Here is a 57671-nt window from a genome sequence, read left to right as displayed (position 1 = left end):
CAGTATAGCTTATGCGGATACTGACACCTACAAATGGACGATTAGCCCAGCGGAACTAGGAGCTGTATCTACAGGACAAGGCACAGCTAATCCGACTATATTATTTAATGAAGTGACCAACGGAATTTACAATGGGACAATCAGTGTTGAAGCCAATGTTTGTGGAAAAATGGAAGTTATTGATACTTTTGATTTTAATTTAACAGGATCTCCAATCATAACAGCTCAAATGCCTAATGATATTTGTGCAGAAGAAGCTTTTAATATCAATATCACCAGTAATATCCCTATGATTGTTAATGACCCTAACACTGATATGATATTAAGCTTCAATAATGGCCAAGGGCAAGAACAGATCATTACAGGAGGTGTTCAAAACTCTCCAACTTCATATACTTTTTATAATGTTGAAATTGATAATGTTGACAATAATATTTCTGTAGGATACGAAGTCCAAATTATTAATGAGAGTTGCAATACTGCTATAGTAACTGGAAATATTACAGTTTTCCCCGCACCAATTGTTGAGATTTCATCACAAAATGGGGATACTTTTTGTGAAGTTAATGAGATCAATACCATATTTACAGCTAATACCCAAAATGGATCAACTTTTCAATGGTATTATAACAATAATCCTATTACAGGTGCAAATAGCCCTGTTTTAAACTTGGGAAGCATGAGTAATGCAGGTTTTGGTTCATATTATGTTGAAGTGACAGGTCAAAATGATTGTGTCATTAAGTCAAAATCTAAATACATTTATCAAGAATGTGCACAACCTCCATTATGTAATGGTAATGAGATTGTTTATGTGACAGCTCAATGGGACAGTTGTGGTGTAATTCAACTTAATGGAAGTTATACAGGAACTCCTGACGAAGTTACTTTTAAAAAGTTTAGCCAATTTACTCATAATAATGCCTCTTTAATTGACGGTACAAGCGATGTTCTGCATACATACGCAGCAAGTAAACCTGGAATTTATAGCTTTGCATATGAAGTAAAGTATAATGACTGTTCTTATATAAGACATGTAGAAGTTGAGGTCGGTTACCAAGCAGAACTAAACTTTGAGATTGAGTGTACAGGCAGTGCTTTTGACATTAGCATGTATAATGATTCTCCATTCTTAGGGAACTTTACTAACATTAACCCCACCTATGAAATTGTCAATACAGCGACCAATGCCATCATCACACCTGTCACCAACAGTGGTAACGCTAATGAAGCTTTAGCTACTGCTGTACCGCCTGGAAATTATGACTTGACTTTAAGCATACAACAGCCTGGTTATCCTTCTTGTGAAATAACGAAGAATGTTAACTTACAACTGCCAGATGCAAGTTTTAGCATTAATCCAATGGCTTATTGTTCTGATGAGTCTGTGATTTTATCACCTGATTATATAGATGAAGATAACTTTAGCTATACTTGGATGTATCAAGGCAAAACGAATCTTTTGACACAGATAACACCTAACTTTAATTTGGATGATAATGGAATTGTCACCCTAATTGTTGAATCTAAATATGGCTGTAGTGATAGCAAGACTATTACAGGAATAGAGGTGTTTGAGCCTACATTTAGTGGGAAAATTATATCCTCATCAGCTTCAAACACATTATGCCAAGGCAGTTATTTAGAATTATCATACGAGGCCAACATACAAAGTGATACACCTATCAGCTATGCCTGGTTTCTCGAAGGAACTCAGATACAAGGCGTAAGTTCTTCTAGCATCACTGTTGATCAGCCTGGTCTTTATACTGTCTGGTTATATGATGCCAATGGCTGCGCATATCAAGCAACTGATGGTATTTATATCAATGAAGCTTTACCACCATCCCTCAATGCTGAGATTACGCAGTATACCTGTGTAGGTGAGAGTTTAAATTTGACAGGCCATTTGTCGCCAGACAATGCCGAATACCGTGTCTATTTGATTGAGAATAATGGCAATACGCTGATTCAACCATGGACAACTGGTCCTGATGTTATGTTTACTGATACGCCATCTCAACCCGGAAACCATAGTTACTTAGTCGAATATAGGGATCTTAATACAGGATGTATTGACAGTGAAATATTTACGACCAAAGTCTTTTCTCCAACAAGCATAGGTGTTGACTATGAATTGTTAAGTTGTGAACCTTATCGTATTCGTGTTTTTGCGACAGGTATTACTTCAAACTCAGGTTTATTAACTTGGAGTAATGGCGAACAAGGTGATGAGATTATTGTTGACCATGGAGGGCCATTCCGTGTTAACTTCCAACCTAATGCATATGCATGTGAAGCAAGTGCTACAGTAAATATCCCTAAATCCCCTGAAGAATATATGTGGATTTTTCCTGACGGTTGTTTTGAATATTGCCCTAGTAAAAACAAAATCAACCCTTATATTATAGGGCCAATCCCAGAGTTTTACAAATATGGATGGAACTTAAATGGTCAGATTGCAACTGGAGGTGGACAAGTTTCTGATTATATCATTGAAAACATAAATGGTAGTCTTAATTTATACTTATACAATGAGCTTTGCGAATTTACTGCTGACCCACTTATCATTAATTACGGACGTGAATGTGATAGATATTGCAGATTAGAACCTAGCATCAATAGTGTTGAGACTGTTACAGACGATCCATATATGAATTATCAAGTGACTGGAAGTGTACCTAACCCTAACAATTACCCAGTTAGCCTTAGTTTAAATTCGGATAACGGAACTTATATCCCAAGTTATATTAGCATACCAGCTAACAGCACTTATGATTTTAATAATTCCAATCCATTGATTTTTATTCCAGATACTGGCTTTATGGGAGGTGTAGATATTATTGAGATTGATATGAGAACGCATGGCCGTATTATTTGTCAAGATGAATTACATATTGATTACCCAAGTATTACAGGACCACCGGTGACTGTGAATATAGTTGCCTCCCCAAACCCTGTGACGAGTTTTACAGAGATTACCTACAGCTTTGAAGGGCTAGATGCAACTGAATTTAAGGGTGCAAGGCTACAGCTTTATAACATCAGTGGCCATTTGCAAACAGAACGTAACTTGAAGACGGCAACAGGTGTGGAGCGTTTTGATTTCACACACTTATCGATGGGACAATATGTGCTAGTTTTTAGCTATCAAGGCAAAAATATTGCACAAAAGATTTTAATCAAAAAATAATTTTTAAATAAGCACATTGTATCACAATGTGCTTATTTTCATTCATTTATTCTAAAATTATATGAACATGAAATTACAATTACAACTTTATTGCATCGCCTTGGTTTTGCTTTCTAGTTTAAACATACACGCTCAAGAAGACACACCAGATTGGCAATGGGCCAAACGCGGGGGTGGTATCACAGCATTATCAACTGGAATTGATATTTATGGCAATGGCATGGAACGGATCTTGGAAGTGGTGGTGGATAATGATAATAATTATTACTTTTTAGCCGAAGTAGGCTCTAGTCAAACAGATTATGACGGGATGCCTCTGACTGCTTACAGTGCTAATGGTAATCAAAAAGATATTTATGTGTTTTCAACAGATTGTGAAGGCAACTTACGTTGGGATAAAATGATTGGAGGGGGCATTGACGATTCTGCCAGTTCTATAGGTATTGATAACAATAACAATATATATCKCAGCGGACATGTTAGAAATAGTATAAATACTCCCCCCCCTCCTCATTTTGATACAGATAGCATTAARGGTCCTGCCAACTCTCAAGCTGGCGAAATGCTTAAAAACATGTTTATTATTAAATATGATCAAGACGGCAATTATCAATGGTTAAGAGAACCTGAAGGGGCTTTGAGTGGTTTATTTGGTGGGTTAATAGATCGATCAACTGTAGAAGCTGATGGTACAACACATCATTTAATTCGGTTTACTGAAGGCACACATTTAAACGGCCAATTAATAGTTGCCGATGGTGAAATTCAGTCAACGATGGTGGTTTATGATGCTGATGGCAACCTTGATCGTTTTTTCACCATTGACATGCAAACTTATAATTTTTATGATCATCAAATGGTCTATGATGCCAACTTAAATCGCTATTATATTGCGGATACGAAACGTAATCCATCAGATGAAATCAGTATTGATGGCTATGGTGTGGCTTCTGGGACAGAAAAAGCTTTTTATTTAGCTGCCCTAAATGAGCAAGGCAATGTGATTTGGTATCACGAAAATCAGTTTCCTTATTCATATTCAATTGGAGATATAGAACTTGACTCCAATGGTGATATTTATTTTACAGGTCAATATACGGGCGACGGTCTGCTTGATTCTAATCTTGAGTTTACGCCTGATAGCTTTGCTGGTTTTGAGTTTATGACTGCATCCATGGAAGAACCTAAAGGTCCTTTTCTTGTTAAGCTTGATAGTGATGGGAACTTAATTTGGGGTACCAATGCCATTGAGTATTCTCGTTTCCCTGGTCGAAGCATTGCTATTGACGGTGATGATGTGTACTTAGGCTTAGGCATCTTAGGTAATACTTGGGGTGGGGTTRATGTYCCTGGTCCTGAACTTCAGGGACTTGTCCCTGACCCCAGCATCATMCATTTTGATGCCGCAACTGGTGATGTTGAAAATGTGATTAGCATGCCTCAAACCTCWAGCTACCACGATGCTTTTATGTCTATTGCTCTCGATAGCTACGGCAATATTATTGGCGGTGGCTATTTTGGTGGTAGCCTTTTTAGTAATCACTCTGTTGAAACACTTAATAAACTAGGTGGGGATAGTGATTTCTTTATCGCGCAATACGGCACTGGAAATTGCTCTGAAACGGCCTCATCAGAAGATTTCAACAAAACAAAACTAAAAATACACCCTAACCCGACCTCTGGCATTGTCAATATCATCTATGAAGATGAACTAACTGCCTATAAAGTTTATGACTTGCAAGGGAAAGTATTACAATCTGGTAACTTAAAACATAAGCACGTAAATTTATCTAAACTACAACCTGGATTGTACATTTTATCCCTAACAGATACGAATGGAAAACAATCTTATATGAAAGTTGTGAGGGAATAGACTTTAAATAATTTTGAATGACCTAATATTCTAGACTTTAAGAGACAAGACTGTTAGATACATGACTTTTTTTACTCAGGACTAAATCGGTTATTCGTGAGCGGTGAGTGGTGAGTGGTTTATGAAAACGAATTATTGTCATGAAGTAGAATTTTAAGCGGACTTAACTTCGAAGCTGGAGATTGTAATGGAGTTTGGTTGCCTCCCGATTTTTCTCGGGAATGAACGGTCAAGTGGAATGGAAATCGGAAGCTTTGAAGTTGTGTCCAAGACCTGTGTAGTGAAGCTCTTTACTCGGAATGTGGCTTTTCGCGAAATGTAGGGAAATGTGCTGAGTGGGTTATGAAAATCTTATATTATAAAAGTCTAAATTTCTATTGTGAGTAGCTAACTTACTCTTCAAAAAGTACTTTCTGATTATAAGACAATATCTTCATCTCTGATTTTTCTGCACTTTTCAACCTATCTTATAAAGCCTTTCTTTTTTTATCATAAATCCATCTTCTTAAATTATTCAAAAGTCCCATTTCATATTCTGAAAGTTTGCTTGATGCGATTTCAGTCATTTCGTTCAGTTGGTCATTATTCTTGAACCGAATGGCATATTGAAGACCTAACCAGGTATAGATATTTACCCATTCGGTAGGCATTGGTGCTTCATAAGTTCTGGGCATTATATATACCAAAGCCTCGGTAAGCGATGCCATTTCTTCTTGTTGCACAGCATATAATAGTCGTGACGGTTTTATGTTTTTAAGCATATCTTCTGGAATTATATCTTGCCAAGCAGACTTAAAAACAATAATAGGACTTGTAAGACAATCCTTAAAGTTGAAAACGAAATCATTTCTTTGCTTCTTATTCGATTTCGGTGTTTTCTTTTGTACATATATAGGTTCATACTCAAACCTAAAATCAAGTTGTACTAAATTAAAATTTTCCATAATTACTAGATTTGGTTTGAATAATATTCTAATAGTGTTCGATAGTTATCTGGATGCTTATCTCTGTAGTAGGCTAAGTGACTTTCTGCACTTTCAGTAGTATAATTTTCACTGCCTATTCGATAATGCTCTTCTGATTCTTAAAGGGCAATGTTGAGATGATACTTGTTTCATAATGCTAAAATTTTAGTTAAACAATGTCTGAGCAGTAACCAAACGGAAGCTAAAATCTCAGCTCAAAAGAAAACGGAATAAATAAGCGATTGAAGGTGAGATAGCTTTATGCCGTAGTCTTTTGATAGAAGCATTTTACGAATTTAAATTGCGGTTATATTGCATGATAATAAACTCCCCTTTTAGATAACTCTATTATCAATTCCCAAATAGTCTTCAGTATTTAGAAATAAATTAGGGATTCTGTTGCAGACAATATCCCTTAATTTTTTGAAAAAATATTAGATTGAATGATTTTAAAAACTTAAAATCTACGCTTCCCAAATAACACTTATAAGTGTTTTGTATTTTTTCGTAGGTAAGCAATATTCATTGAACTCAATATCTTTTTCCCAGTCATTTAATTTAAACCAAGTCGACTTTTCAATGGATTGAGTTTTCTCAGCGCCTTCATAGATAAACTCATAATTTGAATCTATATACTCTTTTGCAACTGAAAACTCTGGTGGCGGAATTTTAGTAATATCGTTTGTATAACATTTAAAATCTTCCGTTTTTCGCCAATAGCGTACAACACCGTCGGCCATAAAGACAACGAAAAAAGGTGCAATTTCCAAACTTAACATTCTAAATATCACAGAAGTTAAGCTGGTATTGAAACGCTCACTTAACTCTTTAATTAAATCTGGACCAAATGGCTTTCTTGAAACGAAGTCTCTAAAAACTTGTTCGGGCATTAAAAGCTCGCCTGCAAAATCGTTTGCTTCAATTTCTTGAATACCTCTTTTGTGAACTTCTTCTAATCTATTCCAGCTTAGAGTTTTCTCATCGTCCAAATGAAATTCCAATTTATCGTGAAGAAAGAAGTGTCCTAATTCGTGCGCAGCAACAAACCGTTTGCGCTGAAGAGTAAAAATATTAGTATCTACCTTAATGATTGTTTTTGACTTACCTCTAATGATGACACCATCTGAGCCATTTAATTCTTCCTCTATATAGATAACATCAAAACCAGCCAATAAATCTTTCATAGAAAGCTCTGTGACTTCATCAAATCCGATTTGTTGTAATATTTCTTTGGCCTTGTTACTGCCCTTTTGATTCTTTCTCAAGCATTTCTATTATTTCAATCAGGTTTTGGTCTTTAATAATGTCTTTAATTTGTTCTTCAGACATTTTTTCCAATCTACTGAATTGTGTTTGTAATTGATTTGTTTGTATTAAATTGTTCATATACGCAATAGGCTTATCTAGTCCTTTGGTTAAAGCATCTTTAAAATAATTTGATGCTTTATCAAGCATACTGTCATTCTTTAATACAGTACTCTTTGACTTTAATCTAAATGTCAATTGCTTGATAAATTTATCTTGTGATAAAGATTGTTCGTTCAAATCGACACCTTCCATCTCAAGCTGCTTCCTAACCAAATCCTCAGGAATTGCTTTGTTAAAATTCTCAAGACTTTCTTTTACTGTTTTTTTAAGCTTGTCCACTTCTCGTTGAATTTGATTTTTTTTCTTCTTAATCTTCTAGATATTGTATAAATCACATCGATTGGTTTATCGAGTAAATCCGCTATATCTTTTGGTTTGTCAATTCCATTCGCCAAACACTCGAACATTTCTATTTCCTCTATGTCCGCCCCTTGGTCTTCCAACTGTTTTATCCATTGCTGTAATTTCACTACATCATCAATCTTTTCGTAATTGTAGTCTTCAGTAGGTTCTTCATCGGAATAATTTGGAATATTGATTATGTATTCTGATTGAGGTTTTTCATCAGAATCATCGCCTTTTCTTTTTAATTGTTTAAAAAAACTATCTAAATCGCTCTGTAAAGCCCAAAATATAAATTTTTCAAAAGAGCAATTATCTGGTTTCCATTTGCGTGTACCGTCACAGGCTTTAGTTAATGTTTGTTGACAAAAGTCTTGGAACTGAAAGCCTTTTTTGTTTCTATCAGTCTTGTCATAAAAGCGATCACGAGTATAAAGTTCCATCCTGTTTAAGAGGCTCTTTATATCGATTGCGTTAAGCTTTTCTATTATTTCTGAAGTTGTAGCTACCCTCATTCATTAAGTATATGCTTCAATATCGTAAAAATTTACCAAACGATGGTAAAAAAAATAAAATTAAAAGCATATAAAAGTGAAGCAACTATAAAACAATACAAATGGCAACAAATGGTATAACTGGTGATAACCACAGACACGGTGCAGTAAAAAGCAGAACACAGGTCAAAAACCCTAAAATTGGGCTTTACGTAAAAAGAGATTCCGATTCTGGAAGATTTATGGATGTAAAGACCAGCGGTGGAAAATTTAAAGGTGTTACCGATAAAAGTAAGTAGCACTTCAGCGAAACCCAACTGCTGAGAATTTGGGCTAATTTAATTTTTTGAATATGAATTATTTATTTCAGAATGACAAGTTGAGTCTTTGCGAAAAAGATACTTGTCTGCATTTAAATGGGGATAACGCTAAAGTTATTTCCACAATTCTTACTGTGGTAACATTTGTGGCAGCTATATCGGCTATTGCAAAGGCTATCAAGTAATCAAATAGGCTGGCTCTTTGGAATCAGCCTAGTTAATAAATTGAACACTATGGAAAAAGAAAGATTAGAATATACGGTCAGTCGCCTAGACCATTATTACGATAGCATAAATAATAAAACAGCGGTATATATCGCCATCAATACATTTATTACCGGTGGTACAATAACACTCTTAACTCAGATACAAAAACTTATCGACAAAGAAAGTTGGTTACTGGTTTTTTTAGCAGCTATTATAGCTCTTGGTGTTGTTAGCCTTGTTTTACTGGCATTAGCAAGTATGCCCTACTTTTCGCCAAAGTCTGATATTGAATCATTGTATTATTTCGCTAGCATTGGACAAAAAGAGCCTAAGGAATTTTTTGAGCAATCAAAAAACCAAACCAAAAAAGGCAATATAAAAGATTTAAGAAATCAGGTTTATGTCCTTTCAAAAGGCCTAAAATCAAAATTCAGCAAACTTAAATGGGCTTGTCGCCTACTAATTATACAATTTGTGCTATTAGCACCCTTAACCTTCATATTAATTAAAATAACCTCATAAAATGAACTTATTTGAAAACTACAAAAATGTAATTAAAAAGGCAGTCGAAAACGACCCTACAAAATTAAACAGAATCCTTGGACTTAGTGAGTCTGCGCTAGAAAGTAACCGTGAGTTTCTTAAATCCTTAAGAAACGAGCTTCCTGGTAGAGAGCTGTCTTCTAAAATGAAATTATTTACAAAAGGAATGGGTGTACCTGATACTTTGGATTATCGACCGTTAGGAAATCATCCTGATTTTGCACACCTAAAGGGTACGGACTTAGTTGAAGAACATTGGATAATATCAGGATTCATAGATGTAAAGAAAAGCACAAAGCTTTTTAATAATTTCACAAAAGGCACGGTAAGATTGATTACTGAAAGTATCATTCGAGCTTCAATCTTTGCAGTTAACCTCTGTGGTGGTTACGTGCACCGTATTCAAGGCGATGGATTAATGGTCTATTTTGGTGGGAAAAATATTGAAAAACTAAAAGCAGTTGAAGATGCTTTAAAATCCTTTTCAATGATATCCTATTTCGTTAAAAACGATCTTAAAGACTTTTTTGAAGAAAATGGTATTCAAAATATTCACACAAGAGCTGGACTAGATTTGGGTCATTCAAAACAAGTAGATTGGTTTTATTCTGGTATTGGTTCATCTGGTGAAGTTACAACCTGTAGTCTTCATACAAGCCTTGCCCCTAAAATGCAAAGCAATGCTACAAACAGCGGAATAGTTGTAGGTCATAACATAACCACCCAAGTTAGAAAAGATAAATATTTTGAACAACGTAGCAAAGAAATTCACGACTACGAAGATGGAAGAAAATACCATCAATATAATTTTGATTGGGAACGCTACCTAGTAGATAATAACTTAGCTGTTCAAAACGATAAGGGTGTTTTGGTATTAACCATAAGCGCATTACCAGACCCAAATAGAAATAGTCGTGATTTATACCCTATCGCGTCAAAAAGCAAACCGTTCTTCAGCTATGAATAAAAAAAACTTAAATCACGACATTGATAACTTTCTAAACAAATACTTTTCTTACGAAAATGTTGATAGCCCAAAATCTGGCTTTCTAGCTCTTGAAGGTATATTAAGTATTGTTGATAATAGGAATAAATTTTGGGGTCAGTTTGAAATACTCATTTTAATAAATGAATCTGAATATCCATACACCATACCCATAGTTGTCGAAAAAACCAATATTATCAATCGAGACTGGGATTTTCATATATCAAAAGATGGTGTGTGCTGCTTGGATATACCTCATAAACTTTTAAGAAGAAAAAAACGAGGAATAAATTTTCAAGAATTTTACAGAGAAGTCATCTATCCATTTTTCGCTAATTACCATTTTAAGGAATCCACAGGCGATTATGCAAATGGTGAATATGAACATCATTTTTCTGGTATAGTACAGTATTATCGTGAAGAGTATGGCTTAGATAATGTCGACAATATAATTGCCTTGCTCGAAACAGCTACGTACGGTGTAAAGTATCAACCAAATAAAGAATGCCCTCTATGCGGTGGACATAAATATAAAAATTGTTGTCGCAAAATAGTCTATAAATTAAAGGGCTATGGAAATCATCAATTAAAGAGAGATTTGAATTTTTTCAAGCAAGACCAATTGAAAAAACAAGAGATTTTACGTTAATATAACTTTTAAAATAATTTATGACCGAAAATGATATCATTCCTAATCAAATCGAATCCATCGTAGAAAAAAAGCAAAATGTTGTACCTATGTTGTACCTGCGCCATAAAAAAAGGCTCCACATTTCTGTGAAGCCTTATCAAATCTAGTAGCGGGAACTGGACTCGAACCAGTGACCTTCGGGTTATGAGCCCGACGAGCTACCTGCTGCTCTATCCCGCGATTTCGTGGTGCAAATATATGATCTATTTTTAGATTAAACAAATTAAATTTTATTTTTTTATAAAAAAATTAGGTCTCAACAATATCTGATTATTCAATTTAGTAGATATTGTTTAATCTTTGTTAATTAAAGCTTTAAAAAATAAATAATTAACTTAATTTGGTATTAGATTACAACTAAATTAAATTTAACCCCTAAAAACATTAATTATGATACGTTGGATTGTAACTTTTTTAATTATCGCTTTGATTGCAGCCGTTTTAGGCTTTGGAGGCGTTGCAGCTGGTGCAGCTGAGATTGCAAAAATTATCTTTTATATCTTTATAGTGCTATTTGTATTATCACTAATATCTAGTTTATTTAAAAGATAATTACTGCTCTATAGAATCAGAACTGAAATTAATAAGTTGACCGTTATCAAATTCAACTTTGATACGAATAGGTTGACAACAGACCTCGCAATCTTCAATATAGCTTTGAGTAATGCCAGGTTCTAATAGCATGGAAATATTCTGCCAACAATATGGACATTGAAAAAAATGCTCTATCATGGTTTAAATATTTTCAAGCTCAATTTGTAAAGACTCCCATTCTTCCATCAGCTTATTTATTTTCGTTTTCTTTGATTCATAATTTTTAAAAAAATCAGGAATCGCTGCTGTTTTATCATAATCAGCAGCTAGTTTCTGGTCATCCTCTTCAATTTCTCGTTCCAACCTATTTATTTCAGCTTCTTTATTACTTAGTTTATTAGACAAAGTTTTTTTCTTTTTTTGAAGCTTGTAGTCATCTTTAGAATTTGTTTCAGTTTCTTCTGATCCTTTTGCACTTTCTTGAATTACTGTTTTCTTTTCGACATCTCTCATCGATTCGAGTTCACGATGTTCTAAATAGGCATTAATGTCACCGAGAAATTCCTTAACTCTATTGTCTTTAAACTCATAAACTGTTGAAGCCAAACCTTGTAGAAAATCACGATCGTGAGAAACCAGAATGAGTGTTCCTTCAAAGTTTTCTAAAGCACTTTTTAAGACATTCTTAGATTGTATATCCAAATGGTTTGTTGGCTCATCCATGATCAAAACATTAAAAGGCGTCAAAATCATTTTAGCCAACGCAAGTCTATTTCTTTCTCCTCCAGATAGAACTTTCACATACTTATCTACATCATCTCCTCTAAAAAGAAAAGCACCAAGAATATCACGAACTTTACTACGATTATTATTATTCGCAGCATCAATCATTGTATCATAAACTGTGATATTAGGATCTAAATATTCCGCTTGATTTTGGGCAAAATATCCAACCTCAACGTTGTGCCCAACTTTAAGCTGACCTTCATGAGAATGTTCATTCACTAATATTTTGGCAAGTGTAGATTTTCCTTGACCATTTTGTCCAACAAAAGCAATCTTAGAATTCCTTTCTAGTATGAAGGATAAATCTTTAAATACTAAATCATCACCAAAAGATTTCTTGAGATTTTCAGCTTCAAAAATTATTTTACCAGGATTTTTTGAAATGCTAAAATTAACGTTCATAACAGAGTTGTCTTCATCATCAACCTCGATAACATCTGTTTTCTCAAGTTTTTTAATCAGTGATTGAGCCATTGAAGCTTTATTAGCCTTTGCTCTAAATTTGTCTATTAATTTCTCTGTTTGTTTTATTTCTCTTTGCTGATTCTTTTGAGCAGCTAATTGTTGTTCTCGAATTTCATGTCGTAAACCTTTAAACTCAGAATAAGGCTTATTATAATCATAAATGCGGCCAAGAGAGATTTCAATTGTTCTATTAGTTACATTATCCAAAAATTTGGTGTCGTGAGAAACAATAACAACGCAACCTGAAAAACTCTTTAAAAAACCTTCAAGCCAAATGATACTTTCAATATCAAGATGGTTTGTTGGCTCATCCAGCAAAAGAATATCATTGCTTTGTAATAAAAGTTTAGCTAGCTCAATACGCATTCGCCAACCACCAGAAAAGGTATCAGTCAACTGATTAAAATCAGACTCCTTAAAACCTAATCCTTTTAAAATTCGTTCCGTTTCACCCTGATAGTTATAACCTCCTAAGATTTCAAATTGATGTTGATAATCATTTAAATCAACCATTAATTGATGATAAGAATCACTCTCATAGTCAGTACGTTCAGCAAGCTGCGTATTGATATAATCAAGTTTTTTCTCAATTGATTTTAATTCTTCAAAAGCCTGATAAGCTTCTTCTAAAACCGTTCTTCCCTCTACAAAATCAATGTCTTGCTTTAAAAAACCTAATCGAATGCTTTTTTCTTTGGCAATTTCGCCTTCTGCAATATCTGTTTCACCTGACAATATTTTGAGTAATGTAGATTTACCAGCTCCATTTTTACCAATCAAACCGAGGCGATCCCCAGCACTTAGCTTAAAACTAATTTCTTTAAACAAATAGGTTCCTCCGAAAGAAACAGAAAGCTTATTTATATGTAACATCAGTGACGAAATTTTGTGCAAATATTGGTATATTTGCATTGTTAAACTAATTAAGCCAAAAGAATGTTCAAAGGTTCAAAGCTCAATAGTATGCTTTTCGGGACGTGCCCAGTCTGCCACGGTGAAAGTATGTATGTTGAAAAAAATCCATATAAAATAACACAGATTTTTAAAATGCATGATAAATGCTCAAAATGTGGTTTAAAATATAAAATAGAACCCTCGTTCTTTTTTGGTGCCATGTATGTGAGTTATGCATTAGGCGTTGCTTTTTCGGTTGCCTCTTTTATCATTACACATTTTTTTATCGGCATGAGTGCGATTAACTCTTTTTACGTTATTATCGCTGTCCTCATCATTTTAATGCCAATCATTATTAGGTTATCTAGAAATATCTGGATTAACCTCTTTATTAACTACAAGGGAGAATAAAATCGACTTAGGTTTATTTCATTCTCAATCTCTTTATTATTGAAAATAAAATCATAGAGAACTTGACTTAAACTAGGTGCTGCAAGAACCCCTCGGCTTCCAAACCCATTGAATAAATATAGATTCTGGTGCTGGTGATGGCATCCCAACACAGGTTTTCTATCTTTAACGGTTGGACGAACACCTGCAACTTGATCTACAATTTCATAATCGCAGGTTATCATTTTTTTAAATTCTGATATTAAATGATCGCGTGTTTCATCAGTTGGTTCATTATTAAGAGATTTCCTATCATAATTAGCTCCGAATTTATATAAACTTTCACCCAATGGAATCAAGAAATATCTCGATTTCAAAATAACATCTTGATAATTCAAATCAGATGAGGATATAATTAAGTACTCGCCTTTATTCCCATAAATAGGTAAATCATTAAAAAATGGATTCGCATTAACACCATATCCTTCACAGAAGATGATGTTAGTGAAAGTTTCGTTTCTATATAAAAAATGACCGTTTTCTAAAAACTCTAATTCTTCAAAACGAAATGAATCTGAAATATAAATATCTCTAAAAAATTCAGCTGAACTATCTAACAAGCTATTCAAATCAATTGTAAAAGTTAATTTGACTTTACCTATAGCATGAGTTGTATTGAATATTTCGTTATCATTAAAAATATTAGGAGATAAGAATTGATTTAGAAAATGTCGATCAGATGCAATCATAAAGTCGTTCTGGTCTTCGGCTGAATTTAATGCCTTATAAATTGGTTTAGAATTTAGCAAATCACTATTTAATTTATTTTCCAAAAAATGATAAAACTTAATTGCTTCTTCATAAAACACATCTGCATTCCATGCCTTTTTATATCTCTTTAGAGCAATAGGATTGATTACACCTCCGGCAGTACGGGAGGCACATTGTGATTGATCAGAAATGATTTTAAATTGTTGATCCGCATGATGTAAACGATGAGCTATAGTCACACCTGCAATTCCAAAACCTACAATAAGCGTATGATTAGACATAAAAAAAGCCTTTACAAATTTGTAAAGGCTAATATATTTTAATTAATGTAAACTGAGATTAATAGTTCCACATATCTAGTTCAAAATTACGAATTTCTTCTTTTAAACGCTCTGCCTCTAAAAGTTGCATTTGAGAGTTATCAGGAATATATTCCTTAATTTGACGGTCTTCATACATGTTTTCAGTCTTATAGATGAAAGAACTGAAACGTCTTGAATTCAACAAGTGATCAAAACTAATAGGCTTAGAACCATTTTCAGGGTTTAAAACTTTAGCATCGTGTAAAACTTGTCTTGCATCAGGAAACCATACCCAAAAGTAAGGAATAACTTGTGGATCACCTGAAAACGTAGGGTTTTGAGAATTGATATCATAACCTGCCGGTGCAATACCTAACATTCTATATTTCAACTCACCTTGGCGTTTATCAAAATACCACATTCCTTTAATATGATACTCCTTAATATTCGCAGCTGTTATTTCAGTTGGTATCATATAAGGCTTCATCTGATCGATTAAATCTTGCGGATAAAGCTCAGGATATTCTCCCAGTTCATCTGCCATTGCTCTTTGTTTAAAAAGCTCAACATTTTCAGTCCCTGTGATTTCGTACTGTCCCAATATACTCAGGGCAGCATTAGGTAAGAAAATTGCTTTTGTCGCTGATTTAATCTCTTCCATTGACTTTTTACCATCTTCATTGAAGTAACTCGTCGCATAAACTTGAGAAAGACCTATTGTGTCTGAACCACTTTCAGCCGCTTCTTCCATTGCATCGACTAAAACTTGAAATAAAGATCTTCTACTGTCATCAACACTATTATCGTTTAATGGATAAAGAAGTGGGTAGTTAATTTTTTGATCAAGATCGATTTTTTCCCAAACAATCTTGTACCACATGATATCTCTATCTCCTACATAGCCATAAGGCAATGGCTTGTCATCATCAAATTTTGTTTGATCATCATTCAACCGACTTACATCAGAAGGCTTTTCTGCGTTAAGCATGGTTGATTGTGCATTGGCTGTTGTAAACAATCCAAAGCATAATACTAATCCAAAAAAATTAACTGCTAATCTCATTTTACTCTTTATTAATTAGTTAATTGTACTAATAGGGCTGGCATGTTTTTAACGTTAACGCCAGGCACGTCAGCTTTAATATCAAATATTTGTATAATATCGCCTGTCTTAGCTCTGCTTAAAAGTTTTGCTGCTTCAGAATTAAATCTGCTTCCATTAACAACTACAGATGGTTGTCCTGGTACACTGACAGTAAATCTTCTGACAACAGGTGATAAATCAAAATCAAAGTTTTCGAAAGTTGCTCCAATTGGAGAAATCTCAAGTGCTTTACGTGGCATTTTTACTGCACCACCTTCTTGTAACTGACCTCTCACTGTTGGTGTTGGTCTTGGTAAGTCTTTTATTCTGAAAACAGAAGTTGAACTTACTTTTTCACCTTCAACAGAACCAGTCACATTAATTTTAAGCTCTGTTCCTCTTGTTGGTTTAACAACATAGTTTGAACCTTTTACTTTTCTCATCCCAGATGCAGATGCATTAACTTTGTTTCCAGGAACTCCAGGCATTGAAATTGTCAATGGGTTTTCAATTCCTCGGTAAACAACATTCATTTTATCTGCTGAGACGATAGCCTGATTTGGCTTAGGTATTACTGAATATGCCTGATTAACTGGCACTTCAATATCTTTCCCATCTTGTTTAAAGATAAGGTTACCTTCAATTGTATGATCTCCTGTATTACCAGCATTAACTGTCAATTTAACTTGACCTCCGTCAATAACGAAATCTTTATCTTTAACAAGTTTGCGTCCATCTAAAGTTAAATTAACTTCATTTGGAACAGTTGAATTATCTGTACGACCTAAAACAATAGATCCATCAAATTCTTGGCCTTGATAATAAGCTCCTCTAGTAGTCTGCAATAAAGTAGAATAATTATCCATCGATGCTATTTCAGTTAATTGTCCTGATAACATCGTTGACAAAATTTCATTCTCTAAGACCTTTAAACCATTTTGAAGGTTTGTAATTTTAGTAATAGAAGAAATTAATGGGTATCCTAAAAAGTGATACTCAATATATTCAACCTCTATACCATCTCTGTTGGTAACTGGGTCTGGAGAATATTTATCTTTAATTGACTTAACATATGAAGCATACTTAGGATTTTCTCCTAAAACTTCAACCATCTTGTTTTTGTAAGAAGCCATATTATCCTTAAATTCTTGCCCTTCAGGCTTAAGCTTACCACCCTTAGCAAATTTCTGATTAAGGAATTGATCCTTATCCATTGTTTCATAATCCTTAGGATTATCAACAGATGCATACATTTCTTCTTTTATTCCAGCAAAATAAGTATAAAGATCATTAGTTGCATCAGAAACTTGTTTAGCTTTCTGAGATGCTTTTTTATACTGATCTGGAGATTCTGCAGCTTTTAGGTTTAGACCTTCAAGTGCTGCTTGGTTCTTTGCCTCGAAAGATTCATTAGAATCTTCAAGTGATTCGTTTACGGTACCAAATGCAGATAAAACTTCTTTAGACATATTTAGTGCAAGCATTGAAATAAATACTAAATACATCAAGTTAATCATTTTCTGTCTTGGTGTTTCCTTTTGTGCCATGTTATAACTTTAGTTAGTTTATAAAATTAATTAGGCTTTAGGTCTCATTGCGGTTAGCATACCACCGTAAACACCATTAAGCGAGTTAAGATTAGACGTTAAAGACTCCATTTGTTCTTTAAGTTTTCCTGCGTTTTGAGCGACAGCTTCATTTGCTTCTGCTTGTTTGGAAGCTGACTCTAATTGTACTTTGTAAAGACTGTTCAAAGACTCCATTTGACTCGCAGCTACACCCATTTCTTGGCTGTATTTCTTCTGAGACGCCATTGCTTCAGTCGCAGGAGCAATACCTTTAGCTGCCCCCTCAAAGCTTTTAATGCTATTACCTAAACTCTCCATCAACTTAGCGTCAATTTTTGCCTCCTTAAGCATTGCATCTAATTTCTTAGAAAGTAATTCTTCTTCTTTCTCTTGATTTGCAACAGCATTTGATCCTCCTCTCTTAGAAGTTGAACCTGCACCTGATAATTCTGGGTAAACTTTAGACCAATCTAGTTCTTGATCTGGAGATTCAAATGCTGAATAAACGAATACGCCTGCTTCAACGACAAGACCTATTGTAAGCATCACACCACCTGTTAGTACTCCAAACTCTAAGTGTTGAATTTTAAATAATGCTCCAATAATAACGATTGCGGCTCCAAGACCGTAAACCATATTTTTAATTCTTTTTTCTAATTTTGATTGAGCCATAATAATAATTTAATTTTAGTTTATTGATTGTTGTTTATTGATTTAAAAATTTGAATTCAAATTAAAGGTGTTCCCTAAATAATTTTGAACAGTTCTGAAACCGATATAGCTTCTTGCTGTATCTGCATATTCATAATCCCTAGTACTCACTTGTAAGTAATAACTCACATCTTTCCATGAACCACCTCTAATAACTTTACGTTTATTTTTGGCATTATTCACGTTAGGACTCATGCTTGACATGTACTCGTATGAACTTGGGTTGTAAGAAGTATTCACCCATTCAGCCACGTTACCTGACATATTATACAAACCAAAACCATTTGGCTCATATGAATCTGCTTCAACAGTGTAAAGAGCTTCATCAGCTGCATAATCACCTCTTAAAGGTTTAAAGTTTGCCAAAAAGCAAGCACGATCATCTTTCGTGTAAGGCCCACCCCAAGGGTAAGTCGCAGATTGCAAACCTCCTCTAGCGGCATATTCCCATTCAGCTTCAGATGGTAACCTGAAAGATTCTACTCTGGATGTTTCTTTTCTACTTCCTTTATCTTTCTTATAATTCTTTAAATACATTGTTCTCCACTGTGAAAAAGCCTTAGCTTGATTCCAGTTAACACCAACGACTGGATAATTATCAAATGCTTCATGAATAAAGTAATCATTATGCATAGGAACATTATATGAATAATTGAAGTCTTTAATCCATACTGTTGTATCTGGGTAAACCTCAACATCATACTCCTTAACAAAATTTGATCGATCTCCATTTTCTAGTTTAGCAGCAGATTGGATATCCATTTCTTTATAACTGTATTTAAACTGCGTAACGTCCATCATACGCTCTCCGTTATAAGATTGATCATCCGATAAGAAAAACTCATCCATGACCATCACATAGTCTTGATCAGGATATTCTCCAGTTTTCCACTTAATGTCGATATCCCAATTTAATAGTTGTTTCATCGGATCGTAATGCTTTGAGAACTCTTGGTAAGGAGTTAAATTTTGTTGTGCATTATTATTTCCAGACTGAGAATTTTTAAAAGCATAATCTTGGATTGAACCCTGATTACCTCCACCTGCAGCACCAGCTCCACCTCCTGCAAACTCTGCAGCTTCAGCTAATTTCTGGCGAACAACAGAATCTCTAACATAATAAACAAACTGCTTATATTCAGAGTTAGTAATTTCAGTTTCATCCATGTAAAAAGATGGAACAGTCACAGTCTTAGTTGGCGCATCTTTCAATCCAGCGATATCGTAATCAGATTTACCCATGATGAATGAACCTCCTTCAACGAGGATCATTCCGTATGGACGCTCCGGATTCCACGACTTCCCTTTCACTCCGACAACTTGACCTTTGTCACTTTTCCCACAACTTGTTACAAGCAATGCTAAAACAATAATTTGGACGACTTTTCTCATTTCTAAAAGAATTATTTCTAATAATTAGGCCGTAAACCTAAAATTTAATTTTCAAAAAAACAATAAATTTCTTAATAATAGCTTAAACTTTCTAAAAAAAATCAAAAGTAACCTTTCAATTTAGCTCTATACCACTTTTCTGGTACATTTCCTTTACATGCATCTAGATAGTCATTTTCACTACAAGATAATAACGCATGTTTATTGTTATTATTATCTAAAAATTTCTCTGGTGTTTTAATCCACCACTTATTCGTTAACTCACTCTTAACAAATTCTAGATACTCATCATTCTGAAAATCAATGGCTACTTTATAACTCGTTAGCATCCTGTTTTCTGAATTTAATTTCTCTGGCTGTCTTAAATGATAGCCTTCTAAAAAGTACCACATCATTTGAGCAATCAATTCGTTAAACACTTGAGATGACGATATTGACTGTAATTCAGACAAGAAAAAACACTTTGCATGATTACTCATTCCTGAATAACGACTCATTGCACAAGCTTGCATCCCATCAAAACCATTTGGCATAGTATGTTGATGATCTTGCAATGTTGAGGCTTTGATAGATGTAACATCAAAACTAATCAAATCTGAATCTCTCAATGTTGGTTCAACTAAAGTAATATCTTTATGCAACTCTCCATAACGGATTGCTTCAAAATAAAGCTGATCCATCAAATCAATTTCTTCTTGCGCATTGTAAAATGTCAAAAAACCCAGATTTGAATAATTGAAAAGATTATAGGGTTCATCGACAACAATTTTCCCCATATAAGAATGATTTGAAAAATTCTCGTCTGCACTTCCTAAATCAAATTTCGTATCGATTGATGTTAGATTAACCATATATTCATGATTATCAAATGCTCTGTAAAGCGGAAAACTAAGATCTTGACTACCTCCTAAAACCAAGCAAACAACATTTTGTTTATAAAGTTCTGAAACAATATTCTTGACAACAAAGTAAGTGTCTTCTACACTTTCGCCTTGAGAAATATGTCCCAAATCTAATATTTCAGATTTCCAAGAACCCGAATGAAGTCGATAAAATGATTCTCTTATCGCATCATAATCAACTTGATGCCTGTTAGGCTTAACTGAATTTCTTGCATCATCAATAGACAGAATCGCTATATCATAATACGAAAAATCAAAATTAGATACATGCTCATAAAAGTCAACACGTTTAAACAGTCGTGTTATTTCAGCTGTCTCAAATTTATTTTTTAAAGACTCAGAAACAGGTTTTAAAAACTCAAAACTCATTAAGATTTCTTTTTAGTCTTTTTTGCAGCTGGCTTTTTCTTAGCTGTAGTCTTTTTACTAGAAGTTTTCTTTTTAGCAGCTGATTTACGTTTTGGTTTCTTCTTCGTGTTTTTCTCCAAAATCGCTTTTGCCTCTTCTAAGGTCATTTCTTGAGCATTAGTTGTCTTGGGTAATTCTACTTTAGTTTTGCCTTGACTCAACTTAAAACGCTTCCAACGCGCTTTCTCAAGCTTAATTCCTTCGTCTTCCCAATGATGAATCAATTTATCACGTTCTTTCTGAAGTTTATCTTCAATTAACTCTTCGATATCTGCTTCTGAGAGGTTATCAAAATCATACTTCTTATTGACATTGATAAATATGTCATTCCACTTCAGGTAAGGACCAAATCGCCCCACACCTTTTTGAACGCCTTTATCTTGATAATAATGAATTGGCTCATCAGCCTTTTCCTTAGCTTTGATTAACTCAACGGCTCTTTCAAAAGTGACATCAAGCGGATCTTCACCTTTATCAAGAGAAACGAACTTTTTTCCAAATCGAACATAAGGTCCATATCGACCAACATTCGCTTCTACTTTTTCCTCCTTATATGTACCTAAATCTTTTGGAAGCTTAAACAAATCCATCGCTTCTTCATAGGTTACTGAATTTAAGCTTTGCCCTGGTTTTAAACTCGCAAATCTCGGTTTTTCTTCATCTTCTACACTACCGATCTGAACCATAGGTCCAAATTTTCCTAAACGCGCACTCACTGGTTTACCTGTTTCTGGATCTTTACCTAAAACTCTTTCGCCAACTTCACGCTCAGCATTTTTAGCGACATCTTCCACAACGGGATGGAATTTTTTATAAAAATCGGCCATTACTTTAGACCATTTTTCATTTCCACTAGCAACCTCATCAAAATCTTGCTCGAGTTTTGCTGTAAAGTTATAATCGACAATACCTCCAAAATGATTGACCAAAAAGTCATTTACGACCATTCCTACATCTGTCGGAACAAGTTTACCTTTATCACTTCCAACCATTTCAGACAATTCTTTTTTCTCGAATTCTGAATTCTTTAAAAGATATTGACTGTATTTTCTTTCTACACCCTCTATAGAACCTTTTTCAATGTACTTTCTATTCTGAATTGTGGAAATTGTCGGTGCATAAGTTGAAGGTCGACCAATACCGAGCTCTTCTAACTTCTTCACCAAAGAAGCCTCTGTATAGCGTGCTGGCGGTCGCGTGTATCGCTCAGTTGCTTTGATATACTTATTATCAAGTGCATCACCAACTTTCATCGCTGGTAAAAATCCTGCTTTTTCTTCTTCTTCATCATCATGCCCTTCTAAATACACTTTTAGAAAACCATCAAATTTGACAATTTCTCCATTTGCAGTAAATTGTTCCTTAACTTCTGAAGAATCAATTTTTACATTCGTTCTTTCTAATTGTGCATCGCTCATTTGAGAGGCGATACCTCTTTTCCAGATCAACTCATATAAACGCTGCTGATCTCTTTCTGCTGAAATACTATGATTTGCAAAATTTGTTGGACGGATTGCCTCGTGAGCTTCTTGAGCTCCTTTGGACTTTCCTTTATAATTTCTAGCCTTATGGTATTTGTCGCCATAAGCCTTTTCTATTTCTTGTTTCGCACCTTCTTTAGCTTGAGTTGATAAATTGACACTATCAGTTCTCATATAAGTAATATGTCCAGCTTCATATAATCGCTGTGCCATTTGCATGGTTTTGCTTACTGAAAAATACAACTTCCTGGCAGCTTCTTGCTGAAGTGTAGATGTTGTAAATGGTGGTGCTGGGGTTTTCTTTGCTGGTTTTTTTGTTAAATCAGCAACAGTGAATTTTGCATTCTTCTGAGCTTCTAAAAATTTCTCAACAGTTTTATCGTCTTTTAAATTTTTAGGAAGTTTGGCTTTAAATTTAGATTTGTCTTCAGTTTCAAATTCTGCATCAACTCGGTATGAAGCTTTTGGGTCAAAATCTAAAATATCGCGTTCACGCTCAACAATTAATCTAACTGAAACAGATTGCACACGACCAGCCGATAAACCTCCTTTTACTTTTCTCCATAAAACTGGAGACAACTCATAACCGACTAATCTATCTAAAACTCGACGCGCCTGTTGTGCATCAACTAAATTATAATCAATCTCTCGCGGATTTTTAATCGCTTTCTGAATTGCTGTTTTAGTAATTTCAGAAAAAACAATTCGTTTTGTTTTTTCTTTTTCAAGATTTAACTCTTCAGCTAAATGCCATGCAATCGCCTCTCCTTCTCTATCTTCATCACTTGCTAACCAAACCATTTCAGCAGTTTTAGCTAGTTTTGATAAGCGTTTCACAACATCTTTCTTATCACTGCTAACCACATATTTTGGTTTAAAATCAGCATCAACATCAACGCCTAATTCCTTTGAAGGTAAATCTGCAATATGACCAAAACTTGATTCTACCTTGAAGTCTTTTCCTAAAAACTTCTCAATTGTTTTTGCCTTTGCAGGTGACTCTACTATAACTAAATTTTTTGCCATGAACTCACGAATTTCTGCTGCAAAAGTATATGAAATTTTTCATTTTCATCAAGAAATCACCTAAAGTCACTTTTTACACACGACTAGTTTTAGCTGTCATACCTATTAAAATATAGTTACTTCGGACTTCAATTTTTCTTTTTAAAATATTTAAACAGGAATAAACTAGTGACACTTTGTCAGTTACTACAATACAATTATCTTTGCAGCAAATTACTGCAGATATGGAAAAGGTTATTGATGAAGAAAAGCAAGGAACTAGCCTTGTTAAGGAGAACAGCCTTGCTAACGACAAGAAATTATATATAGAAAGTTATGGTTGCCAAATGAATTTTAGCGATAGTGAAATTGTCGCTTCAATTCTCCACAAAGAAGGTTACAACACAACCCAAAAGCTTGCTGAGGCCGATTTAGTATTGGTGAATACTTGCTCAATCCGTGATAAAGCTGAACAAACTGTTCGTAAAAGATTAGAAAAATACAACGCTGTTAAGCGTAATAATCCGAAAATGAAAGTTGGCGTACTAGGCTGTATGGCTGAACGCCTAAAAAATAAATTTCTTGAAGAAGAAAAAATTGTAGATTTAGTTGTTGGCCCTGATGCCTATAAAGATTTACCAAACTTAATCTCTGAAGTTGAAGATGGTAAAGAGGCAATTAATGTCATTCTTTCAAAAGAAGAAACCTACGGTGATATTTCCCCTGTTAGATTAATGACGAACGGCGTCTCAGCTTTAGTTTCAATTACCAGAGGCTGTGATAATATGTGTACATTCTGTGTTGTTCCTTTCACGCGTGGACGCGAACGTAGCCGTGACCCTCAGAGTATTATTGCAGAGGTTAACGACTTATGGGAAAAAGGTTATAAAGAAATTACACTCTTAGGTCAGAATGTTGACAGCTATTTATGGTATGGCGGCGGACTTAAAAAAGATTTTAAGAATGCAAGTGAAATTCAAAAAGCAACGGCGGTTAACTTTGCAGGTTTACTTGAGATTGTTGCAAAAGCACAACCTAAAATGCGTGTTCGTTTTTCAACATCAAACCCACAAGACATGACCTTGGATGTGATAGAGAAAATGGCAGAGCATAAAAACATCTGTAATCATATTCATTTACCTGTTCAAAGTGGAAGTGACCGTGTCTTGAAAGCGATGAACCGTTTACATACACGAGAAGAATACTTTAGGTTGATTGATAATATCAGAAAAATAATTCCTGATTGTGGTATTTCTCAAGACATGATTGCAGGTTTTCCTACAGAAACTGAAGAAGATCACCAAGATACATTATCATTGATGGAATATGTCAAATATGATTTTGGCTTTATGTTCTCATATTCTGAACGACCAGGCACAGTTGCCGAGCGTAAAATGGAGGATGATGTTCCCGAAGATGTCAAGAAAAGACGCCTTCAAGAAATTATTGCTTTACAACTTGAGCATTCACAATTAAGAACTGAAGCACATATCGGAAAAATAGAAGAGGTTCTTATCGAAAAAGAATCTAAAAAATCTGACGCACAATGGAGCGGTCGAAATGCAAATAACACAACAGTTGTTTTCCCTAAAAAAGATTATAAAGTTGGCGATTATGTCAAAGTAAAAATAGAAAGCTGTACGAGCGCAACACTCATTGGGATACCAATTAGTTATGGTGAACTGCAGTAAAAACTAAAAAACATGGAGTCAACACAGGCTGTAAAACAACGCTTTGAAATTATAGGAAATGATCCTGGTTTAAACCGCGCAATCGAAAAATCTATTCGTGTTGCACCAACGGACATTTCTGTTCTTGTCACTGGTGAATCTGGTGTTGGTAAAGAAAGTTTACCCAAAATCATTCACTCACTTTCGCATCGTAAACACGCTAAATATATCGCTGTTAACTGTGGTGCAATACCTGAAGGCACGATTGACAGTGAACTTTTCGGTCACGAAAAAGGAGCCTTTACAGGTGCAACTCAAGCTAGAAATGGTTATTTTCAAGAAGCCGATGGCGGTACAATATTTCTTGATGAAGTTGGCGAGTTACCCTTAACAACTCAAGTGAGATTATTGCGTGTTTTAGAAAATGGAGAATACATCAAAGTTGGCTCTTCTGCCGTTCAGAAAACAAACGTGAGAATTGTCGCTGCGACAAATGTTGCCATGCATGATGCAATTAAAAAAGGGAAATTTAGAGAAGATCTTTATTACCGATTGTCAACAGTCGAAATCATGTTACCACCTCTTCGCGATCGTAAAAACGACATTCATTTGTTGTTCAGGAAATTTGCTTCTGATTTTGCTTTAAAGTATAAAATGCCAACCATACGCTTAACCGATGACGCTGTAAAGCTTTTACTCAACTGTCGTTGGCCAGGAAATATTCGTCAACTCAAAAATGTCACTGAACAAATTTCTGTTTTAGAAACAGAACGGGAGGTTGATGCACATATTTTAAATCATTATTTACCTAAGCAAGGCTCTAATTTACCTTCTGTTATTCAAGAAGAAAAAGATCAAAAAAATAGCTTTAAGAATGAAAGAGAAATATTGTACAAAGTTCTTTTTGACATGAAAAGTGATTTAAATGATCTTAAAAAGTTAACGATGGAGTTGATGGAAAAAGATAACAACGCCCACGTGAAAAAAGAAAACGAGAGCTTGATCAATAAAATTTATGGAGACGAAAAAGATGATTACGAAGATACTTCTGTTGAAGATCAATTAGAAATATTACAGATTCCTGAATCTAATTCTGCAAATCCTAAAAACCAAGAAGAAAAAATAGACAAATACGATTTTGCTGAAGAAGTTGAAGAAGAAGAAACACTTTCGCTACATGACAAAGAAGTTGAACTCATCACGAAATCTTTAGAACGCCATGGAGGCAAACGCAAACCCGCTGCTGACGAGCTTGGAATTAGTGAAAGAACACTTTACAGAAAAATTAAACAATACGACTTATAATGAATTTTAAAAAAATATTTGCTTTCTTTTTAATTGTGTCAACTGCTGGTTGTGGCTCATACTCTTTTACAGGAGCTGATACTGGAAACGCTGAAACTTTTCAGGTCAATTACTTTCAGAATATCGCAGATTTAATTGAACCAGGAATCGATAGGGATTTCACTCTAAAACTTCAAGATTACATACAAAACCAAACAAGTCTAGGCCTTGTTAATTCAGGAGGAGACATTATTTATGAAGGAGAAATCACGCGCTACCGTGTCACACCTATGACAGCAACCGCTGATGATCGTGCAGCACAAAACCGATTGACAATAGCGATTAATATTCGTTTTTACAATACCTTAGATGAAGAAAAAGACTTCGAACGTACATTCTCTTTCTATTATGATTATCCGGCCAACCAACAACTTATTGGAAGTGCAAGAGAAACCGCTCATGAAGAAATATTCACAAGAATAGCACAAGATATTTTTAATGCGTCCTTAACAGATTGGTAAATGAATAAACGCTTGGCCGACATACTTAACGATCCTAGTTTATTGACAGATCATGATCAGGTTTTAATCGATCAAGTGATTGAAGAGTATCCATATTTTCAAGCGGCTCATGCATTAAAACTTAAACTTCTTAAAAATCAGAACAGTTTTAAGTATAACAGCTTTTTAAGAAAAACAGCTTCTCGAACTACAAAGCGTAGTATTTTATTTGATTTTATAACAAAAAAAGAATTTCATCAATTAAATATTGCTAATAAAATTGAGCAGGATCGCCAAGAGATGACCACCTTTGAAAAAGAATTAGGTATTTCTCAAAAAGAAGCTGAACAGCTTGATGACCCTGAATTATTTATTGAAAAAGAATCTAAGCAATTAGAATTTTCTAAAGATGATAAACATTCTTTTGATGAATGGTTAACCTACCTCAATGTGAAACCTTTGCAAGATAAAGAGAAATCAGATGGAACTCAGAACGAGGAATCAGAAGAAGAAAGACCTGAAATTAAAGCGCAATTAAAAGTTATAGACCAATTTATTAAAGATAATCCTAAGATAAAACCTCAAAAAAAGAAGTTAAAATCTGAAGTTATCAAGCTAAAACAAACCGATCCTGGGCAAATGATGACTGAAACTTTAGCAAATGTTTATGTCGAACAAAAAAGATATGATAAAGCAATTCAGGCTTTTAATATATTAATTTTGAAAAATCCCAAAAAAAGTGGTTTATTTGCAGACCGAATAAAAGAAATAAAAAAGTTTCAAGAAAATAATATAAAATGAGTACATTTTCCATATTCCTAACATTAATCGTTATCGTAGCCTTTTTATTAATCGTAGTTGTCATGGTACAAAACCCTAAAGGCGGCGGTTTATCATCATCTTTTGGTGGCGGTGGTTCTCAGCAAGTTGGTGGCGTTAAGCAAACTTCAGACTTTTTAGACAAAAGTACTTGGGCTTTGGCAACACTCTTGTTAGTTCTCATTTTGCTAGCTAACTCTAGCATTATTGGAAGCAAAAATGTTGGTGAATCAAAATTACTTGATGGAAATTCTGCTCCTCCTATTGAAAATACAAATAGTACAGACCTTCCTGAGGTTAATAAATAATAGCTATTTTAAAACTATTCAAAATGCCAACTTGTGACAAGTTGGCATTTTTTATTTGCGGTAATGTCAACCGAAACTGACAAAAATAGATTGGCATACTTTTCGAAATATGCTATTCAAAAAAATACTAAAAAAACTTTTATAATGGCAGTAAACATTAAACCTTTATCAGACAGAGTGCTCATCGAGCCTCAAGAAGCTGAAACAAAAACAGCTTCAGGTATTATCATTCCAGAAACAGCAAAAGAAAAACCACAACAGGGAAAAGTTGTTGCTGTAGGTAATGGTAAAAAAGATCATGATATGACCGTTAAGGTTGATGATATTGTTCTTTACGGAAAATTTGCTGGCACAGAGCTTAAGCACGAGGGTAAAGAATACATGATTATGAGAGAAGACGATATTTTAGCAATTGTTTAATTTTTAAAAAATAAAAAATGGCAAAAGACATTAAATTCGATATAGAAGCAAGAAACGGAATTAAACGCGGTGTAGATGCATTAGCTAACGCTGTAAAAATCACATTAGGACCTAAAGGACGTAATGTTGTCATCAGTAAATCATTTGGTGCACCAACGGTTACTAAAGATGGTGTGAGTGTTGCTAAAGAAGTAGAGCTTGAAGATGAGCTTGAAAACATGGGCGCACAAATGGTGAAGGAAGTTGCTTCAAAAACTAACGATTTAGCCGGTGATGGTACAACAACTGCAACTGTTTTAGCACAAGCAATTGTACATGAAGGACTTAAAAACGTTGCTTCAGGTGCGAACCCTTTAGAACTTAAAAAAGGAATCGATAAGGCTGTCGCTGCAATCACTGAAGAACTAGCTAAACAAACAATGGAAGTTGGTGATTCTTCAGATAAAATTAAACAAGTTGCCTCTGTATCAGCTAACAACGATGAGCATATTGGTGAGTTAATCGCTGAAGCTTTTGGTAAAGTTGGTAAAGAAGGTGTCATTACTGTTGAAGAAGCAAAAGGAACAGAAACTTATGTTGATGTTGTAGAAGGAATGCAGTTTGACAGAGGTTACTTATCTCCATACTTTGTAACTGACAGCGAAAAAATGATTGCTGATTTAGAAAGTCCTTACATTCTTATCGTTGATAAGAAAATCAACGCAATGAAAGATCTTTTACCAATTCTTGAGCCAGCTGCTCAAAGTGGTAAACCTTTATTGATTATCGCTGAAGACATTGAAGGTGAAGCATTAGCAACATTAGTTGTCAATAAATTAAGAGGTTCATTGAAGATTGCTGCTGTTAAAGCGCCAGGTTTTGGTGATCGCCGTAAAGCGATGCTAGAAGATTTAGCAATCTTGACAGGCGGAACAGTTATCTCTGAAGAAAGAGGCTTTACTTTAGAAAATGCAACACTCGATATGCTTGGTACAGCTGAGAATATCACAATTGATAAAGACAACACAACAATCGTTAATGGGGCTGGAGATTCAAGCAACATTGAGAACCGTGTGAATCAAATCAAATCACAAATGGAGCAATCTACTAGTGATTATGATAAAGAAAAACTTCAAGAACGTTTAGCTAAACTTTCTGGTGGTGTTGGTGTTCTTTATGTTGGTGCTGCATCTGAAGTAGAAATGAAAGAGAAAAAAGACAGAGTTGATGATGCACTTCATGCAACAAGAGCTGCTGTAGAAGAAGGCATTGTCGCAGGTGGTGGTGTTGCACTTATCAGAGCTTTAAACGTCATCAAAAATATAAAAGCTGAAACAACAGATGAAAACACAGGTTTAAAAATTGTTGCTAAAGCGATTGAAGCTCCATTAAGAACAATCGTTGAAAATGCAGGTGGTGAAGGTTCTGTAGTCATCAACAAAGTACTTGAGGGTGACAAAGGATTTGATGCCAAAACAGAGACATATGTTGACATGTTTGAAGCAGGAATTATCGACCCTAAGAAAGTAACAAGAATTGCACTTGAAAATGCAGCCTCTGTTGCAGGTATGATTTTAACAACCGAATGTGCTCTTGTCGATATCAAAGACGAGAATGAAGGCGCAGGCGGTGGAATGCCTCCAATGGGTGGCGGAATGCCAGGCATGATGTAAGATTTACATTTTCATAAAAAACAATTAGCTGTCTCATTTCGAGGCAGCTTTTTTTGTTTTTAAACTAATCCATTATATTAATGTCTTAGAAACAAGAGATTTTCAATAACTTTAAACTCAAAAATTATTTTAAAATGAAAAAAGTATTACTCCTTGTTGCATTGGTGAGTTTGACAAGCTTAACAGCACAAAATAACCCTGTAACAACTCAACATTCAGTCAATGTTAATGGTCAAAATATCAAATACATTGCTGAAGTTGGGACACTTCCTTTAAAAAATGAAGTCGAAAAGGAAATCGCTTCTATACAATATACTTATTACAAAAAGAGCAATAGCAAAAAGGAAACTCGAGAAAGGCCTCTATTAGTTTCATTTAATGGCGGCCCAGGTTCCGGTTCTGTATGGATGCACTTAGCATACACAGGCCCTCGAGTTTTAAAAATCTCAGATGAAGGTTTTCCTGTTCAACCTTTTGGTTACAAAACAAATCCTCACAGTGTTTTAGACGTCGCTGATATTGTTTATGTAAACCCTGTCAACACAGGTTATTCTAGACCAGTTCGTGATGAAGATGGGAAATTTGATAAGTCTAAGTTTTTTGGTGTCAATGAAGATGTCAATTATTTAGCACAATGGTTAAATCAATTTGTGACTAAAAAAGATAAATGGTTAGCTCCAAAATTTTTAATCGGTGAAAGTTACGGAACAACACGTGTTTCTGGTTTAGCGCATGCCCTACAAAATCAATATTGGATGTATCTCAATGGTGTGATTTTAGTCTCTCCAACAGAGCTTGGTATAGATATCTCTGGACCTGTTGAAATTGCCAATAGATTACCATATTTTGCAGCAGCAGCTTGGTATCACGATAAGTTAGATCAAAAATATTTAGACATGCCTATTTTAGATTATCTTGATCAAGTTGAAGATTTTACAATTAATAAATTGACTCCAGCTCTTTTAAAAGGAGGATTTTTAGAAGAAAACATCAAAGAAAATATGGCTCAAAAAATGAGTGAATACGCAGGTATTGATAAAAATATTTTTGTAGAAAATAACTTAAACGTTTCATATAACTTATTCTGGAAATCTATTAAAAAAGAAGATGGCTTCACAGTTGGTAGGTTAGATTCTAGATACTTAGGTCTTGATGAAAGAGCAGCTGGCGAAAGACCTGATTATAACGCTGAATTGACATCATGGCTACAGGCTTTTACACCTGCAATTAATGCTTACTACAAAAATGAATTAAATTACGACACTGATTTAAAGTATAACATGTTTGGAAGTGTATACCCTTGGAACAGAAAGAATAACAGAACAGGCAAACAGTTACGTCAAGCAATGGCGCAAAATCCAAGTTTGAATGTTATGATTCAATCAGGATTATATGATGGTGCAACGACTTATTTCAATGCAAAATATGTCATGAGACATATTGATGCAAGTGGTCGTTTACAAGATCGATTTGATTTTAAAACTTATGAAAGTGGTCACATGATGTATCTTAGAAAAGCTGACCTCAAGACTGCAAATAATGACATCAGAGAATTCATTTTAAAATCGATTCCAGAAGATGGAAAACCTATTAAATACTAAACTTCATCATTTAAATAAATGAAAAAAGCCTGAGTTAATATTAACTCAGGCTTTTTTATAATAGCAAACTCAATGGATTATCTCTGATCCATAGGTTTGTAACTTCTTAATTTCTCTCCAGTATAAACTTGACGTGGACGTCCGATAGGCTCTTTACCTAATCTCATTTCTCTCCACTGTGCAATCCATCCTGGTAAACGACCTAAAGCAAACATCACTGTAAACATTTCAGTTGGAATGCCTAAAGCTCTATAAATAATTCCAGAATAAAAATCAACATTAGGATATAGCTTTCTTTTGACGAAGTAATCATCTTCTAAAGCTTCTTTTTCAAGACCTTTTGCAATATCGAGAATTGGATCTTCAACACCTAAATTACCTAAAACATCATCAGCTGATTTTTTAATGATACGTGCACGTGGGTCAAAGTTTTTGTAAACACGGTGCCCAAAGCCCATCAATCTAAAAGGATCTTCTTTATCCTTAGCTTTTTGCATGTACTTTTTAGTATCACCACCATCTTCTTTTATGCCCTCAAGCATTTCAATCACAGCTTGGTTAGCACCACCGTGAAGTGGTCCCCAAAGTGCAGAAATACCAGCAGAGATAGATGCAAATAAACCAGCATGCGAAGAACCAACAACTCTAACAGTTGACGTAGAACAGTTTTGCTCGTGATCAGCATGTAAAATCAATAATTTATTTAATGCAGAAGCAATCACAGGATCAACTTCGTAATTTTGGTTCGCTTTCTTAAACATCATTTTTAAGACATTCTCAACGTAACCTAAAGAATCGTCACCGTAATCAAGTGGTTGGCCAGTACGTTTTCTCAATGCCCAAGCACAAAGCACTGGGAATTTTGCCAAAAGCTTGATAATCGCATTATACATATCTTCTTTAGACTCAACATTGACTGAAGAAGGGTTAAACGCGATTAAAGCATTAGTTAATGAAGACACAACGCCCATTGGGTGAGCTGATTTCGGAAAGCCATCTAAGATTTTATGCATCTCCTCATCAACATTAGATTCGGCTTTTATGTCATCGTAAAATTTATTTAATTCTGATTCAGATGGTAATTCACCAAAAATCAATAAGTAAGCAACTTCTAAAAAGCTAGCATTCTCAGCTAAGTCTTCAATCGAATAACCTCTATATCTTAAAATACCTTCTTCTCCATTTAAAAAAGTAATTGCACTTTCACAAGAACCTGTATTTTTAAATCCTCTATCCAAAGTAATCAAACCTCCAGTTTGAGCTCTTAAAGTCGATATATCGATAGCATACTCATCTTCTGAACCTTTAGTTACCGGAAATTCATAAAATTTTCCGTCAAATTCAATCTTAGCTTTCATATATTATTATAATTTAATTTCGGTTTTCACAAATTTAATAAATCTAACGCAAACTTAGCCTTTAAGGTTCTTAATTATAATGCTCAAATAGCACGTCTAGCGTTAAATTTTTCAAAAATAAATAGCTTTGCTTACATCTTGATTTTAAAAGCATCTTTTCCTGGGTAATAAGCTAATTCACCAAGGGCTTCTTCAATGCGTAAAAGTTGATTGTATTTTGCCATACGATCACTACGAGAAGCTGATCCAGTTTTGATTTGACCTGTATTTAATGCAACAGCTAAATCAGCAATTGTATTATCTTCAGTTTCTCCAGATCTGTGTGACATCACAGCGGTATAACCAGCATTTTGAGCCATTTGTACTGCTTTAATTGTTTCAGAAAGCGTTCCGATTTGATTCACTTTAATCAATATTGAATTCGCTATATTGTTCTTAATTCCTTTATTTAAACGCTCAACGTTGGTCACAAATAAATCATCACCGACAATCTGCACTTTATCTCCTATTTTTTCTGTTAGGATTTTCCATCCATCCCAATCATCTTCATCCATTCCGTCTTCAATTGAAATAATTGGATACTTTTCACATAATTTAGCCAAGTAGGACGCTTGTTCTTCTGATGATCGTATTTGACCTTGATCACCTTCAAACTTTTGGTAATTATATTGACCATCTTCATAAAATTCTGCAGCGGCGCAATCAAGTGCAATCATAATATCTTCTCCAAATTTATAGCCTGCAAGTTCAACAGCTTTAGCGATAGAATCAATAGCATCTTCAGTTCCATCAAGTTCTGGCGCAAACCCACCTTCATCACCTACCGCAGTACTCAGGTTTCTATCTTTAAGGACTTTTTTTAGATTATGAAATATTTCAGAACCCATTTGCATTGCTTGCGTAAAATCTTCAGCTGTCACCGGCATAATCATAAATTCTTGAAAGGCAATTGGCGCATCACTATGTGAACCTCCATTAATAATATTCATCATTGGCACTGGTAACATATTGGTGTTAACGCCACCGATATAACGATAAAGCGGTAAACCAAGTTCGTTTGCAGCAGCTTTTGCACAAGCAATAGAAACACCTAAAATCGCATTAGCTCCTAAAACAGACTTATTATCTGTACCGTCTAACTCGATAAGAAGTTGATCAATTTCAGATTGTTCAAAAACAGAAATACCCAACAACGCATCTGCGATAATTGTATTGACGTTATTAACAGCTTTTAGAACAGATTTACCCATGTAAGCTTTATCATTATCACGAAGCTCCACAGCTTCATGTTCGCCTGTCGATGCTCCAGAAGGAACAGCAAAGCGACCTAAAGTCTCTGTCTCAGTAATGACGTCAACTTCAACAGCAGGGTTACCTCTTGAATCAAAAATTTGTCTTGCATGAATATCTAATATTGCGCTCATAATTATTATTTTAGATGAGTCAGCAATTTACGAAATTGCCATATGATAAGGCTCTTTTAATGGTAATAAATCTATCTTAAAAGCATCAATTTCAAACAAGAAACTCCACTTACATTTACGATAAGTGGAGTTTATTTAGTTTAGAAAAACTGAGTTTAAGCGTTCTGCATCAATTCGATGAAATCATCAAAAAGATACATTGCATCATTTGGTCCTGGAGAGGCTTCAGGATGATATTGTACTGAAAAAGCTGGCTTCGTTTTGTGACGTATTCCAGCCAAAGTATGATCATTAAGATGGACATGTGATATATCAACATCACGATGATTCTCAGCTGATTCACGATCGACAGCAAAACCATGATTTTGTGAAGTTACTTCATCTTTACCAGTCAGTAAATTCTGAACAGGATGATTGATACCTCTGTGCCCATTGTGCATTTTAAAAGTAGAAATTCCTAATGACTGTGCTAAAATTTGGTGCCCAAGGCAAATACCAAAATAAGGCATATCAATCTCTAGATAATGTTTAGCAATTTCAGTGGCATTTTTTAAAGGAGATGGATCTCCTGGACCATTTGAAACAAAAAAACCATCAAATTTATAGTCTTTTAAAGTTTCTAATTTAGTATCAAAAGGAAAAACAGTTAGGCGACAGTTTCTTTTCTTTAACTCTCTAATGATATTTTGCTTAATGCCTAAGTCTAAAATACCAACATGGTATTGTGGATTATCAACAGCTACTTCATATATCTCTTTAGTAGAAACTTGAGAAGCTAGTTCTAAGCCATTCATAGATGGATGAGCTGAAAGTTTTTCTTTTAGAAAATCAATACCTAAACTCAATTTACCAATAACAGCATTCATTGCACCATGCTTACGAATGTGTCTGACTAAAGCTCGTGTATCAACATCAGAAATCGTATGAAGCTTATTTTGAGAAATAAAATCAGAAAGAGATAAATCAGAATCAACGCGAGACGGATTCAATGCAAAGTTTTTACAAACCAAACCTGATATTTGAACTTTTGAAGATTCCATATCTTGGTTATTGGTTCCGTAATTACCAATATGAGCATTGGTAGTCACCATAATTTGACCAAAATATGATGGATCAGTAAAGACTTCTTGATAACCAGTCATACCAGTGTTAAAGCAAATTTCACCTAATGCATAATTAAGGTCACCGACTGCCTTCCCATGAAAAATTGTTCCATCTTGAAGGAGAACGACAGCATTTTCTGTTTGATTGTATTTCATAAGTTTAGGGTATAAAAAAAGGGATAAATGCGACTTTATCCCTTTCAAAAATTATTTAAGAATTTGAATAGATTTATTCATTATCTTTATTTTCTTCTTTAGAATCCTCAGCAGTTGTTGCTGATTCAGTTTCTTTAGATTTCTTACCTGCTCTACGCGTCGATTTCTTTTTAGAAGATTTCTCATCTAAAGAGTAAACCTCATTGAAGTCAACTAATTCTATCATTGCCATATCTGCAGCATCCCCTAGTCTATTTCCAAGCTTAATGATACGTGTGTATCCACCTGGTCTGTCAGCAACTTTAGGAGCAACCTCTCTAAACAATTCAGCAACAGCATATTTGTCTTTCAATGAAGAAAAAACTAATCTTCTGTTATGTGTATTGTCAAGTTTAGATTTAGTAATGATAGGCTCAACAAACTTGCGCAAAGCTTTAGCTTTAGCGACAGTTGTGTTAATTCTTTTATGTTGTATAAGAGAACATGCCATGTTAGACAACATCGCTTTTCTGTGCGAAGATGTTCTGCTTAAATGATTAAATTTCTTTCCGTGTCTCATCTTTTAACGTTTTAGACTTTGAGTTAGTCTTTATCTAATTTATATTTTGAAAGATCCATACCGAAATCAAGACCTTTACTTTCGACAAGTTCTTCTAATTCAGTAAGAGATTTTTTACCAAAATTTCTAAACTTCATTAAATCACTTTTGTTGTAAGAAACTAAGTCACCTAAAGTTTCAACTTCTGCAGCTTTTAAACAGTTAAGCGCTCTCACAGATAGGTCAAGGTCAACTAGTTTAGTTTTCAGTAGCTGTCTCATGTGAAGTGATTCTTCATCATAAGTTTCTGCATGTGATAATTCATCAGCCTCAAGTGTAATTCTCTCATCTGAGAATAACATAAAGTGGTGAATTAAAGTTTTAGCAGCTTCTGTTAATGCATCTTTAGGTTGTATAGAGCCATCACCGATAATTTCGAAAACAAGTTTCTCATAATCCGTTTTTTGCTCAACACGATAGTTTTCGATACTATACTTTACATTTTTGATTGGTGTAAAGATAGAATCAACGAAAATAGTTCCTAAAGGTGCTTTATCGTTTTTGTTTTCTTCAGCCGTGACGTAACCTCTACCTTTTTCTAAAGTCAACTCTATATTAAGAGAAACTTTAGAGTCAAGATTACAGATAACCAAGTCTGGGTTTAAGACATCAAATCCAGTAATGAATTTTTGGAAGTCACCAGCTTTTAATTGATCGCTACCTGAAAAAGAGATTGAAACAGTTTCATTATCAACATCCTCAAGTTTTTTTCTAAAACGAACTTGCTTAAGGTTTAGAATAATTTCTGTAACATCTTCTACAACTCCTTTGATCGTTGAAAATTCATGATCGACTCCTTCTATTCTAACAGAAGTAATCGCGAAACCTTCAAGGGAAGAAAGTAAAACTCTGCGCAATGCATTACCAACAGTTAAACCATAACCAGGTTCTAGTGGTCTGAATTCGAATTTACCCTCAAAATCAGTAGAATCAATCATGATTACCTTATCGGGCTTTTGGAAATTAAATAATGCCATAGTTTTTACTGTAAGTGATTATTTAGAGTATAACTCAACTATAAATTGTTCGTTGATGTTTTCTGGAATTTGGATACGCTCAGGAATACTAACATAAGTACCTTCAAGCTTTTCACTGTTCCATGTCATCCATTCGTAAGTTTTACTCGAATTTGCTAAAGAATCTTTGATAGTGATAAGAGATTTAGATTTCTCTCTAACACCAACAACATCGTTAGGCTTTAATTGATAAGAAGGAATGTTAACGAGAGATCCGTTAACAGTGATATGTTTGTGAGAAACAAGTTGTCTTGCAGCGCTTCTTGTCGGAGCAATGCCTAATCTGTAAACAACATTATCAAGTCTAGACTCACATAATTGTAATAAGATTTCACCAGTAATACCAGCTCTCTTATTTGCTTTTTCGAAAAGGTTTCTAAATTGCTTTTCTAAAATTCCGTATGTGTACTTCGCTTTTTGCTTTTCGGTTAATTGAAGTGCATACTCAGATTTTTTTCCACGTCTTCTGTTGTTTCCATGTTGACCTGGAGGATAATTTCTTTTTTCAAAAGACTTATCTTCACCGAAAATTGGTTCACCAAATTTTCTAGCAATTTTAGTTTTTGGACCAGTATATCTTGCCATTTTATAACTTTGTTTGTGTCATGGATTAAGGTCTCACTTCCTCCGATGACGTTAGTAATTTAATTAAACGCGACGTCTTTTTGGTGGACGACAACCGTTGTGTGGAATTGGAGTAATGTCAATAATTTCAGTCACTTCAACACCTGAATTATGTAAAGATCTGATTGCAGATTCACGTCCATTACCAGGACCCTTCACATAAACCTTTACTTTTCTTAATCCAAGATCGTAAGCAACTTTTGCAGCATCTTCGGCAGATAATTGAGCAGCGTAAGGCGTATTTTTCTTACTTCCTTTGAAGCCCATCTTACCAGCTGATGACCATGAGATGACATCTCCGTTTTTATTAGATATAGAAACAATAACGTTGTTAAAAGAAGCAAAGATATGTGCTTCACCTATTGAATCTACAACTACTTTTCTTTTCTTAGCTGTTGACTTTGCCATAATTTAATTATTTAGTTACTTTCTTTTTGTTAGCAACTGTTTTTCTTCTCCCTTTACGTGTTCGAGAGTTATTTTTAGTTCTTTGGCCTCTTAATGGTAAGCTCATACGATGACGGATACCACGATTACTACCAATGTCCATCAAACGCTTGATGTTCATTTGAACTTCTGAACGTAATTCACCTTCAATGGTAAATTCTGATACAGCACTTCTAATTCTACTTATTTGCTCATCAGACCACTCAGAAACTTTTAAGTTTTCGTCAACGTCTGCTTTTGCTAAAATATCTTTAGCTCTACCGTTCCCAATTCCAAAGATGTATGTTAAAGAAATAACACCTCTTTTTTGTTTAGGAATATCAATACCTGCGATTCTAGCCATAATTATCCTTGTCTTTGTTTAAATTTAGGATTCTTCTTATTAATTACATAAAGTCTGCCTTTTCTACGGACAATTTTGCAATCAGAACTTCTTTTTTTAATTGATGCTCTAACTTTCATAACATTTAATATCTATAAGTTATTCGAGCCTTCGTTAAATCGTAAGGGCTCATTTCTAGTTTTACTTTATCTCCTGGCAAAAGTTTAATATAATGCATTCGCATTTTACCAGAGATATGTGCTGTGACAACGTGTTCGTTTTCCAGCTCTACTCTAAACATTGCATTAGACAATGCTTCGATGATCGTTCCGTCTTGTTCTATAGAAGGTTGTTTAGCCATAATTAAGCGACTGCTTTTCTATTTTTACTATTTTTCATTAATCCATCATAATGCCTATTCAACAAGTATGAATTAACTTGTTCAATAGTATCAATTGCTACACCGACCATAATTAATAGTGATGTTCCTCCGAAGAATAATGCCCAACCTTGCTGAACTCCTAATAATGAAATTACAGCTGGGAATACAGCGATAATTGCAAGAAATATAGAACCCGGTAAGGTAATTTGAGACATAATTCTATCTAAAAATTCTGCTGTTTCAGAACCTGGACGTATGCCAGGAATGAATCCACCGCTTCTTTTCAAATCGTCAGCCATCTTATTCGTCGGTACTGTAATCGCAGTATAGAAGAAAGTGAAGACAACAATTAGCAATCCAAACACTAGGTTGTACCAGAATCCAAAAATATCTTGGAATGCTGCAGTAACACCTTGTGCCGCATCGCTTTCTGAAAGACCCGCAACGGCTGCCGGAATAAACATAATTGCTTGCGCAAAAATGATTGGCATAACACCAGAAGCATTTAACTTTAAGGGAATAAATTGTCTAGCGCCACCGAATGACTGTTTTTCAAACTTACCAGACGCAGATTTTCTTGCGTATTGTACTGGTATTTGTCTTACAGCTCTAACAAGCATAATTGATGCATAGATAATCACAAACCAAATCACTAATTCAATCAAGATCATAATCAACCCTCCATTACTTTCAGAGACACGAGAACTAAGTTCTTGCAAGAAAGCTTGAGGAAGAGTTGCTATAATACCAACCATAATTAATAATGAAATACCATTTCCAATTCCTTTATCAGTAATTCTTTCTCCTAACCACATTGCAAAAATACAACCTGTTGTTAGAATAACCACAGAAGAAGCAACGAAAGTAAAAGAACTTTCAAGCAAAAATGCGTTAGGAGGAAGCGTGTTAAATAAATTGTAGATATAACCTGGTCCTTGTACTAAAGTAATCCCGATTGTTAACCATCTAGTAATTTGAGTGATTTTCTTTTGACCACTTTCACCTTCTTTTTGAAGTTTTTGAAGATATGGAATGGCAATTGTCATTAATTGAACAACAATAGAGGCAGAGATGTAAGGCATAATACCCAACGCGAAAACGGAAGCATTAGAAAATGCACCTCCAGTGAAAGCGTTTAATAAACCTAACAAACCTCCATCAGTTTGTCTAGCAAGACTGTCTAAAGCTGCTGCATCTACACCAGGAAGAACAACTTGAGCACCAAATCTGTACACCAATAACAAGCCAAGAGTTAAAAGAATACGATTCTTTAACTCTTCGATCTTCCATATATTTTTTAAAGTATCAAAAAACTTCATAAATTTCTGTCTTAAATAGTTTCAATTTTTCCACCAGCCGCTAAAATAGCTTTTTCTGCTGATTTAGAAAATTTATTTGCACTAACGTCAACTTTAGATTTTAATTCTCCAGAACCTAAAACCTTAAGAGGTTTATTTTTATTGATTAAATTAAGTTCGATTAAATCATCTATAGATAATTTATCTGACACTTTTTTATCATCAATAAGCTCTTGAATTTTATCCAAGTTGATTGTTTGATACTCAACACGGTTTGGATTAGTAAATCCAAATTTTGGAAGACGTCTTTGTAAAGGCATTTGACCACCTTCAAAACCAAGCTTACGAGAGTATCCTGAACGAGACTTTGCTCCTTTATGACCTCTACCAGCTGTTCCTCCATTACCTGAAGCTTCACCTCTTCCGCGACGTTGAGATTTTGATTTTACTGAACCTTTGGCAGGTTTTAAATTATGTAACTCCATACTTATATTTCTTCTACAGTAACTAAGTGATTAACTTTGTTGACCATACCTTGAACAGATTTAGATAAATCTAAAGTATTCGATTGGCCAATTCTCTTCAATCCTAAGGCCTCAAGTGTTAACTTTTGATCCTTTCGGCGATTGATCGCGCTTCTAACTTTGGTAACTTTTATTTTTGCCATGATTCTATCCGTTAAAAAGTTTATCAAGTGTAATTCCTCTTTGCTTAGCTATCACCTCAGGACTTCTCAATCTCAGTAAAGCATCAAAAGTAGCTTTGACCATGTTATGAGGGTTTGAAGATCCTTGACTTTTAGATAAAACATCATGAATACCTACAGATTCAAGTACGATTCTGATAGGACCACCTGCGATAACTCCAGTACCTTCAGATGCTGGAATTAAAAGCACACGACCTCCACCATATTTTCCTAAAATTTCGTGAGGAATCGTTTTTTTGTAAAGTGGAATTCTCACTAAGTTTTTCTTAGCGTCTTCTACTGCCTTAGAAATTGCTTCTGCAACCTCTTTAGACTTTCCTAAACCTTGACCAACAACACCTTCTTCGTTACCAACGACAACAATAGCAGTAAATCCAAAAGCTCTACCACCTTTAGTTACCTTTGTTACACGTTGAACTCCAACAAGTTTGTCTTTAAGATCAAGTCCGCCAGGTTTTACGGTTTCAACATTTTTATATTTATGAAACATACTTTAAAATTTTAATCCACCCGAACGGGCGCCTTCCGCTAATGATTTAACTCTACCGTGATATAAATAACCTCCTCTATCGAAAGAGACAGCTTCGATGCCTTTACCTAAAGCTTTCTTGGCAATTGCCTCTCCAACTTTAACAGAAGCATCTGTCTTGTTAAGACCATCAATATTCATATCCTTATCTCTTGATGAAACTGCAGCGATAGTAACGCCTTGCACATCATCAATTAACTGTGCATAAATGCACTTGTTACTTCTATATACAGAAAGTCTAGGTTTATTTTCAGTACCCTTAATGTTCTTACGAACACGATTTCTGATTTTTTTTCTTCTTACTTCTTTTGAAAATGCCATAACTAAAATTAAGCTGATTTACCTGCTTTTCTTCTTATATATTCTCCAACATACTTCACACCTTTACCTTTGTAAGGTTCTGGAGCTCTAAACGATCTAATTTTAGCAGCGACTTGTGTGACAAGTTGCTTATCAAAAGAACTTAATTTGATAATTGGATTTTTACCTTTTTCACTCACAGTTTCTACCTTAACTTCAGGAGCTAAGTTTAAAACGATGTTATGTGAAAAGCCAATCGCTATATCTAATTTTTGACCTTGACTAGATGCTCTATAACCAACACCTACAAGTTCAAGTTCTTTTGTAAAGCCTTCAGAAACACCTTCAACCATATTGTTGATCAATGCTCTGTATAGACCATGCTTAGATTTCATGTCTTTTTTCTCAGATGGACGCTCAAGTAAAACCTGATTGTCTTCTAACTTCACAGTGATGTCTTCAACTTTTTGTGTCAACTCACCTAATTTACCTTTTACGGTAATTACGTTAGTTTTATCGTCAAAAGTTACTGTGACGCCATCTGGTATATTTACTGGACTTTTTCCTATTCTTGACATTACTTTAATTTTTGATATATTAGTAAACGTAACAAAGGACTTCACCACCAATATGCTCACGCTGAGCTTGTCTTCCTGTCATCACTCCGTGAGAAGTTGACATAATAGAAATACCAAGACCATTAAGGACACGTGGAATTTCTGTATGGTTAGCATATTTTCTTAAACCAGGCTTACTGGCTCTTTCTATATGCTTAATAACAGGATCGTTATTGTGTTTGTCGTACTTTAACGCTATCTTGATGATGCCTTGTTTGCTATCATCCATAAATTTATAACTAAGAATATAACCTTGATCAAATAAGATTTTGGTCATTTCTCTTTTTAAATTAGAAGCAGGTATCTCAACAACTCTATGCTTTGCCAAAACCGCGTTTCTAATTCTTGTTAAATAATCTGCAACTGGATCTATATTCATTTTGATTATTTTTAATTGGTTACCAACTGGCTTTTTTAACGCCAGGAATTAATCCTTTGTTGGCCATTTCTCTGAACATAACACGTGAAAGACCAAATTGCCTCATATAACCTTTAGGTCTTCCTGTTAATTTACATCTATTATGTAATCTAACTGGAGAAGCATTTTTTGGAAGCTTTTGTAATGCATCATAGTCACCAGCTTCTTTCAAAGCTTTTCTCTTTTCAGCATACTTATCAACCATTTTTTGTCTTTTCACCTCACGGGCTTTCATTGATTCTTTTGCCATAATTACTTCTTTTTAAAAGGTAAACCTAATTCAGTTAATAATGATTTAGCTTCTTGGTCTGTGTTAGCAGTTGTTACAAAACTAATATCTAAACCTGAAATTCTATTGACACGGTCAATATTTATTTCTGGAAAGATAATTTGTTCTGTGACTCCTAAGTTGTAATTACCTCTACCATCAAAACCACTTGGATTGATTCCTTGAAAATCACGAACACGTGGAAGTGCTGATGTGATTAAACGGTCTAAGAATTCATACATTCTATAACCTCTCAAAGTCACTTTAACACCAATAGGCATTCCTTTTCTAAGTTTGAAAGAAGCAACGTCTTTCTTAGAGTAAGTTGTAATTGCTTGCTGACCTGTAATTTGAGCAAACTCTTCTAAAGAGTGATCGATCAATTTTTTATCAGCTATAGCGTCACCAATACCTCTACTAAGAACAATCTTAGTTAATTTAGGCACCTCAAATCTATTTGAATAGCTATACTCTTCTGTTAGAGAGTTTAGAATTCTATTTGAATATTCTTCTTTTAATCTTGGTACGTAAGTCATAATTAAATTACTTCTTTTGTCTTCTTAGAAATTCTAAGCTTTTTACCATCCTCATATTTGTAACCAACACGTGTTGTTTGATTATCTTTAGTGAGTAGCGAAACATTAGATAAATGGATAGGTGCTTCTTTTTCAGTAATTCCACCTTGTGGATTTGAAGCTGAAGGTTTCTGGTGTTTAGAAATCATTCCAACACCTTCAACAATAACTCTATTTTTATCTTTAAGGATTTTCACTACTTTTCCCTCTTTGCCTTTGTCATCACCCGCGATTACGCGAACTTGATCATCTACTTTTATCTTAAACTTCTTCATGTTAAATAGATTAAAGCACTTCTGGTGCTAGTGATATAATTTTCATGAATTTGTTATCTCTCAATTCTCTAGCGACTGGGCCAAAAACACGAGTTCCTCTCATTTCCCCTGTTGGGTTTAATAAAACACAAGCGTTATCATCAAAACGAATATACGATCCATCAGGACGTCTTATTTCCTTTAAAGTTCTAACAACAACCGCTGTAGATACAGCACCTTTCTTGATAGCTCCGTTTGGAGTTGATTCTTTAACACTGACCACAACTTTATCACCAACAGACGCATAACGTCTCTTAGTACCACCGAGCACTCGAATAACAAGCACTTCTTTTGCGCCAGTATTGTCTGCTACTTTTAATCTTGATTCTTGTTGTACCATTTTATTTTGCTCTTTCTATTACATCAACTAACCTCCAGCGTTTTGACTTGCTCATAGGTCTAGTTTCCATAATCTTTACAGTATCGCCTTCATTACATGTGTTTTCTTCATCATGCGCAACATACTTCTTCGTGTTCAAAACGAACTTTCCATATAATGGATGTTTCATTTTCTTCACCTCAGAAACAACAATAGATTTTTCCATTTTGTTGCTTGTAACGATACCGATACGTTCTTTTCTTAAGTTTCTTTTTTCCATGTTAATTAGAATTATTCTAATTCTCTTTTTGAAATCTCTGTATAGATTCTCGCTATAGTTCTTCTCTCTTCTTTAATTTGAGATGGATTATCTAAAGGAGATACTTGATGAGTTAATTTTAACTCATTCAATTTTGCTTGTGAATTTGTCAATGCTTCTTGTAAATCAGATACTGACAATTCTTTTATTTCAGACTGCTTCATCATATTATTATTCTTGGTAGTCTCTAGCTACAATAAATTTAGTTTTCACAGGTAATTTTTGAGCTGCAAGACGTAAAGCCTCTTTTGCAACTGCTTCAGGCACTCCGCCTATTTCAAAAATAATTCGTCCTGGCTTAACAACTGCAGCATAATATTCAACCGCACCTTTACCTTTACCCATTCTTACTTCAAGAGGCTTTTTTGTAATTGGCTTGTCTGGAAAAATTTTAATCCATAACGAACCTTCTCTTTTCATGTAACGAGTAGCAGCAATACGCGCAGCTTCTATTTGACGTGAGTTAATAAAAGAAGCGTCTAAAGATTTTATTCCAAAAGTTCCGTTTGAAAGTCTATGCCCTCTTCCGGCATTACCTTTCATTCTTCCCTTCTGATGTTTACGATACTTTGTCCTTTTTGGCTGTAACATTTTTTAATCTTTATTGATTAATTACTTTCTACGACGTGCTTTACGACGTGCTTTTCCTTTATTATCCTTTTTAGACATGCCGACTAACGGAGAAAGTTCACGTTTACCATAAACTTCACCTTTCATAATCCACACCTTAACACCCAAACGACCATAAGTCGTATGCGCTTCAGCTAAAGCGTAATCAATATCAGCTCTAAAAGTTGATAAAGGAATTCTTCCTTCTTTGTACGATTCAACACGCGCCATTTCTGCGCCATTCAATCGTCCTGAAATTTGGATTTTAATCCCTTCTGCATTCATTCTCATAGCAGCCGCAATAGCCATTTTTGTTGCTCTTCTATAAGAAATTCTGTTTTCGATTTGTCTTGCAACACTAGCTGCAACCAATTCTGCATCAAGCTCTGGTCTTTTGATCTCAAAGATATTGACCTGAACTTCCTTGCTTGTAATCTTTTTAAGCTCTTCTTTCAACTTGTCTACCTCTTGACCACCTTTCCCGATAATAATACCAGGGCGAGCAGTAGTGATAGTAACGGTTACAAGTTTAAGTGTGCGCTCAATGATTACACGCGATACGCTCGCTTTTGAAAGACGTGCATGGATATACTTTCTAATTCTGTCGTCTTCGGCAAGATTATCTCCATAATCGTTACCACCGTACCAGTTAGATTCCCAACCTTTAATGATACCAAGTCTGTTACCAATTGGATTTGTTTTTTGTCCCATATTCTTCCTTAGCTTTGCGTATTATTATTTTCACCAAGTATCAACGTTACATGGTTTGATCTTTTACGAATTCTATGCGCACGACCTTGCGGTGCTGGACGCAATCTTTTTAGCATACTTCCACTATCTACTTTGATTTCTTTGACGTACAAGTCAGCAGTTTCAATATCCTGATCCTCGTTTTTTTGCTGCCAATTTGAAATTGCAGATAATAATAGTTTCTCCACTCTACCTGAAGCTTCTTTAGTAGAAAACTTCAAAAGGTTTAAGGCATCATTGACTTTCTTTCCTCTGACAAGGTCAGCAACAAGCCTCATTTTTCTTGGCGAAGTCGGACAGTTATTCAACTTAGCAAAAGCAAGATCTGCTTTAGCTTCTTTCAGTCGAGCTGCACTTTCTCTTTTTCTTACTCCCATGACTTATTACTTTTTACCTTTGTTTTTAGATCCTTGATGACCTCTAAATGTTCTCGTTGGAGAAAACTCTCCTAACTTATGTCCGACCATGTTTTCTGTAACAAAAACAGGCACAAACTGTCTCCCGTTGTGAACGCCAATTGTTTGACCAACGAAATCAGGGACAATCACAGATGCTCTTGACCAAGTCTTGATAACATTTTTCTTACCAGACTCAACATTCTGAGCAACTTTTCTTTCTAATTTATAATGGACAAACGGTCCTTTTTTTAATGAACGAGCCATATCTATTATTTCTTTTTACGTTCTATAATGTGCTTATTGCTTTGCTTAGTTCTAGACCTAGTTCTAAAACCTTTAGCTGGCAGTCCTTTTCTTGATCTTGGATGACCTCCTGAGGACTTACCTTCACCACCACCCATCGGGTGATCAACTGGGTTCATAACTACTGGTCTAGTTCTTGGTCTTCTTCCTAACCAACGTGAACGACCTGCTTTACCAGAAACGATTAACTGATGATCACTGTTCGAAACAGCACCAACCATAGCTAAACAATCCCCTAACACCATACGTACTTCACCTGAAGGTAATTTAATAGAGACATAACGCCCCTCTCTAGCTGTTAATTGCGCAAAAGTTCCTGCACTTCTCGCTAAAACAGCTCCTTGCTCTGGCCTAAGCTCAACACAAGAAATAATAGTACCAAAAGGAATTTTTGACAACGGCATAGCGTTACCAACTTCTGTTGGAATATTATCGTCTCCTGAAATAATTGACTGCCCAACTTTTAATCCGTTTGGCGCTATGATGTATCTTTTCTCACCATCTTCATATTTCAATAAAGCGATATAAGCCGTACGGTTTGGGTCATATTGTATTGACTCAACGACAGCTTCTACACCTTTCTTATCTCTTTTAAAATCGATAAGTCTGTATCTTCTCTTATGACCACCACCAATGTAGCGCATGGTCATTTTCCCTTGGTTGTTACGACCACCAGACTTTTTTATCGGAAAAAGTAATGACTTTTCCGGCTTATCAGTTGTTACAACGTCGTTATTGTTGACAACTTTAAAACGCTGGCCTGGAGTTACTGGTTTTAATTTTTTAACCGACATTCTATCTTTTTAAAGATTATTATATATATCAATAGTGTCTCCTTCAGAGACTTTGATCATTGCTTTCTTGTAAGAGTTTGTCTTACCAGACACAATTCCTGTCTTCGTATATCTTGTCTTAAATTTAGGCAAAACACGCATAGTTCTTACTTGGTCTACTGAAACACCATAAATAGATTCGACCTCATTCTTGATCTGAACCTTGTTTGCTTTCTCATCAACTAAGAAAACAAAAGTGTTAGCTGTCTCACTTAAATGTGTAGACTTTTCAGTAATTAATGGTTTAATAATGACACTCATAATTAATTTATTTACCTAAAATTTCTTGCAAAGACTCAATTTGAGACTCAGCGATGTATAATACATTAGAATTCATAACAGCGTAAGTGTTTAATTCTGAATGACTTACAACATTTGAGCGCTCTAAATTTCGCGCTGACAAATATACATTTTTATTTTCTGCATTCAACACAAATGTAGATTTTTTATCAGTTGCCTTAAATGCTTCTAAAACTTTAATAAAGTCTTTCGTTTTTGGTGTATCAAAAGAAAAATCTTCGATAACAAACAAATGATCAGCTGCCATTTTCTGTGACAATGCCGAACGACGTGCTAAACGTTTAACTTTTTTATTAAGCTTTTGACTATAATCACGAACTCTAGGACCAAAAACACGCCCACCACCTCTAAAGATTGGAGACTTAATACTACCAGCACGTGCGGTACCAGTACCTTTTTGTTTTTTAATCTTACGAGTACTTCCTTTAATCTCAGCTCTTTCTTTTGCCTTATGCGTTCCTTGACGTTTATTAGCTAAGTGCTGCTTAACATCTAAATAGATCGCATGATCGTTTGGCTCAATAGCGAACACAGAATCTAAAATATCGATTTCTCGTCCTGTTTTCTGGCCATTTATATCTAAAACTGCTACTTTCATTATTTAAGAATAGTTACGTAAGAGTTTTTACTTCCTGGAACACACCCTTTAATAACAAGGATATTTTTCTCAGGAACAACTTTTAAAACTCTAAGATTTTGAACTTTAACTTTTGTGTTTCCCATTTGACCAGCCATTCTCATCCCTTTGAAAACTCTTGCAGGATAAGATGCAGCACCTACAGAACCTGGAGCTCTAAGGACGCTTTGCTGACCATGTGTTTTCGTAGACCCTCTAAAGTTGTGTCTCTTGACAACACCCTGAAAACCTTTACCTTTTGATGTACCTTGAACATCAACAAATTCTCCTTCAGAGAAAATATCAACAGTCACTGCATCACCTAAAGCATGTTCTTCTTCAAATCCTTGAAATTCGATAACTTGTCTCTTAACAGAAGTGCCAGCTTTTTTGAAGTGACCTAAGTCAGCTTTGGTGGCATTTTTGTCTGATTTGTCATCGAAACCAAGTTGAAGAGCACTATACCCGTCAACCTCTTCGGTTCTGACTTGGGTAACGATACACGGGCCAGCTTCGATTACTGTACATGGAATATTCTTTCCATTTTCATCGAAAAGGCTTGTCATACCGATTTTCTTTCCTATTAACCCAGACATATTTATAATTTATAAATTAATTAAACTTTAATTTCTACTTCGACACCACTAGGCAACTCAAGCTTCATCAACGCATCTATCGTTTTTGATGAAGAACTGTAGATATCTAGCAATCTCTTATAAGAGTCCAATTGAAATTGTTCTCTCGCTTTTTTATTAACGTGTGGAGATCTTAAAACCGTAAAGATTTTTTTCTTTGTTGGTAAAGGAATTGGTCCAGTCACAACAGCTCCTGTCGTTTTCACAGTCTTAACAATCTTTTCAGCAGATTTATCTACTAGATTGTAATCGTATGATTTTAATTTTATTCTAATTTTTTGACTCATGATACTTATTATTCGTTTGATCCTGTTGCTGCCTTAATAACTTCTTCCGAAACATTAGAAGGCGTTTCTTTATATTCTGCAAACTCCATTGTAGAAGTTGCACGACCTGATGATAATGTTCTTAAAGTTGTAACGTAACCAAACATTTCTGATAATGGCACATCTGCTTTAATTACCTTAGCACCTGAACGATCAGACATATCATTAACCTGACCTCTTCTTCTGTTCAAATCACCGACAATATCACCCATACTCTCCTCTGGAGTTACAACTTCAACCTTCATGATTGGCTCAAGAACAACAGCTCCAGCTTTTTTTGCAGAAGCCCTATAACCCATTTTTGCAGCCAACTCAAATGATAATTGATCTGAATCCACAGGGTGGAATGAACCGTCAGTTAAAGTCACTTTTAAGCTATCCATTTTAAAACCAGCCAAAGGACCGTTTTTCATAGACTCTTTAAATCCTTTTTCTACTGAAGGAATAAATTCTTTAGGAATACGACCTCCTTTAATTTTATCAACAAACTGAAGTCCAGTTCCTTCAAAATCATCATCTACAGGCCCCATCTCAAATACAATATCAGCAAACTTACCACGACCACCTGATTGTTTCTTATAGACCTCACGGTGTTCGGCAGATTTAGTAACAGCTTCTTTATATTCAACTTGTGGCTCACCTTCATTAACTTCAACTTTGAATTCACGCTTTAAACGATCAACTAAGATTTCGATATGCAACTCTCCCATACCTGAAATAATTGTTTGACCTGAAGCTTCATCAGTTTTAACCTGGAAAGTTGGATCTTCTTCTGCTAATTTAGACAAAGCAACACCGAGTTTTTCAACATCTGCTTTTGTTTTAGGCTCAACAGCAATACCGATTACAGGATCAGGAAACGTCATAGACTCCAAAACAATAGGAGAATCAAGACTAGTTAATGTATCACCTGTTTTAATATCTTTAAAACCAACAGCCGCTCCAATATCTCCAGCTTCAATACGATCGATAGGCTCTTGTTTATTAGAGTGCATTTGATACATTCTAGAAATTCTTTCTTTTTTTCCAGAACGGTTATTTAAGACATACGACCCTGCATCTAAGGCTCCTGAATAAGTTCTAAAAAATGCCAAACGACCTACGAAAGGATCAGTAGCAATTTTAAAAGCTAAAGCAGAAAATGGTGAGTTAACATTTGGTTTTCTAGATTCAGGCTCACCTGTTTCTGGATTTTCACCTTCAATCGCCTCTACATCAACTGGTGATGGCAAGTAGCGCATCACACCATCAAGCATAGCTTGAACACCTTTATTTTTGAAAGCAGAACCACACATCATCGGAATGATCGACATGTCAATTGTTGCAGCTCTTAAAGCAGAAATGATTTCATCTTCAGTGATCGAGTTCTCATCTTCAAAAAACTTCTCCATCAACTCTTCATCATATTCAGCAACAGCTTCAACAAGCTCAGCTCTATACTTATTAACATCCTCTACAAGTTCTTCAGGAATCTCAATTTCCGTATAAGTCATACCGAAATTTTCATCATCCCAAACGATTGCTTTTTTAGATATTAAATCAACAACACCTTTAAAATCAAGCTCATCTCCGATAGGAACCTGCAATGGAACTGGGTTACCACCTAACATTTCCCTTACCTGATTACACACGTTAAAGAAATCAGCACCCTGTCTATCCATTTTATTTACAAAACCTAAACGAGGAACTTTATATTTATCAGCTTGCCTCCACACTGTTTCCGACTGTGGCTCAACACCATCAACCGCACTAAACAATGCAACAACACCATCCAAAACTCTTAATGAACGCTCAACTTCAACTGTAAAATCAACGTGACCAGGTGTATCGATAATATTAACGACATATTCTTGATCTCTATAATTCCATGTACAGTGCGTTGCTGCAGAAGTAATTGTAATACCTCTCTCCTGCTCTTGCTCCATCCAGTCCATAGTTGCAGCTCCTTCATGAGTCTCTCCAATCTTATGGTTAACCCCAGTATAGAATAAAATTCTTTCTGAAGTTGTCGTTTTTCCGGCATCAATGTGGGCGGCGATACCTATATTTCTTGTATATTTTAAATCTCTTTGTGCCATTATGTTTTAGAATCTAAAATGTGAGAATGCTTTGTTTGCTTCAGCCATTCTGTGCGTATCAACACGCTTCTTCACTGCAGCACCTTCTTCTTTGGCAGCAGCAAGTACTTCAGCTGCTAGCTTAGCAGACATTGTTTTTTCGTTTCTTTTTCTAGAGTATCCAATCAACCACTTCATAGCGATTGAAATTTTACGATCTGGTCTGATTTGCGCTGGAATCTGAAAAGTCGCACCACCAACACGTCTACTTCTCACTTCTACGTGAGGCATAACGTTTGATAAAGCATCTTTCCAAATCTCTAATGCAGTCTTTTCATCATCTTGCTTTTTTTCTTCAACAAGATCAATTGCATCATAAAAAATCTTAAATGCAATTGATTTCTTACCATCCCACATCATCATGTTCACAAATCGAGTCACTAACTGGTCACCAAACTTTGGATCTGGTAATAGTGGTCTTTGTTTAACTTGTTTTTTTCTCATGTCTTTGCTTTAAGTATTTTTATTTCTTTGGACGTTTTGCACCATACTTAGAGCGTCTCTGTAAACGACCTTCTACACCAGCTGTATCAAGTGCTCCACGCACAATATGATATCTTACTCCTGGTAAATCTTTTACTCTACCGCCTCTAACTAATACTATCGAGTGTTCTTGTAGATTGTGTCCTTCTCCTGGGATGTATGCGTTTACTTCCTTACCATTTGTCAATCTAACTCTGGCTACTTTTCTCATAGCTGAGTTAGGTTTCTTTGGCGTCGTTGTGTAAACACGCGTACATACTCCACGGCGTTGAGGACAAGAATCTAAAGCCACCGATTTACTCTTCTTAGTCATCGAGCGTCTTCCGTTTCTTACTAACTGTGAAATTGTTGGCATAATTTTGCTTAAATTATTTAATCTTTTTTAAGGTTTGCAAATGTATTAAAATAATTTTATTTGACAAATATTAATTCATTAATTATCAATAGGAAACAAATTTTATTTAATATTGAAGGCCTGATAATGACACCACTAAGAAATCATATATTTTGGATTCTACTCGCTTTCATCTTAAGCGTGACAAACTCTTTTTCCCAAGAAAAAAAGCCTTTTAATGAGAAAAGCCTAAGATTATTAGAAAAACTTCAGCTTAATATTAATAATCATATTGACAAGAAATCCGCTTTAGATAGCCTTCAGAAAAAAGGTTACATTTTTTCTGAAATTAATTTAAAAAATGATTCTCTTCATATTAAAAAGGGTGATTTAATAGAAAAAATTAAATTATCATATAAATCACCTGATCAGAAAAAACAATCTTCAGAAATCTCATTTAAGAATCTAAAAAGCACTTTAAAACAAATCAACCAAAACTACAGCGATCAAGGTTTTCCTTTCAACGAAATAAATATTGACAAAATCACACAACTAGATACGCATCTCATCAAAATGGAATTAGTGATTACTAAAAACCAAAAAAGACGTATCGATGATTTAATTATTAAAGGCTATACTCCTCTTTCATCAAAACAAATAAAACGCAGCTTGAATATTGGGAAGAAAAATTTAAGTAAACAAAAGATAAATGAAGAATTGGAATATCTACAAAACAAGCTCAGTTTTAAATTAATTAAAAACCCGAGTGTCTTATATAAAAAAGACAAAAGCGTTCTTTATCTATATACCGAGAAAGCGAGCAGAAATATGTTTGACGGTGTACTGGGATTTTCAAATGAAAATGACAAGTTCAAACTCAGTGGTGATTTAGAATTAGAACTCAACAATAATTTAAATGCCGGAGAAAGTTTTCAACTCAATTACAAGAACACAGATTCTGACCAAGAAACCATCAGAGCAGAATTGACGTATCCATTTATATTTAATTCAAGATTTGATCTAGAAACAAATTTTCAGATTTTCAGACAAGATTCATCTTACACAAACACAAGCTTCAAAGCTGGATTAAATTTCAACATCAACAAAACCTATTATATAAAAGGTAGCTACCAAACAAGAAAGTCAAATGCAATTAACGAAGAGACAAACAAAGACTTTAAGTACAATGCATTCAGCGCAACTTTTGGTGCGAGATGGGAAAATTTAGGCCAAATTGAATTAAGTACTGAATTTGGCCAACGCAAAACAGAAACAACAGACAATCAAACTTTACTAGAGATCAAATATTTCAACAAAGTTAATTTTAACAAAACGTATCATTTATTGATACAAAACGAGAACGCTCTTTTATCTTCTAAAAACTATCTTAACAATGAAACATTTAGAATTGGCGGCATAAATAGCATCAGAGGATTTCTTGAAAACAGTATAATTTCAACAAAATATAGCTCATTAAGGCTAGACCACAACTTTGAATTAACTGAAACACTCACAATTATCGGAATTACAGATTATTTGTTGTCTTTCAATGATTTAAATAAAATTCGGACAAATTACTACAGTTTTGGATTTGGATTATCACTGCAACAAAACAACACAAACATCCGTATCATCATGGCTAACGGATTTACAGACAACAGTGATATTGACTTTAATAATACAAAAATACACATCAGACTTGCAACATTTTTCTAGCCAAGAATGACATTAAAGCGATGGTTTAACACTTGTTACACTAAAATTATCACAAAAAGTCTTGCTCAATTAACTTTTTATTTTAATTTTTGGCATCGGCTAATTCAAATAAAACAATAAAATGAGAACAAAATTTAGTGGATTTCTGACACTTTTACTAGTGTTGGCGGTGCAAATTTCATTTGCACAAACTAAAACAGTGACAGGTAATGTCACTGGAGAAGATGGTTTACCTATTCCTGGGGTAAACGTTATCGAGAAAGAGACATCGAACGGGACGCAGACAGATTTTGATGGTAACTACACAATTGATGTAGAAACTGGAAAAGTACTTGTCTTTTCGTACCTAGGGATGAAAACGCAAGAAATTGAAGTCGGAAGTCAATCGACAATTGAAGTAAGCTTGCAAGAAGACGCAGCTGAACTTGACGAGGTGGTTGTGACAGGTTACTCGACTTCATCTAAAAAGTCATTTACTGGTAGTGCAACACGGGTAAGTGCTGATGAACTCAACAAAAAGAGTGTTTCAAACGTTTCGCAAGCATTAGCAGGTGAAGCAGCTGGGGTTAGAGTAATCAATACCAGTGGACAACCAGGTTCTAGTGCACAAATTAGAATTAGAGGTATCGGTTCTGTTAATGGTAACACTGCACCACTTTATGTTGTGGATGGCGTACCTTACAACGGTAACATCAACTCGATTAATCCACAAGATATCGAGAGCACAACTATATTAAAGGATGCGGCTGCAACTGCAATCTATGGTTCTAGAGGTGCAAACGGTGTAATCGTTATCGAAACTAAAACAGGTAGTGGTAAAACAGGATCTATTGAGGTTTCAACTAAAACAGGATTTAACTACAACTTAATTCCACGTCATGACGTGATCGAATCTCCAGAACGCTATATTGAGCTTGGTTGGGAAGGTTTGAAAAACTACGGAATGTACAAAGAAGGTTTTGATCAAGCTGGTTCTATTGACTATGCGAATGACGAATTATTCGGGGATGGTCAAGGAATTGGATCACATTACAACATGTGGAATGTTGCTGACGGTGGAGAATTAATCAACCCTTCAACAGGACAGGTTAGAGATGGTGTAACAAGACGATACAACCCAGAAGATTGGGAAGACTACGGCTTCCAAACATCAAACAGAACTGAAGCGAACATTAAAATTAGTGGTGGTGATGAAAAAACAAGCTACTTTACGTCTTTCGGTTACTTGAAAGATATCGGTTATATTGTTGATTCAGACTACGAAAGATACAGTGGCCGTTTAAACTTACAGCACAAAGCTAAAGAGTGGTTGACAGGAAACATGAATGTTGGCTATACAATCTCAGAAACAAACGACAATGGTCAATCAAGTGACTCAGGATCTATTTTCTGGTTTACTGATAACATTCCTGCAATCTATCCATTATTCTTAAGAGATGGCGCTGGAGATATGGTTCCAGACCCTTACTACGGAGGTAACCAATATGACTACGGTGAAGATGGTAGACGTTTTGGAGCACAGGCAAACTCAATTGCTGATGCAAAATACAGTACGAGTAAAGACGAAAGACATGAGATCAACACAAACTCTTACTTAAAAGCTGATATTACAGATTATTTAAGTGCTGAAGTAAGATTTGGTTCTCAATACTATAACAATAGTGCAAATAGCAGAAACAGCCCATTCTACGGTCCAAGTAGAGGAGAAAACGGTTCTATCTTTAAACAAAAAACAGAATTGTTTAGTGCTAACTTCCAACAGATCATCAGATTTAGTGAATCTTATGGGAATCATAACATTGATGCCTTAGCTGCACACGAAAGTAACTCTTGGGAAAGACAAACACTATACGCAGGTAAAAGTGATGTCATTGACCCTGAAGGAACTGAATTCAACAACGCTGTTGTTGTGAGCACGCCTCCGGGATCATACGTTGATAATTATACATTAGAGAGTTACTTTGCTAACGCAAACTATAACTATGATGATACTTACTTCCTTTCAGGTACTGTACGTCGAGATGGATCTTCAAGATTCTTAGACGATAACAAATGGGGTACTTTTGGCTCTGTAAGTGCTGCTTGGGTAATGAGTAATGAAGACTTCTTAACAGATGTTGATGCAATTGACTTCTTAAAGTTAAAAGCGAGTTACGGTTTAATCGGTGAGCAAGGTGGTGTTGGTTTATACCCTGGTTACGACAGATTTGATATTGGTAATGTTAATGATGATCCATCATTCTCATTCGGTACAAGAGGAAACAAAGACTTAACGTGGGAAACTTCTAAAATGTTCCAGGTCGGTGTTGAATCTAATATAGGTGATTTCTTAGAAGTCAATATTGATTACTATAGAAAAAACACTGAAGACTTATTGTTCGACAGAAGACAAGCACCTTCAACTGGTATTGCTATCTTAACTGTGAATGACGGAGAATTATTAAACTCTGGATTAGAGTTTGACGTGAAAGCAAATATTATTAAAACCCCAGATTTCTACTTAAACGCAGGAATCAATGGAGAAGTATTGAACAACGAATTGAAAGCAATGCCAATTGACCCATCTACTGGTACCAATAAAGTTCTTGATGTTGCTGGACTTTACGGACGTTCTGAGGGGCATTCATTATACGACTTCTACACAAGAGAATACGTCGGTGTTGATCCAGCAAATGGTCTTCCTATCTGGAATACTTACTTTGATGTTGACACAGGGCAAGATATCAGAAGTTTACACGAGTACACAACTGCTAATCCTAATGCTAATATTGATGTTAGAGAAACGAATGACCCTGCTAATGCGACTAAACGTTATACAGGTCAAAGTGCAATTCCTGATGTGAGAGGTGCTTTCAACCTTTCTGCAGGCTACAAAGGCTTTAGTATCAGTGCGCAGTTCCTATACCAAATTGGAGGACACGCTTATGATGGTGCTTATGCTGACTTAATGCACAATGGTGTTGTCGGTGGTAACAACTGGCATACTGATATCAACAACAGATGGCAACAACCTGGCGATATCACTGATGTGCCAAGAATTGATAACAATGCGACGAAGAATGTGAATGCTTCATCAACGCGTTTTATCACTAAAGCTGATTTCTTATCATTGAACAACGTCAGATTAGGTTACGACTTGCCAAGTGCATTCTTACAAGATTCTGGTATTGCTGATGCTTCTATCTATGTCACAGGCGACAACTTATTCTTATTCTCTAAGAGAGACGGGT

General features: G+C 35.0%; 66 protein-coding genes and 1 tRNA gene (2 of these 67 cut by a window edge). 18 read left to right on the top strand and 49 right to left on the bottom strand.

Annotated elements, in window-relative coordinates:
* A protein-coding gene (locus tag CAP47_RS09945; protein ID WP_100776463.1) for a PKD domain-containing protein crosses the window boundary here: on the top strand, positions 1–3193 show its 3' portion. It extends 1823 nt beyond the left edge of the window; 3193 of the gene's 5016 nt are visible here — the last part of the coding sequence; the start codon falls outside the window, past its left edge; the stop codon is at positions 3191–3193.
* A 67-nt stretch (positions 3194–3260) separates the two neighbouring features.
* The gene (locus CAP47_RS09940; protein ID WP_192869981.1) at positions 3261–5066 is read left to right on the top strand and encodes a T9SS type A sorting domain-containing protein; all 1806 of its coding nucleotides are present in this window, start codon (positions 3261–3263) and stop codon (positions 5064–5066) included.
* A 467-nt stretch (positions 5067–5533) separates the two neighbouring features.
* Here CAP47_RS09940 and CAP47_RS09935 read toward each other — a convergent pair whose 3' ends face one another.
* The 4 genes from CAP47_RS09935 to CAP47_RS09920 all read right to left on the bottom strand — a co-directional run bounded on the left by CAP47_RS09935 (position 5534) and on the right by CAP47_RS09920 (position 8256).
* Positions 5534–6010 (bottom strand): hypothetical protein, encoded by a 477-nt coding sequence (locus CAP47_RS09935; RefSeq protein ID WP_100776461.1) that lies wholly within the window; start codon positions 6008–6010, stop codon positions 5534–5536.
* Between the two features lie 485 nt (positions 6011–6495).
* A complete protein-coding gene (locus CAP47_RS09930) occupies positions 6496–7296 on the bottom strand; it encodes an ImmA/IrrE family metallo-endopeptidase (RefSeq protein ID WP_100776460.1) in 801 nt (266 codons plus the stop codon).
* Complete coding sequence (locus CAP47_RS09925) at positions 7271–7678, bottom strand: hypothetical protein (RefSeq protein ID WP_100776459.1); 408 nt, start codon at positions 7676–7678, stop codon at positions 7271–7273. The genes CAP47_RS09930 and CAP47_RS09925 overlap by 26 nt, the downstream gene beginning before the upstream one ends.
* On the bottom strand, positions 7654–8256 hold the full coding sequence (locus CAP47_RS09920) for a hypothetical protein (protein ID WP_100776458.1): 603 nt from the start codon (positions 8254–8256) through the stop codon (positions 7654–7656). The genes CAP47_RS09925 and CAP47_RS09920 overlap by 25 nt, the downstream gene beginning before the upstream one ends.
* A gap of 101 nt (positions 8257–8357) precedes the next feature.
* On the opposite strand from CAP47_RS09920, the gene CAP47_RS12385 reads away from it, so the two are divergent.
* The 4 genes from CAP47_RS12385 (at position 8358) to CAP47_RS09905 (ending at position 10939) form a co-directional block, all read left to right on the top strand.
* Entirely contained in the window at positions 8358–8534 is a 177-nt protein-coding gene (locus CAP47_RS12385) for a hypothetical protein (RefSeq protein ID WP_192869980.1), read from the top strand.
* A gap of 255 nt (positions 8535–8789) precedes the next feature.
* Positions 8790–9284: a Pycsar system effector family protein gene (locus tag CAP47_RS09915; protein WP_100776457.1), complete on the top strand. Its 495-nt coding sequence runs from the start codon at positions 8790–8792 to the stop codon at positions 9282–9284.
* Between the two features lies 1 nt (position 9285).
* The gene (locus tag CAP47_RS09910; protein ID WP_100776456.1) at positions 9286–10272 is read left to right on the top strand and encodes an adenylate/guanylate cyclase domain-containing protein; all 987 of its coding nucleotides are present in this window, start codon (positions 9286–9288) and stop codon (positions 10270–10272) included.
* The gene (locus CAP47_RS09905; RefSeq protein ID WP_100776455.1) at positions 10265–10939 is read left to right on the top strand and encodes a hypothetical protein; all 675 of its coding nucleotides are present in this window, start codon (positions 10265–10267) and stop codon (positions 10937–10939) included. The genes CAP47_RS09910 and CAP47_RS09905 overlap by 8 nt, the downstream gene beginning before the upstream one ends.
* A gap of 149 nt (positions 10940–11088) precedes the next feature.
* Here the strand turns inward: CAP47_RS09905 and CAP47_RS09900 are convergent.
* Positions 11089–11161 (bottom strand) — tRNA-Met (locus tag CAP47_RS09900).
* A 210-nt stretch (positions 11162–11371) separates the two neighbouring features.
* On the opposite strand from CAP47_RS09900, the gene CAP47_RS09895 reads away from it, so the two are divergent.
* The gene (locus tag CAP47_RS09895; RefSeq protein ID WP_100776454.1) at positions 11372–11533 is read left to right on the top strand and encodes a DUF1328 domain-containing protein; all 162 of its coding nucleotides are present in this window, start codon (positions 11372–11374) and stop codon (positions 11531–11533) included.
* On the opposite strand, the gene CAP47_RS09890 is transcribed toward CAP47_RS09895, so the two are convergent.
* Both CAP47_RS09890 and CAP47_RS09885 read right to left on the bottom strand, forming a co-directional pair.
* Positions 11534–11713 carry a CPXCG motif-containing cysteine-rich protein gene (locus CAP47_RS09890; RefSeq protein ID WP_100776453.1) on the bottom strand — a complete coding sequence of 60 codons (180 nt, stop codon included), beginning with the start codon at positions 11711–11713 and terminating at the stop codon, positions 11534–11536.
* Between the two features lie 3 nt (positions 11714–11716).
* Positions 11717–13639, bottom strand: a complete 1923-nt coding sequence (locus tag CAP47_RS09885; RefSeq protein WP_100776452.1) for an ABC-F family ATP-binding cassette domain-containing protein — start codon at positions 13637–13639, stop codon at positions 11717–11719.
* 63 nt (positions 13640–13702) lie between these two features.
* Between CAP47_RS09885 and CAP47_RS09880 the strand changes: the two genes are divergently transcribed.
* Positions 13703–14071 carry a DUF983 domain-containing protein gene (locus tag CAP47_RS09880; protein WP_100776451.1) on the top strand — a complete coding sequence of 123 codons (369 nt, stop codon included), beginning with the start codon at positions 13703–13705 and terminating at the stop codon, positions 14069–14071.
* Here the strand turns inward: CAP47_RS09880 and CAP47_RS09875 are convergent.
* The 7 genes from CAP47_RS09875 to topA form a co-directional block, all read right to left on the bottom strand.
* Positions 14056–15102 carry an NAD(P)/FAD-dependent oxidoreductase gene (locus CAP47_RS09875; RefSeq protein ID WP_100776450.1) on the bottom strand — a complete coding sequence of 349 codons (1047 nt, stop codon included), beginning with the start codon at positions 15100–15102 and terminating at the stop codon, positions 14056–14058. The genes CAP47_RS09880 and CAP47_RS09875 overlap by 16 nt on opposite strands.
* A gap of 58 nt (positions 15103–15160) precedes the next feature.
* The gene (gene gldN, locus CAP47_RS09870; RefSeq protein WP_100776449.1) at positions 15161–16186 is read right to left on the bottom strand and encodes a gliding motility protein GldN; all 1026 of its coding nucleotides are present in this window, start codon (positions 16184–16186) and stop codon (positions 15161–15163) included.
* Between the two features lie 11 nt (positions 16187–16197).
* Positions 16198–17754: a gliding motility protein GldM gene (gene gldM, locus CAP47_RS09865; protein WP_100776448.1), complete on the bottom strand. Its 1557-nt coding sequence runs from the start codon at positions 17752–17754 to the stop codon at positions 16198–16200.
* Positions 17755–17784: 30 nt separating this feature from the next.
* Positions 17785–18447 (bottom strand): gliding motility protein GldL, encoded by a 663-nt coding sequence (gldL, locus tag CAP47_RS09860; RefSeq protein WP_100776447.1) that lies wholly within the window; start codon positions 18445–18447, stop codon positions 17785–17787.
* A gap of 42 nt (positions 18448–18489) precedes the next feature.
* Positions 18490–19878 (bottom strand): gliding motility lipoprotein GldK, encoded by a 1389-nt coding sequence (gene gldK, locus CAP47_RS09855; protein WP_100776446.1) that lies wholly within the window; start codon positions 19876–19878, stop codon positions 18490–18492.
* A 101-nt stretch (positions 19879–19979) separates the two neighbouring features.
* A complete protein-coding gene (locus tag CAP47_RS09850) occupies positions 19980–21149 on the bottom strand; it encodes a formimidoylglutamase (protein ID WP_100776445.1) in 1170 nt (389 codons plus the stop codon).
* Positions 21149–23695 carry a type I DNA topoisomerase gene (gene topA / locus CAP47_RS09845; RefSeq protein WP_100776444.1) on the bottom strand — a complete coding sequence of 849 codons (2547 nt, stop codon included), beginning with the start codon at positions 23693–23695 and terminating at the stop codon, positions 21149–21151. The genes CAP47_RS09850 and topA overlap by 1 nt, the downstream gene beginning before the upstream one ends.
* A gap of 224 nt (positions 23696–23919) precedes the next feature.
* On the opposite strand from topA, the gene miaB reads away from it, so the two are divergent.
* The 8 genes from miaB to CAP47_RS09805 all read left to right on the top strand — a co-directional run bounded on the left by miaB (position 23920) and on the right by CAP47_RS09805 (position 31928).
* Positions 23920–25365, top strand: coding sequence for a tRNA (N6-isopentenyl adenosine(37)-C2)-methylthiotransferase MiaB (gene miaB, locus CAP47_RS09840; protein ID WP_100776443.1), 1446 nt, complete (start codon positions 23920–23922; stop codon positions 25363–25365).
* Between the two features lie 12 nt (positions 25366–25377).
* Complete coding sequence (locus tag CAP47_RS09835) at positions 25378–26649, top strand: sigma 54-interacting transcriptional regulator (protein WP_100776442.1); 1272 nt, start codon at positions 25378–25380, stop codon at positions 26647–26649.
* The gene (lptE, locus tag CAP47_RS09830) at positions 26649–27149 is read left to right on the top strand and encodes an LPS assembly lipoprotein LptE (RefSeq protein WP_100776441.1); all 501 of its coding nucleotides are present in this window, start codon (positions 26649–26651) and stop codon (positions 27147–27149) included. Before CAP47_RS09835 ends, lptE begins: the two co-directional genes overlap by 1 nt.
* A complete protein-coding gene (locus tag CAP47_RS09825; protein ID WP_100776440.1) occupies positions 27150–27929 on the top strand; it encodes a hypothetical protein in 780 nt (259 codons plus the stop codon).
* Positions 27926–28255: a preprotein translocase subunit SecG gene (secG, locus tag CAP47_RS09820; protein WP_093237802.1), complete on the top strand. Its 330-nt coding sequence runs from the start codon at positions 27926–27928 to the stop codon at positions 28253–28255. Before CAP47_RS09825 ends, secG begins: the two co-directional genes overlap by 4 nt.
* Positions 28256–28399: 144 nt before the next feature.
* Positions 28400–28675 carry a co-chaperone GroES gene (groES, locus tag CAP47_RS09815; protein ID WP_093238745.1) on the top strand — a complete coding sequence of 92 codons (276 nt, stop codon included), beginning with the start codon at positions 28400–28402 and terminating at the stop codon, positions 28673–28675.
* Between the two features lie 17 nt (positions 28676–28692).
* Positions 28693–30327 carry a chaperonin GroEL gene (gene groL / locus CAP47_RS09810; RefSeq protein ID WP_100776439.1) on the top strand — a complete coding sequence of 545 codons (1635 nt, stop codon included), beginning with the start codon at positions 28693–28695 and terminating at the stop codon, positions 30325–30327.
* A gap of 134 nt (positions 30328–30461) precedes the next feature.
* Positions 30462–31928, top strand: a complete 1467-nt coding sequence (locus tag CAP47_RS09805; RefSeq protein ID WP_100776438.1) for a S10 family peptidase — start codon at positions 30462–30464, stop codon at positions 31926–31928.
* Positions 31929–32005: 77 nt separating this feature from the next.
* Here the strand turns inward: CAP47_RS09805 and CAP47_RS09800 are convergent, their stop codons facing one another.
* The 35 genes from CAP47_RS09800 to rpsL form a co-directional block, all read right to left on the bottom strand.
* Complete coding sequence (locus tag CAP47_RS09800; protein WP_093237811.1) at positions 32006–33286, bottom strand: citrate synthase; 1281 nt, start codon at positions 33284–33286, stop codon at positions 32006–32008.
* Positions 33287–33417: 131 nt separating this feature from the next.
* A complete protein-coding gene (eno, locus tag CAP47_RS09795; RefSeq protein ID WP_100776437.1) occupies positions 33418–34710 on the bottom strand; it encodes a phosphopyruvate hydratase in 1293 nt (430 codons plus the stop codon).
* 155 nt (positions 34711–34865) lie between these two features.
* A complete protein-coding gene (gene carA / locus CAP47_RS09790; protein WP_100776436.1) occupies positions 34866–35969 on the bottom strand; it encodes a glutamine-hydrolyzing carbamoyl-phosphate synthase small subunit in 1104 nt (367 codons plus the stop codon).
* A gap of 73 nt (positions 35970–36042) precedes the next feature.
* Positions 36043–36528, bottom strand: a complete 486-nt coding sequence (rplQ, locus tag CAP47_RS09785) for a 50S ribosomal protein L17 (protein ID WP_093237819.1) — start codon at positions 36526–36528, stop codon at positions 36043–36045.
* Positions 36529–36551: 23 nt separating this feature from the next.
* On the bottom strand, positions 36552–37544 hold the full coding sequence (locus CAP47_RS09780; protein WP_093237822.1) for a DNA-directed RNA polymerase subunit alpha: 993 nt from the start codon (positions 37542–37544) through the stop codon (positions 36552–36554).
* A gap of 18 nt (positions 37545–37562) precedes the next feature.
* Positions 37563–38168, bottom strand: coding sequence for a 30S ribosomal protein S4 (gene rpsD / locus CAP47_RS09775; RefSeq protein ID WP_100776435.1), 606 nt, complete (start codon positions 38166–38168; stop codon positions 37563–37565).
* 63 nt (positions 38169–38231) lie between these two features.
* Entirely contained in the window at positions 38232–38615 is a 384-nt protein-coding gene (rpsK, locus tag CAP47_RS09770; protein WP_093237828.1) for a 30S ribosomal protein S11, read from the bottom strand.
* Between the two features lie 7 nt (positions 38616–38622).
* On the bottom strand, positions 38623–38997 hold the full coding sequence (gene rpsM / locus CAP47_RS09765) for a 30S ribosomal protein S13 (protein ID WP_093237830.1): 375 nt from the start codon (positions 38995–38997) through the stop codon (positions 38623–38625).
* Between the two features lie 2 nt (positions 38998–38999).
* Entirely contained in the window at positions 39000–39116 is a 117-nt protein-coding gene (ykgO, locus tag CAP47_RS09760) for a type B 50S ribosomal protein L36 (protein WP_003442659.1), read from the bottom strand.
* Positions 39117–39121: 5 nt separating this feature from the next.
* On the bottom strand, positions 39122–39337 hold the full coding sequence (gene infA, locus CAP47_RS09755; RefSeq protein WP_073192298.1) for a translation initiation factor IF-1: 216 nt from the start codon (positions 39335–39337) through the stop codon (positions 39122–39124).
* Positions 39338–39339: 2 nt separating this feature from the next.
* Positions 39340–40677, bottom strand: coding sequence for a preprotein translocase subunit SecY (gene secY, locus CAP47_RS09750; RefSeq protein ID WP_100776434.1), 1338 nt, complete (start codon positions 40675–40677; stop codon positions 39340–39342).
* Between the two features lie 11 nt (positions 40678–40688).
* The gene (gene rplO / locus CAP47_RS09745; RefSeq protein ID WP_100776433.1) at positions 40689–41141 is read right to left on the bottom strand and encodes a 50S ribosomal protein L15; all 453 of its coding nucleotides are present in this window, start codon (positions 41139–41141) and stop codon (positions 40689–40691) included.
* A gap of 2 nt (positions 41142–41143) precedes the next feature.
* Positions 41144–41323, bottom strand: coding sequence for a 50S ribosomal protein L30 (rpmD, locus tag CAP47_RS09740; RefSeq protein ID WP_093237839.1), 180 nt, complete (start codon positions 41321–41323; stop codon positions 41144–41146).
* 4 nt (positions 41324–41327) lie between these two features.
* Positions 41328–41852 (bottom strand): 30S ribosomal protein S5, encoded by a 525-nt coding sequence (gene rpsE / locus CAP47_RS09735; RefSeq protein WP_093237841.1) that lies wholly within the window; start codon positions 41850–41852, stop codon positions 41328–41330.
* Between the two features lie 3 nt (positions 41853–41855).
* Positions 41856–42212 (bottom strand): 50S ribosomal protein L18, encoded by a 357-nt coding sequence (gene rplR, locus CAP47_RS09730; RefSeq protein ID WP_100776432.1) that lies wholly within the window; start codon positions 42210–42212, stop codon positions 41856–41858.
* Positions 42213–42220: 8 nt separating this feature from the next.
* Positions 42221–42769, bottom strand: coding sequence for a 50S ribosomal protein L6 (rplF, locus tag CAP47_RS09725; RefSeq protein ID WP_093237845.1), 549 nt, complete (start codon positions 42767–42769; stop codon positions 42221–42223).
* A gap of 19 nt (positions 42770–42788) precedes the next feature.
* Positions 42789–43187 (bottom strand): 30S ribosomal protein S8, encoded by a 399-nt coding sequence (gene rpsH / locus CAP47_RS09720; protein WP_093237848.1) that lies wholly within the window; start codon positions 43185–43187, stop codon positions 42789–42791.
* 19 nt (positions 43188–43206) lie between these two features.
* On the bottom strand, positions 43207–43476 hold the full coding sequence (gene rpsN / locus CAP47_RS09715) for a 30S ribosomal protein S14 (RefSeq protein ID WP_093237851.1): 270 nt from the start codon (positions 43474–43476) through the stop codon (positions 43207–43209).
* 2 nt (positions 43477–43478) lie between these two features.
* Positions 43479–44030, bottom strand: a complete 552-nt coding sequence (gene rplE / locus CAP47_RS09710) for a 50S ribosomal protein L5 (protein WP_100776431.1) — start codon at positions 44028–44030, stop codon at positions 43479–43481.
* Positions 44031–44032: 2 nt separating this feature from the next.
* Entirely contained in the window at positions 44033–44344 is a 312-nt protein-coding gene (gene rplX, locus CAP47_RS09705) for a 50S ribosomal protein L24 (RefSeq protein ID WP_100776430.1), read from the bottom strand.
* A gap of 10 nt (positions 44345–44354) precedes the next feature.
* Entirely contained in the window at positions 44355–44723 is a 369-nt protein-coding gene (gene rplN / locus CAP47_RS09700) for a 50S ribosomal protein L14 (RefSeq protein WP_093237860.1), read from the bottom strand.
* A gap of 1 nt (position 44724) precedes the next feature.
* Positions 44725–44982, bottom strand: coding sequence for a 30S ribosomal protein S17 (gene rpsQ / locus CAP47_RS09695; RefSeq protein ID WP_100776429.1), 258 nt, complete (start codon positions 44980–44982; stop codon positions 44725–44727).
* Positions 44983–44993: 11 nt separating this feature from the next.
* Positions 44994–45188, bottom strand: coding sequence for a 50S ribosomal protein L29 (rpmC, locus tag CAP47_RS09690; RefSeq protein WP_394330486.1), 195 nt, complete (start codon positions 45186–45188; stop codon positions 44994–44996).
* A gap of 4 nt (positions 45189–45192) precedes the next feature.
* Positions 45193–45612: a 50S ribosomal protein L16 gene (gene rplP / locus CAP47_RS09685; RefSeq protein ID WP_093237866.1), complete on the bottom strand. Its 420-nt coding sequence runs from the start codon at positions 45610–45612 to the stop codon at positions 45193–45195.
* A gap of 21 nt (positions 45613–45633) precedes the next feature.
* Positions 45634–46341, bottom strand: coding sequence for a 30S ribosomal protein S3 (gene rpsC / locus CAP47_RS09680; protein ID WP_093237869.1), 708 nt, complete (start codon positions 46339–46341; stop codon positions 45634–45636).
* An 8-nt stretch (positions 46342–46349) separates the two neighbouring features.
* Positions 46350–46757, bottom strand: a complete 408-nt coding sequence (gene rplV, locus CAP47_RS09675; RefSeq protein WP_093237872.1) for a 50S ribosomal protein L22 — start codon at positions 46755–46757, stop codon at positions 46350–46352.
* A gap of 6 nt (positions 46758–46763) precedes the next feature.
* Positions 46764–47042, bottom strand: coding sequence for a 30S ribosomal protein S19 (gene rpsS / locus CAP47_RS09670; protein WP_093237875.1), 279 nt, complete (start codon positions 47040–47042; stop codon positions 46764–46766).
* 5 nt (positions 47043–47047) lie between these two features.
* Complete coding sequence (rplB, locus tag CAP47_RS09665; protein ID WP_100776428.1) at positions 47048–47875, bottom strand: 50S ribosomal protein L2; 828 nt, start codon at positions 47873–47875, stop codon at positions 47048–47050.
* 9 nt (positions 47876–47884) lie between these two features.
* Positions 47885–48175 carry a 50S ribosomal protein L23 gene (gene rplW, locus CAP47_RS09660; protein ID WP_100776427.1) on the bottom strand — a complete coding sequence of 97 codons (291 nt, stop codon included), beginning with the start codon at positions 48173–48175 and terminating at the stop codon, positions 47885–47887.
* A gap of 7 nt (positions 48176–48182) precedes the next feature.
* Positions 48183–48812, bottom strand: a complete 630-nt coding sequence (gene rplD, locus CAP47_RS09655) for a 50S ribosomal protein L4 (protein WP_100776426.1) — start codon at positions 48810–48812, stop codon at positions 48183–48185.
* The gene (rplC, locus tag CAP47_RS09650; protein WP_100776425.1) at positions 48812–49426 is read right to left on the bottom strand and encodes a 50S ribosomal protein L3; all 615 of its coding nucleotides are present in this window, start codon (positions 49424–49426) and stop codon (positions 48812–48814) included. The genes rplD and rplC overlap by 1 nt, the downstream gene beginning before the upstream one ends.
* Positions 49427–49446: 20 nt before the next feature.
* Positions 49447–49752 carry a 30S ribosomal protein S10 gene (gene rpsJ / locus CAP47_RS09645; protein WP_093237890.1) on the bottom strand — a complete coding sequence of 102 codons (306 nt, stop codon included), beginning with the start codon at positions 49750–49752 and terminating at the stop codon, positions 49447–49449.
* An 8-nt stretch (positions 49753–49760) separates the two neighbouring features.
* The gene (fusA, locus tag CAP47_RS09640) at positions 49761–51869 is read right to left on the bottom strand and encodes an elongation factor G (RefSeq protein WP_100776424.1); all 2109 of its coding nucleotides are present in this window, start codon (positions 51867–51869) and stop codon (positions 49761–49763) included.
* Between the two features lie 6 nt (positions 51870–51875).
* On the bottom strand, positions 51876–52352 hold the full coding sequence (rpsG, locus tag CAP47_RS09635) for a 30S ribosomal protein S7 (protein ID WP_100776423.1): 477 nt from the start codon (positions 52350–52352) through the stop codon (positions 51876–51878).
* Positions 52353–52371: 19 nt separating this feature from the next.
* Positions 52372–52746 carry a 30S ribosomal protein S12 gene (rpsL, locus tag CAP47_RS09630; RefSeq protein WP_093237901.1) on the bottom strand — a complete coding sequence of 125 codons (375 nt, stop codon included), beginning with the start codon at positions 52744–52746 and terminating at the stop codon, positions 52372–52374.
* A gap of 60 nt (positions 52747–52806) precedes the next feature.
* On the opposite strand from rpsL, the gene CAP47_RS09625 reads away from it, so the two are divergent.
* Both CAP47_RS09625 and CAP47_RS09620 read left to right on the top strand, forming a co-directional pair.
* Positions 52807–54441 (top strand): hypothetical protein, encoded by a 1635-nt coding sequence (locus tag CAP47_RS09625; RefSeq protein ID WP_100776422.1) that lies wholly within the window; start codon positions 52807–52809, stop codon positions 54439–54441.
* Between the two features lie 121 nt (positions 54442–54562).
* A protein-coding gene (locus tag CAP47_RS09620; protein WP_100776421.1) for a SusC/RagA family TonB-linked outer membrane protein crosses the window boundary here: on the top strand, positions 54563–57671 show its 5' portion. The gene runs 89 nt beyond the window's last position; the window shows 3109 of its 3198 coding nt (coding positions 1–3109); the start codon lies at positions 54563–54565; its stop codon lies off the right edge, out of view.

The organism is Psychroflexus sp. S27 (assembly GCF_002810405.1).
In the GTDB taxonomy this organism is placed as follows: domain Bacteria; phylum Bacteroidota; class Bacteroidia; order Flavobacteriales; family Flavobacteriaceae; genus Psychroflexus; species Psychroflexus halocasei_A.
This window is presented reverse-complemented; position numbering and strand designations above follow the sequence as displayed.

Excerpts from the sequence above, each read along its gene's own strand:
- CAP47_RS12385 (WP_192869980.1), top strand. The coding sequence starts at position 8,358 with ATGGCAACAAATGGTATAACTGGTGATAACCACAGACACGGTGCAGTA.
- lptE (WP_100776441.1), top strand. The coding sequence starts at position 26,649 with ATGAATTTTAAAAAAATATTTGCTTTCTTTTTAATTGTGTCAACTGCT.
- rpsS (WP_093237875.1), bottom strand. The coding sequence starts at position 47,042 with ATGGCTCGTTCATTAAAAAAAGGACCGTTTGTCCATTATAAATTAGAA.
- CAP47_RS09910 (WP_100776456.1), top strand. The coding sequence starts at position 9,286 with ATGAACTTATTTGAAAACTACAAAAATGTAATTAAAAAGGCAGTCGAA.
- CAP47_RS09905 (WP_100776455.1), top strand. The coding sequence starts at position 10,265 with ATGAATAAAAAAAACTTAAATCACGACATTGATAACTTTCTAAACAAA.
- rpsL (WP_093237901.1), bottom strand. The coding sequence starts at position 52,746 with ATGCCAACAATTTCACAGTTAGTAAGAAACGGAAGACGCTCGATGACT.
- gldN (WP_100776449.1), bottom strand. The coding sequence starts at position 16,186 with ATGAGATTAGCAGTTAATTTTTTTGGATTAGTATTATGCTTTGGATTG.
- gldM (WP_100776448.1), bottom strand. The coding sequence starts at position 17,754 with ATGGCACAAAAGGAAACACCAAGACAGAAAATGATTAACTTGATGTAT.
- infA (WP_073192298.1), bottom strand. The coding sequence starts at position 39,337 with ATGGCTAAACAACCTTCTATAGAACAAGACGGAACGATCATCGAAGCA.
- CAP47_RS09915 (WP_100776457.1), top strand. The coding sequence starts at position 8,790 with ATGGAAAAAGAAAGATTAGAATATACGGTCAGTCGCCTAGACCATTAT.
- rpsG (WP_100776423.1), bottom strand. The coding sequence starts at position 52,352 with ATGAGAAAAAAACAAGTTAAACAAAGACCACTATTACCAGATCCAAAG.
- rpsJ (WP_093237890.1), bottom strand. The coding sequence starts at position 49,752 with ATGAGTCAAAAAATTAGAATAAAATTAAAATCATACGATTACAATCTA.
- CAP47_RS09780 (WP_093237822.1), bottom strand. The coding sequence starts at position 37,544 with ATGGCATTATTTAATTTCCAAAAGCCCGATAAGGTAATCATGATTGAT.
- rpsQ (WP_100776429.1), bottom strand. The coding sequence starts at position 44,982 with ATGGAAAAAAGAAACTTAAGAAAAGAACGTATCGGTATCGTTACAAGC.
- rplQ (WP_093237819.1), bottom strand. The coding sequence starts at position 36,528 with ATGAGACACGGAAAGAAATTTAATCATTTAAGCAGAACATCTTCGCAC.
- rpsK (WP_093237828.1), bottom strand. The coding sequence starts at position 38,615 with ATGGCAAAGTCAACAGCTAAGAAAAGAAAAGTAGTTGTAGATTCAATA.
- rpmD (WP_093237839.1), bottom strand. The coding sequence starts at position 41,323 with ATGGCAAAAATAAAAGTTACCAAAGTTAGAAGCGCGATCAATCGCCGA.
- CAP47_RS09825 (WP_100776440.1), top strand. The coding sequence starts at position 27,150 with ATGAATAAACGCTTGGCCGACATACTTAACGATCCTAGTTTATTGACA.
- rplX (WP_100776430.1), bottom strand. The coding sequence starts at position 44,344 with ATGAAGAAGTTTAAGATAAAAGTAGATGATCAAGTTCGCGTAATCGCG.
- rplF (WP_093237845.1), bottom strand. The coding sequence starts at position 42,769 with ATGTCAAGAATAGGAAAAAGTCCAGTAAATATACCAGATGGCGTCACA.
- rpsM (WP_093237830.1), bottom strand. The coding sequence starts at position 38,997 with ATGGCTAGAATCGCAGGTATTGATATTCCTAAACAAAAAAGAGGTGTT.
- CAP47_RS09890 (WP_100776453.1), bottom strand. The coding sequence starts at position 11,713 with ATGATAGAGCATTTTTTTCAATGTCCATATTGTTGGCAGAATATTTCC.
- rplE (WP_100776431.1), bottom strand. The coding sequence starts at position 44,030 with ATGACTTACGTACCAAGATTAAAAGAAGAATATTCAAATAGAATTCTA.
- carA (WP_100776436.1), bottom strand. The coding sequence starts at position 35,969 with ATGAAATACAATCAAACAGAAAATGCTGTCGTTCTCCTTCAAGATGGA.
- secG (WP_093237802.1), top strand. The coding sequence starts at position 27,926 with ATGAGTACATTTTCCATATTCCTAACATTAATCGTTATCGTAGCCTTT.
- rplN (WP_093237860.1), bottom strand. The coding sequence starts at position 44,723 with ATGGTACAACAAGAATCAAGATTAAAAGTAGCAGACAATACTGGCGCA.
- fusA (WP_100776424.1), bottom strand. The coding sequence starts at position 51,869 with ATGGCACAAAGAGATTTAAAATATACAAGAAATATAGGTATCGCCGCC.
- topA (WP_100776444.1), bottom strand. The coding sequence starts at position 23,695 with ATGGCAAAAAATTTAGTTATAGTAGAGTCACCTGCAAAGGCAAAAACA.
- groES (WP_093238745.1), top strand. The coding sequence starts at position 28,400 with ATGGCAGTAAACATTAAACCTTTATCAGACAGAGTGCTCATCGAGCCT.
- CAP47_RS09885 (WP_100776452.1), bottom strand. The coding sequence starts at position 13,639 with ATGTTACATATAAATAAGCTTTCTGTTTCTTTCGGAGGAACCTATTTG.
- rpmC (WP_394330486.1), bottom strand. The coding sequence starts at position 45,188 with ATGATGAAGCAGTCTGAAATAAAAGAATTGTCAGTATCTGATTTACAA.
- rplW (WP_100776427.1), bottom strand. The coding sequence starts at position 48,175 with ATGAGTGTCATTATTAAACCATTAATTACTGAAAAGTCTACACATTTA.
- rplP (WP_093237866.1), bottom strand. The coding sequence starts at position 45,612 with ATGTTACAGCCAAAAAGGACAAAGTATCGTAAACATCAGAAGGGAAGA.
- rplC (WP_100776425.1), bottom strand. The coding sequence starts at position 49,426 with ATGTCTGGGTTAATAGGAAAGAAAATCGGTATGACAAGCCTTTTCGAT.
- rplR (WP_100776432.1), bottom strand. The coding sequence starts at position 42,212 with ATGGCATTTTCAAAAGAAGTAAGAAGAAAAAAAATCAGAAATCGTGTT.
- rplV (WP_093237872.1), bottom strand. The coding sequence starts at position 46,757 with ATGGGAGTAAGAAAAAGAGAAAGTGCAGCTCGACTGAAAGAAGCTAAA.
- rplO (WP_100776433.1), bottom strand. The coding sequence starts at position 41,141 with ATGGAGTTACATAATTTAAAACCTGCCAAAGGTTCAGTAAAATCAAAA.
- rplD (WP_100776426.1), bottom strand. The coding sequence starts at position 48,812 with ATGAAAGTAGCAGTTTTAGATATAAATGGCCAGAAAACAGGACGAGAA.
- miaB (WP_100776443.1), top strand. The coding sequence starts at position 23,920 with ATGGAAAAGGTTATTGATGAAGAAAAGCAAGGAACTAGCCTTGTTAAG.
- eno (WP_100776437.1), bottom strand. The coding sequence starts at position 34,710 with ATGAGCGCAATATTAGATATTCATGCAAGACAAATTTTTGATTCAAGA.
- CAP47_RS09935 (WP_100776461.1), bottom strand. The coding sequence starts at position 6,010 with ATGGAAAATTTTAATTTAGTACAACTTGATTTTAGGTTTGAGTATGAA.
- CAP47_RS09920 (WP_100776458.1), bottom strand. The coding sequence starts at position 8,256 with ATGAGGGTAGCTACAACTTCAGAAATAATAGAAAAGCTTAACGCAATC.
- CAP47_RS09805 (WP_100776438.1), top strand. The coding sequence starts at position 30,462 with ATGAAAAAAGTATTACTCCTTGTTGCATTGGTGAGTTTGACAAGCTTA.
- rpsD (WP_100776435.1), bottom strand. The coding sequence starts at position 38,168 with ATGGCAAGATATACTGGTCCAAAAACTAAAATTGCTAGAAAATTTGGT.
- CAP47_RS09800 (WP_093237811.1), bottom strand. The coding sequence starts at position 33,286 with ATGAAAGCTAAGATTGAATTTGACGGAAAATTTTATGAATTTCCGGTA.
- ykgO (WP_003442659.1), bottom strand. The coding sequence starts at position 39,116 with ATGAAAGTTAGAGCATCAATTAAAAAAAGAAGTTCTGATTGCAAAATT.
- CAP47_RS09835 (WP_100776442.1), top strand. The coding sequence starts at position 25,378 with ATGGAGTCAACACAGGCTGTAAAACAACGCTTTGAAATTATAGGAAAT.
- CAP47_RS09895 (WP_100776454.1), top strand. The coding sequence starts at position 11,372 with ATGATACGTTGGATTGTAACTTTTTTAATTATCGCTTTGATTGCAGCC.
- rpsC (WP_093237869.1), bottom strand. The coding sequence starts at position 46,341 with ATGGGACAAAAAACAAATCCAATTGGTAACAGACTTGGTATCATTAAA.
- secY (WP_100776434.1), bottom strand. The coding sequence starts at position 40,677 with ATGAAGTTTTTTGATACTTTAAAAAATATATGGAAGATCGAAGAGTTA.
- CAP47_RS09880 (WP_100776451.1), top strand. The coding sequence starts at position 13,703 with ATGTTCAAAGGTTCAAAGCTCAATAGTATGCTTTTCGGGACGTGCCCA.
- gldL (WP_100776447.1), bottom strand. The coding sequence starts at position 18,447 with ATGGCTCAATCAAAATTAGAAAAAAGAATTAAAAATATGGTTTACGGT.
- CAP47_RS09875 (WP_100776450.1), bottom strand. The coding sequence starts at position 15,102 with ATGTCTAATCATACGCTTATTGTAGGTTTTGGAATTGCAGGTGTGACT.
- rpsN (WP_093237851.1), bottom strand. The coding sequence starts at position 43,476 with ATGGCAAAAGAATCAATGAAAGCCCGTGAGGTGAAAAGACAAAAAATG.
- groL (WP_100776439.1), top strand. The coding sequence starts at position 28,693 with ATGGCAAAAGACATTAAATTCGATATAGAAGCAAGAAACGGAATTAAA.
- rplB (WP_100776428.1), bottom strand. The coding sequence starts at position 47,875 with ATGTCGGTTAAAAAATTAAAACCAGTAACTCCAGGCCAGCGTTTTAAA.
- rpsH (WP_093237848.1), bottom strand. The coding sequence starts at position 43,187 with ATGAATATAGATCCAGTTGCAGATTATTTAACAAGAATTAGAAACGCG.
- gldK (WP_100776446.1), bottom strand. The coding sequence starts at position 19,878 with ATGAGAAAAGTCGTCCAAATTATTGTTTTAGCATTGCTTGTAACAAGT.
- rpsE (WP_093237841.1), bottom strand. The coding sequence starts at position 41,852 with ATGTTTCATAAATATAAAAATGTTGAAACCGTAAAACCTGGCGGACTT.
- CAP47_RS09850 (WP_100776445.1), bottom strand. The coding sequence starts at position 21,149 with ATGAGTTTTGAGTTTTTAAAACCTGTTTCTGAGTCTTTAAAAAATAAA.